This is a genomic window from Kribbella sp. NPDC056345 (assembly GCF_042262745.1).
Taxonomy (GTDB): Bacteria; Actinomycetota; Actinomycetes; order Propionibacteriales; family Kribbellaceae; genus Kribbella.
The window spans coordinates 54,226-111,315 of sequence record NZ_JBHJQQ010000001.1; the positions used below are offsets into that span (position 1 = coordinate 54,226).

The 57,090-nt window shown below is 66.7% G+C and carries 50 protein-coding genes (2 of these 50 cut by a window edge); 30 read left to right on the plus strand and 20 right to left on the minus strand.

Annotated features, from left to right (window positions below; translation table 11 throughout):
* Positions 1 to 108: the 5' portion of a Gfo/Idh/MocA family protein gene (locus ACFCV3_RS00295; protein ID WP_376024672.1), read on the minus strand. The gene continues 978 nt to the left of window position 1, outside the view; 108 of the gene's 1,086 nt are visible here — the first part of the coding sequence; it begins with the start codon at positions 106 to 108; the stop codon falls past the left edge of the window.
* Positions 105 to 746, minus strand: a complete 642-nt coding sequence (locus tag ACFCV3_RS00300) for a ThuA domain-containing protein (protein WP_376024674.1) — start codon at positions 744 to 746, stop codon at positions 105 to 107. Before ACFCV3_RS00300 ends, ACFCV3_RS00295 begins: the two co-directional genes overlap by 4 nt.
* 90 nt (positions 747 to 836) lie before the next feature.
* Here ACFCV3_RS00300 and ACFCV3_RS00305 point away from each other — a divergent pair, with 90 nt between their 5' ends.
* From ACFCV3_RS00305 to ACFCV3_RS00325, 5 genes are all read left to right on the plus strand, one after another.
* Entirely contained in the window at positions 837 to 1,178 is a 342-nt protein-coding gene (locus ACFCV3_RS00305) for an EF-Tu/IF-2/RF-3 family GTPase (RefSeq protein WP_376024676.1), read from the plus strand.
* Positions 1,179 to 1,188: 10 nt separating this feature from the next.
* Positions 1,189 to 1,956 carry an MBL fold metallo-hydrolase gene (locus ACFCV3_RS00310; protein WP_376024678.1) on the plus strand — a complete coding sequence of 256 codons (768 nt, stop codon included), beginning with the start codon at positions 1,189 to 1,191 and terminating at the stop codon, positions 1,954 to 1,956.
* 77 nt (positions 1,957 to 2,033) lie between these two features.
* Positions 2,034 to 2,411 carry a DUF4870 domain-containing protein gene (locus ACFCV3_RS00315; RefSeq protein WP_376024680.1) on the plus strand — a complete coding sequence of 126 codons (378 nt, stop codon included), beginning with the start codon at positions 2,034 to 2,036 and terminating at the stop codon, positions 2,409 to 2,411.
* Between the two features lie 50 nt (positions 2,412 to 2,461).
* The gene (locus ACFCV3_RS00320) at positions 2,462 to 3,970 is read left to right on the plus strand and encodes an NCS1 family nucleobase:cation symporter-1 (protein ID WP_376024682.1); all 1,509 of its coding nucleotides are present in this window, start codon (positions 2,462 to 2,464) and stop codon (positions 3,968 to 3,970) included.
* Entirely contained in the window at positions 3,963 to 4,787 is an 825-nt protein-coding gene (locus ACFCV3_RS00325; protein WP_376024684.1) for a DUF3097 domain-containing protein, read from the plus strand. Before ACFCV3_RS00320 ends, ACFCV3_RS00325 begins: the two co-directional genes overlap by 8 nt.
* Here ACFCV3_RS00325 and ACFCV3_RS00330 read toward each other — a convergent pair.
* Positions 4,762 to 7,338: a DUF3376 domain-containing protein gene (locus ACFCV3_RS00330; RefSeq protein ID WP_376024685.1), complete on the minus strand. Its 2,577-nt coding sequence runs from the start codon at positions 7,336 to 7,338 to the stop codon at positions 4,762 to 4,764. The genes ACFCV3_RS00325 and ACFCV3_RS00330 overlap by 26 nt on opposite strands.
* 138 nt (positions 7,339 to 7,476) lie before the next feature.
* Here ACFCV3_RS00330 and ACFCV3_RS00335 point away from each other — a divergent pair, with 138 nt between their 5' ends.
* Both ACFCV3_RS00335 and ACFCV3_RS00340 read left to right on the plus strand, forming a co-directional pair.
* Positions 7,477 to 8,094, plus strand: a complete 618-nt coding sequence (locus tag ACFCV3_RS00335; RefSeq protein WP_376024687.1) for a hypothetical protein — start codon at positions 7,477 to 7,479, stop codon at positions 8,092 to 8,094.
* Positions 8,095 to 8,097: 3 nt separating this feature from the next.
* The gene (locus ACFCV3_RS00340; protein ID WP_376024689.1) at positions 8,098 to 8,934 is read left to right on the plus strand and encodes a hypothetical protein; all 837 of its coding nucleotides are present in this window, start codon (positions 8,098 to 8,100) and stop codon (positions 8,932 to 8,934) included.
* Here ACFCV3_RS00340 and ACFCV3_RS00345 read toward each other — a convergent pair.
* The 4 genes from ACFCV3_RS00345 to hemW all read right to left on the minus strand — a co-directional run bounded on the left by ACFCV3_RS00345 (position 8,931) and on the right by hemW (position 15,458).
* Positions 8,931 to 9,938 carry a LacI family DNA-binding transcriptional regulator gene (locus tag ACFCV3_RS00345; protein ID WP_376024691.1) on the minus strand — a complete coding sequence of 336 codons (1,008 nt, stop codon included), beginning with the start codon at positions 9,936 to 9,938 and terminating at the stop codon, positions 8,931 to 8,933. The genes ACFCV3_RS00340 and ACFCV3_RS00345 overlap by 4 nt on opposite strands.
* Before the next feature lie 86 nt (positions 9,939 to 10,024).
* Positions 10,025 to 11,344, minus strand: a complete 1,320-nt coding sequence (locus ACFCV3_RS00350) for an extracellular solute-binding protein (protein WP_376024693.1) — start codon at positions 11,342 to 11,344, stop codon at positions 10,025 to 10,027.
* A 210-nt stretch (positions 11,345 to 11,554) separates the two neighbouring features.
* Entirely contained in the window at positions 11,555 to 13,843 is a 2,289-nt protein-coding gene (locus tag ACFCV3_RS00355) for a polysaccharide lyase 8 family protein (RefSeq protein WP_376024695.1), read from the minus strand.
* Between the two features lie 403 nt (positions 13,844 to 14,246).
* Positions 14,247 to 15,458 carry a radical SAM family heme chaperone HemW gene (hemW, locus tag ACFCV3_RS00360; protein WP_376024697.1) on the minus strand — a complete coding sequence of 404 codons (1,212 nt, stop codon included), beginning with the start codon at positions 15,456 to 15,458 and terminating at the stop codon, positions 14,247 to 14,249.
* 87 nt (positions 15,459 to 15,545) lie between these two features.
* Here hemW and ACFCV3_RS00365 point away from each other — a divergent pair, with 87 nt between their 5' ends.
* On the plus strand, positions 15,546 to 17,558 hold the full coding sequence (locus ACFCV3_RS00365) for a DHA2 family efflux MFS transporter permease subunit (RefSeq protein WP_376024699.1): 2,013 nt from the start codon (positions 15,546 to 15,548) through the stop codon (positions 17,556 to 17,558).
* On the opposite strand, the gene ACFCV3_RS00370 is transcribed toward ACFCV3_RS00365, so the two are convergent.
* Positions 17,555 to 18,022, minus strand: coding sequence for a hypothetical protein (locus ACFCV3_RS00370; RefSeq protein ID WP_376024701.1), 468 nt, complete (start codon positions 18,020 to 18,022; stop codon positions 17,555 to 17,557). The two genes, ACFCV3_RS00365 and ACFCV3_RS00370, sit on opposite strands and share 4 nt — an antisense overlap.
* Before the next feature lie 57 nt (positions 18,023 to 18,079).
* Positions 18,080 to 19,300, minus strand: coding sequence for an MFS transporter (locus ACFCV3_RS00375; RefSeq protein ID WP_376024703.1), 1,221 nt, complete (start codon positions 19,298 to 19,300; stop codon positions 18,080 to 18,082).
* A 162-nt stretch (positions 19,301 to 19,462) separates the two neighbouring features.
* Between ACFCV3_RS00375 and ACFCV3_RS00380 the strand changes: the two genes are divergently transcribed.
* From ACFCV3_RS00380 to ACFCV3_RS00390, 3 genes are all read left to right on the plus strand, one after another.
* Entirely contained in the window at positions 19,463 to 20,371 is a 909-nt protein-coding gene (locus ACFCV3_RS00380; RefSeq protein ID WP_376024705.1) for a DUF929 family protein, read from the plus strand.
* Positions 20,372 to 20,836 (plus strand): vitamin K epoxide reductase family protein, encoded by a 465-nt coding sequence (locus tag ACFCV3_RS00385; protein ID WP_376024707.1) that lies wholly within the window; start codon positions 20,372 to 20,374, stop codon positions 20,834 to 20,836.
* Between the two features lie 77 nt (positions 20,837 to 20,913).
* Positions 20,914 to 21,126: a DUF6458 family protein gene (locus tag ACFCV3_RS00390; RefSeq protein WP_376024708.1), complete on the plus strand. Its 213-nt coding sequence runs from the start codon at positions 20,914 to 20,916 to the stop codon at positions 21,124 to 21,126.
* Here ACFCV3_RS00390 and ACFCV3_RS00395 read toward each other — a convergent pair whose 3' ends face one another.
* On the minus strand, positions 21,127 to 22,926 hold the full coding sequence (locus tag ACFCV3_RS00395; protein WP_376024710.1) for an AMP-dependent synthetase/ligase: 1,800 nt from the start codon (positions 22,924 to 22,926) through the stop codon (positions 21,127 to 21,129).
* A 108-nt stretch (positions 22,927 to 23,034) separates the two neighbouring features.
* Between ACFCV3_RS00395 and ACFCV3_RS00400 the strand changes: the two genes are divergently transcribed.
* Entirely contained in the window at positions 23,035 to 24,633 is a 1,599-nt protein-coding gene (locus ACFCV3_RS00400; protein ID WP_376024712.1) for a peptide-N4-asparagine amidase, read from the plus strand.
* On the opposite strand, the gene ACFCV3_RS00405 is transcribed toward ACFCV3_RS00400, so the two are convergent.
* The 3 genes from ACFCV3_RS00405 to ACFCV3_RS00415 all read right to left on the minus strand — a co-directional run bounded on the left by ACFCV3_RS00405 (position 24,630) and on the right by ACFCV3_RS00415 (position 27,560).
* A complete protein-coding gene (locus ACFCV3_RS00405; RefSeq protein WP_376024714.1) occupies positions 24,630 to 25,655 on the minus strand; it encodes an aspartate-semialdehyde dehydrogenase in 1,026 nt (341 codons plus the stop codon). The genes ACFCV3_RS00400 and ACFCV3_RS00405 overlap by 4 nt on opposite strands.
* Positions 25,656 to 25,841: 186 nt before the next feature.
* Positions 25,842 to 26,027 carry a tautomerase family protein gene (locus tag ACFCV3_RS00410; protein ID WP_132194310.1) on the minus strand — a complete coding sequence of 62 codons (186 nt, stop codon included), beginning with the start codon at positions 26,025 to 26,027 and terminating at the stop codon, positions 25,842 to 25,844.
* Between the two features lie 21 nt (positions 26,028 to 26,048).
* Positions 26,049 to 27,560: a sodium:solute symporter family protein gene (locus ACFCV3_RS00415; RefSeq protein WP_376024716.1), complete on the minus strand. Its 1,512-nt coding sequence runs from the start codon at positions 27,558 to 27,560 to the stop codon at positions 26,049 to 26,051.
* A 161-nt stretch (positions 27,561 to 27,721) separates the two neighbouring features.
* On the opposite strand from ACFCV3_RS00415, the gene kduI reads away from it, so the two are divergent.
* Genes kduI through ACFCV3_RS00440 form a run of 5 tightly spaced genes read left to right on the plus strand, consistent with a single transcriptional unit; the run spans position 27,722 to position 35,842 of the window.
* Positions 27,722 to 28,558: a 5-dehydro-4-deoxy-D-glucuronate isomerase gene (gene kduI, locus ACFCV3_RS00420; RefSeq protein ID WP_376024718.1), complete on the plus strand. Its 837-nt coding sequence runs from the start codon at positions 27,722 to 27,724 to the stop codon at positions 28,556 to 28,558.
* Positions 28,555 to 29,316, plus strand: a complete 762-nt coding sequence (locus ACFCV3_RS00425; RefSeq protein WP_376024720.1) for an SDR family oxidoreductase — start codon at positions 28,555 to 28,557, stop codon at positions 29,314 to 29,316. The genes kduI and ACFCV3_RS00425 overlap by 4 nt, the downstream gene beginning before the upstream one ends.
* A gap of 20 nt (positions 29,317 to 29,336) precedes the next feature.
* A complete protein-coding gene (locus ACFCV3_RS00430) occupies positions 29,337 to 30,086 on the plus strand; it encodes an IclR family transcriptional regulator (RefSeq protein WP_376024722.1) in 750 nt (249 codons plus the stop codon).
* 54 nt (positions 30,087 to 30,140) lie between these two features.
* Entirely contained in the window at positions 30,141 to 33,155 is a 3,015-nt protein-coding gene (locus ACFCV3_RS00435; protein WP_376024724.1) for a CBM35 domain-containing protein, read from the plus strand.
* 29 nt (positions 33,156 to 33,184) lie between these two features.
* Positions 33,185 to 35,842 (plus strand): BTAD domain-containing putative transcriptional regulator, encoded by a 2,658-nt coding sequence (locus tag ACFCV3_RS00440; RefSeq protein WP_376024726.1) that lies wholly within the window; start codon positions 33,185 to 33,187, stop codon positions 35,840 to 35,842.
* A gap of 1 nt (position 35,843) precedes the next feature.
* Here ACFCV3_RS00440 and ACFCV3_RS00445 read toward each other — a convergent pair whose 3' ends face one another.
* The 5 genes from ACFCV3_RS00445 to ACFCV3_RS00465 all read right to left on the minus strand — a co-directional run bounded on the left by ACFCV3_RS00445 (position 35,844) and on the right by ACFCV3_RS00465 (position 42,340).
* Complete coding sequence (locus ACFCV3_RS00445; protein WP_376024728.1) at positions 35,844 to 36,470, minus strand: MOSC domain-containing protein; 627 nt, start codon at positions 36,468 to 36,470, stop codon at positions 35,844 to 35,846.
* A gap of 14 nt (positions 36,471 to 36,484) precedes the next feature.
* Positions 36,485 to 37,384, minus strand: coding sequence for an aminoglycoside phosphotransferase family protein (locus ACFCV3_RS00450; RefSeq protein ID WP_376024730.1), 900 nt, complete (start codon positions 37,382 to 37,384; stop codon positions 36,485 to 36,487).
* Positions 37,384 to 39,270: a translation elongation factor 4 gene (gene lepA, locus ACFCV3_RS00455; RefSeq protein WP_376024731.1), complete on the minus strand. Its 1,887-nt coding sequence runs from the start codon at positions 39,268 to 39,270 to the stop codon at positions 37,384 to 37,386. Before lepA ends, ACFCV3_RS00450 begins: the two co-directional genes overlap by 1 nt.
* 49 nt (positions 39,271 to 39,319) lie before the next feature.
* Complete coding sequence (locus tag ACFCV3_RS00460; RefSeq protein ID WP_376024733.1) at positions 39,320 to 41,878, minus strand: hypothetical protein; 2,559 nt, start codon at positions 41,876 to 41,878, stop codon at positions 39,320 to 39,322.
* A 324-nt stretch (positions 41,879 to 42,202) separates the two neighbouring features.
* Positions 42,203 to 42,340 (minus strand): hypothetical protein, encoded by a 138-nt coding sequence (locus ACFCV3_RS00465; RefSeq protein WP_376024735.1) that lies wholly within the window; start codon positions 42,338 to 42,340, stop codon positions 42,203 to 42,205.
* A 256-nt stretch (positions 42,341 to 42,596) separates the two neighbouring features.
* On the opposite strand from ACFCV3_RS00465, the gene ACFCV3_RS00470 reads away from it, so the two are divergent.
* Positions 42,597 to 43,547: an NAD(P)/FAD-dependent oxidoreductase gene (locus tag ACFCV3_RS00470; RefSeq protein ID WP_376024737.1), complete on the plus strand. Its 951-nt coding sequence runs from the start codon at positions 42,597 to 42,599 to the stop codon at positions 43,545 to 43,547.
* Here ACFCV3_RS00470 and ACFCV3_RS00475 read toward each other — a convergent pair.
* Positions 43,527 to 44,663: a hypothetical protein gene (locus ACFCV3_RS00475; protein ID WP_376024738.1), complete on the minus strand. Its 1,137-nt coding sequence runs from the start codon at positions 44,661 to 44,663 to the stop codon at positions 43,527 to 43,529. The two genes, ACFCV3_RS00470 and ACFCV3_RS00475, sit on opposite strands and share 21 nt — an antisense overlap.
* The gene (locus ACFCV3_RS00480) at positions 44,660 to 45,964 is read right to left on the minus strand and encodes an MFS transporter (RefSeq protein ID WP_376024739.1); all 1,305 of its coding nucleotides are present in this window, start codon (positions 45,962 to 45,964) and stop codon (positions 44,660 to 44,662) included. The genes ACFCV3_RS00475 and ACFCV3_RS00480 overlap by 4 nt, the downstream gene beginning before the upstream one ends.
* 210 nt (positions 45,965 to 46,174) lie before the next feature.
* Between ACFCV3_RS00480 and ACFCV3_RS00485 the strand changes: the two genes are divergently transcribed.
* The 12 genes in view from ACFCV3_RS00485 to ACFCV3_RS00540 are tightly spaced (at most 26 nt apart) and all read left to right on the plus strand, a layout consistent with a single transcriptional unit that may run on beyond the window.
* Positions 46,175 to 47,356 carry a radical SAM protein gene (locus tag ACFCV3_RS00485; protein ID WP_376024740.1) on the plus strand — a complete coding sequence of 394 codons (1,182 nt, stop codon included), beginning with the start codon at positions 46,175 to 46,177 and terminating at the stop codon, positions 47,354 to 47,356.
* Positions 47,357 to 47,362: 6 nt separating this feature from the next.
* Entirely contained in the window at positions 47,363 to 48,355 is a 993-nt protein-coding gene (locus ACFCV3_RS00490; protein WP_376024741.1) for a Gfo/Idh/MocA family protein, read from the plus strand.
* A 3-nt stretch (positions 48,356 to 48,358) separates the two neighbouring features.
* The gene (locus ACFCV3_RS00495; protein WP_376024742.1) at positions 48,359 to 49,285 is read left to right on the plus strand and encodes a PHP domain-containing protein; all 927 of its coding nucleotides are present in this window, start codon (positions 48,359 to 48,361) and stop codon (positions 49,283 to 49,285) included.
* Positions 49,266 to 50,120 carry a sugar phosphate isomerase/epimerase family protein gene (locus tag ACFCV3_RS00500; protein ID WP_376024743.1) on the plus strand — a complete coding sequence of 285 codons (855 nt, stop codon included), beginning with the start codon at positions 49,266 to 49,268 and terminating at the stop codon, positions 50,118 to 50,120. Before ACFCV3_RS00495 ends, ACFCV3_RS00500 begins: the two co-directional genes overlap by 20 nt.
* A 1-nt stretch (position 50,121) precedes the next feature.
* The gene (locus ACFCV3_RS00505) at positions 50,122 to 50,802 is read left to right on the plus strand and encodes an adenylate kinase family protein (protein ID WP_376024745.1); all 681 of its coding nucleotides are present in this window, start codon (positions 50,122 to 50,124) and stop codon (positions 50,800 to 50,802) included.
* On the plus strand, positions 50,799 to 51,872 hold the full coding sequence (locus ACFCV3_RS00510; RefSeq protein ID WP_376024747.1) for a Gfo/Idh/MocA family protein: 1,074 nt from the start codon (positions 50,799 to 50,801) through the stop codon (positions 51,870 to 51,872). Before ACFCV3_RS00505 ends, ACFCV3_RS00510 begins: the two co-directional genes overlap by 4 nt.
* Entirely contained in the window at positions 51,869 to 52,489 is a 621-nt protein-coding gene (locus ACFCV3_RS00515; RefSeq protein WP_376024749.1) for a hypothetical protein, read from the plus strand. Before ACFCV3_RS00510 ends, ACFCV3_RS00515 begins: the two co-directional genes overlap by 4 nt.
* Complete coding sequence (locus ACFCV3_RS00520; protein ID WP_376024750.1) at positions 52,486 to 53,607, plus strand: hypothetical protein; 1,122 nt, start codon at positions 52,486 to 52,488, stop codon at positions 53,605 to 53,607. Before ACFCV3_RS00515 ends, ACFCV3_RS00520 begins: the two co-directional genes overlap by 4 nt.
* Complete coding sequence (locus ACFCV3_RS00525) at positions 53,604 to 54,737, plus strand: GGDEF domain-containing protein (protein ID WP_376024752.1); 1,134 nt, start codon at positions 53,604 to 53,606, stop codon at positions 54,735 to 54,737. The genes ACFCV3_RS00520 and ACFCV3_RS00525 overlap by 4 nt, the downstream gene beginning before the upstream one ends.
* Positions 54,734 to 56,080 (plus strand): HAD family hydrolase, encoded by a 1,347-nt coding sequence (locus ACFCV3_RS00530; RefSeq protein ID WP_376024754.1) that lies wholly within the window; start codon positions 54,734 to 54,736, stop codon positions 56,078 to 56,080. Before ACFCV3_RS00525 ends, ACFCV3_RS00530 begins: the two co-directional genes overlap by 4 nt.
* Positions 56,081 to 56,106: 26 nt before the next feature.
* Positions 56,107 to 56,982, plus strand: coding sequence for a carbohydrate kinase family protein (locus ACFCV3_RS00535; RefSeq protein WP_376024756.1), 876 nt, complete (start codon positions 56,107 to 56,109; stop codon positions 56,980 to 56,982).
* Positions 56,979 to 57,090 carry the 5' end (the start) of a hypothetical protein gene (locus tag ACFCV3_RS00540; RefSeq protein ID WP_376024757.1) on the plus strand. Its footprint extends 557 nt past the window's final position, so the window shows 112 of its 669 coding nt (coding positions 1-112); it begins with the start codon at positions 56,979 to 56,981; the stop codon falls past the right edge of the window. Before ACFCV3_RS00535 ends, ACFCV3_RS00540 begins: the two co-directional genes overlap by 4 nt.

Below are 57,090 nucleotides of genomic sequence, written 5' to 3' on the forward strand. Positions count from 1 at the left end.
GAGGTCCAGGTCCGCGACCGCGACCACCTCGACACCGGGCAGCTTGGCCAGGTGATCGAGGTAGGTCCCGGAGATGACTCCGGTGCCGACGATGCCGACTCGTGTCACTTGCTCGCCCACAGCAGCCCCCGCTCGATGATCGTGCGCACCTCAGGAACGTCGAAGTCGTCGAGCTTGTGACCGACCGTGCAGACGAACACCCGACCCTCGCCCCACGTGCGCGTCCAGACCACCGGCATCACGGCGCCCTCGATCCACGGGAAGTCCGGGTGCGTGTCGAACTTGGTGGTCGCCAGCACGTTGTTGGTCGGGTCCGCGTGCAGGTAGTACTGCTCGGTGTGGACGTCGAAGTGCGTGATGCCCTCGACGATCGGATGGTCGGCGACCACGTCGACGCGGTAGTCGATGAAGTTGTGCGGGTGCGAGACGAACTGCCCGCCGGTGACGAAGCTGTAGTCGGCGTTGTCCCGGAACGAGTCCACGATCCCGCCGTGCCACCCGGCGAACCCGGTCCCGCCACGGATCGCCTGCTCCAGACTCTTCAGGTGCTCCGGGGCGGCGGTCGACATCGTCACGCACTGCAGGACGAGGTCGACTCCGTCCAGGTCCAGGTAGCTCTCGGTGCTGTCCGACGTGGTGACGTCGTACCCGTTCTCCTTCAGGTAGGGGATGAACAGCTCGGTCGCCTCGACCGGCACATGCCCGTCCCAGCCACCCCGCACCACCAGCGCACGCTTCGTCGTCACATCGACCACCCTCGAAAGTTTCGCCGCAATTACCGGAAGATTCGACCTCGACCTTAAGCGCCCGGCCCCGACGCGGTCTAGGGTCGGATCATGGGCTGGAAGTTCTGGAAACGACCGCAGGCGAACACCTTCCCGGGGACGCGGCCGCAGGACGTCGTACCGCCGGGCGCGTTCGCGCTGACGGTCGAGGACGTGTTCTCGATCACCGGTCGCGGGACGGTGGTGACCGGGAGGGTGCAGGCCGGCAGCGCGGCCGTCGGGGACCAGGTCGTGATCACGCGGGCCGGGCAGGTGGTGTTCCAGACTCAGATCACCGGGATCGAGATGTTCCGCAAGATCACCAAGGTCGCGAAGGCCGGTGACAACGTCGGGCTGTTGCTGCGCGGGGTCACGAAGGACCAGGTGGCCGAGGGCGATGTGATCGGCAAGTAGGGTCGTCGGTATGAGCTGGACCGAGCTGGGCGACAGGTGTTGGGTACGTCGGTACGACGAGTGGGACCTGAATGTCGGGCTGGTCGTGGGGTCCGGTGGGGCGTTGGTGATCGATACCCGCGCGACGGCCGAAGAGGCTGAGGAACTGCTCGGGCATGTTCGTGAGGTGACCGAGCTGCCGGTGCGGTGGGTGGTCAACACGCACTCGCACTTCGACCACGTGAACGGGAACGGCGTGTTCACGGAGGCGACGGCGTACGCGCACGAGAACACGGTGGCGGCTGCTGGGCTGGCGGCCGTGTCGTTCTCGGTGGCGAAGGTGATCGACCTCGGTGATCGCCGGGTCGAGCTGCTGTACCTGGGTAACGCGCACACCGCCGGCGACGCGGTGGCCGTCGTACCGGATGTGAACGTGTTCTTCCTGGGTGACCTCGTCGAGGAGTCGCAGCCACCGCAGTACGGCGACGACTCGTTCCCGCTCGAGTGGCCGGACACGCTGGAGCGGATCATCGGCACCATGCCCGCCGGGGCGATCGTCGTACCGGGGCATGGCGCGGTCGTCGATGCCGCGTTCGCCACCGCGCAACGCGACGAGATCGGTCAGGTCGCGAACACGATCTCCGATCTGCACCACGCCGGGACCTCACTCAAGGACGCGCTGAAGCACACCGAGGGCTGGCCCTGGGACGGCGCCGACCTGCAGAACGCGATCAAGCGCGCGTACGGCGTCCTCGGGCCGCCGCGGCGCCCGACGATCCCGTTGCTCGGGCCGGGCTGATTGCCTGAACGTGCACAAGTGCACGATCGATGCGACAACTTGATCATCGGTACACCTGACTCCCCTACGGTTCTGGCATGACCGAACCGCAGAACAACAACTTCCAGCCGCCGCCGTACCAGCAGCAGCCGCTCAGCCCGCAGGACGAGCGCACCTGGTCGCTGCTCGCCCACGTCGGCACGATCGTGCTGGGCTTCATCGCCCCGCTGATCGTGCTGCTCGTCCAGGGTGAGAAGTCGCCGATGGTGCGCGCGCACTCCGTCGAGTCGCTGAACTTCCAGATCACCGTCACGATCGGGTACGTCGTCTCCTCGATCCTGATGTTCGTGATCATCGGCATCTTCACGTTCTTCGCGCTCTGGATCGCCGCGCTGGTCTTCGCGATCCTCGCCACCATTGCCGCCAGCAAGGGTCTGCCCTACAAGTACCCGTTCGCGCTGCGCCTGGTGAAGTGAAGTAGCAGTTACTCGTTGACACAGGTTCGGTGAAAGGCGCAACTTGATCCATGGCCACGACTGAGCAGACCACGCATCCCGACGGCCGGGTCGAACTGACCGATCCGGACGTGATCGCGACCAGCAGGTACGGGAACGCGGAGCTCGCGCCGACCCGGCTGCGGGACCGGAACTGGACGACGTACAACTACGCCGCCCTCTGGATGGGGATGGCGCACAACATCCCCAGCTACCTGCTGGCCGCCGGGCTGGTCGCGCTCGGGATGAACTGGCTGCAGGCGTTCGTCACGATCACCCTTGGGAACCTGATCGTGCTCGTCCCGCTGTTGCTGAACAGCCACGCCGGGACGAAGTACGGCATCCCGTTCCCGGTCTTCGCGCGCGCCTTCTACGGCGTCCGCGGGGCGAACTTCCCGGCCCTGCTGCGGGCGTTCATCGCCTGCGGCTGGTTCGGGATCCAGACCTGGATCGGCGGTCAGGCGATCTACGTGATCGTCGGCGAACTGGCCGGCAAGGGCTGGACCGAGGCGTCCGTGGTCGGCGGTCACCCGTGGACGCTGTGGCTCAGCTTCGGCTTCTTCTGGCTGCTCCAGATGGTGCTGATCTGGCGCGGTATCGAGGGTCTGCGCCGGTTCGAGAACTGGGCGGCGCCGCTGGTCACGGTGGCGTTCCTGGCGCTGATGATCGCGATCCTGGTCAAGGCCGGCGGCTTCGGCCCGATCCTGTCGCAGCCCTCGAAACTCGGCTGGGACGCCGACTTCTGGAAGATCTTCGCGCCGTCACTGATGGGCATGATCGCGTTCTGGGCGACGCTCAGCCTGAACATGCCGGACTTCACCCGGTTCGGCAAAGGCCAGCGCCAGCAGGTGATCGGCCAGATCATCGGCCTGCCGACGACGATGTCGTTCATCGCGCTGGTCTCGATCATCACCACCTCCGGCACGGTCCTGGTCTACGGTTCGGCGATCTGGGACCCGGTCGAGCTGACCCGGCGTTTCGAGAACCCGGTGGTCGTCACGATCGGTCTGGTGATGGCGATCCTCGCGACCATGTCCTGCAACGTCGCGGCCAACGTGGTCAGCCCGTCGTACGACTTCGCGAACGCACTTCCACGCTGGCTGAACTTCCGCACCGCCGGTCTGCTCACCGGCGTGATCGGCATCGTGATCCAGCCGTGGCGGCTGATCTCCGACCCGTCGATCTACATCTTCGTCTGGCTGTCCTTCTACGGCGGCCTGCTCGCCTCGGTCGCGGGCGTCCTGATCGCCGGCTACTGGTTCATCGACCGTACGGCGCTCGCCCTGCCCGACCTGTACAAGTCGTCCGGCCGCTACTGGTACACGTCCGGCTGGAACTGGCGCGCCGTCGTGGCCACGGTGTTCGGCTCGGTCCTCGCGGTCGGCGGTGCGTACTCGAACCCGGGTGCCGGACCGTTCCCCGCGGACGGCCTGATCCCGTTCCTCAAGCCCTTGTACGACTACTCCTGGGTCGTCGGCCTGCTAGCCGGTTTCGCTGCCTACTACCTGCTCAGCAAGCCGGTACGGTTGGCGCGTGGCTGATCGGTATGGGAACGACGTACTGAGTGGGGACTGGCGCAAACCCAAGAACGGGCGGACCGTCGAGGTCGAGATCGAGAAGGGCATGGTCGTCGAGGAACCCTCGTCGGGGTTCGTCGGGGCGATCGTGCGCTGGGAGCACGGCGTGGTCGATCTCGAGGACCGGCACGGCAAGATCCGCTCGTACCCGATGGGTCCTGGCTTCTGGCTGGACGGCAAACCGGTCAGTCTGAAACCGCCGAAGAAGGCCGGTCCGGCCAAGAAGACCCGTACGGCGTCCGGTTCGGTGGCCGTCGACAACGTCCGGGCGAAGGTGGCGCGGGCGAGCCGGATCTACGTCGAGGGCCGGCACGACGCCGAGCTGGTCGAGAAGGTCTGGGGTGACGACCTGCGGATCGAGGGCGTCGTCGTCGAGTACCTCGAAGGTATCGACGACCTGCTCGGGATCGTGAACCGCTTCCAGCCAGGCCCCGGCCGGCGGCTCGGCGTCCTGGTCGACCACCTGGTCGAGGGCTCGAAGGAGTCCAAGATCGCTGCGCAGATCGACAACCGGTACGTGCGGATCGTCGGGCACCCGTTCATCGACGTCTGGGAGGCGATCAAGCCGTCCTCGGTCGGGATCAAGGCCTGGCCGCGAATCCCGCACGGCCAGGACTGGAAGAAGGGTGTGCTGCAGTCGTTCGGCTGGCCGGCCACCGACCAGGCCGACGTCGCCGCGGCCTGGAAGCACATCCTGTCCAAGGTGAACAGCTTCGCCGACCTCGACCCGAGCCTGCTCGGCCGGGTCGAGGAGCTCATCGATTTCGTGACGCTGGACTGATCTCCGGCAACCGCTTCGCGATCCACGCGCGGATCAGCCGGCGCGCTCGCCGTACGTACCAGGTCAGCGCACCGAGCAGCGCAGCCGCGGCCAGCACCATCCCGGCCAGTACGGCGGCGACGATCCGCACCCCGGACGCGTCGACCACTCCGGCGACAATCAGCAGCACGACACCGAGCCCGAGCGCGACCAGTGGCATCCACGGCTCGAAGAGCAGTGGGCGCTTGGATGGCGTCAGCTTGGCCCCGCGCACGAGCCGGTCCCACACGGTTTCCCGGGCCGGTTCGGTGAACCAGCGCGCGGTCCGCAGCAGCCACGTTTCCGGCTGCTGCTTGCGGCCGGCCATCGCCCTGACCGCGTTACCCACCTGCGGACCAAGGCCGCCGGAGACATCGACCATCCGATCCGCCAGGCCCTTGGTCGTCGCGCGTCCCTCGGGCGACTGGTTCAGCTCGTCGCGCATCGTCGTCAGCGCACGGAGCCCGGCATCGGCCGGGAAGTCCTCGGCCAGCCGCTGGATCCGCTCCGCGACCGCCTGTGGCTTCCAGTCCTCGGCCAGCAGCACCTGACGTTGCGTCTCCCGGATCCAGTCCGCATCCGCGCCGAGCATCGCGCCGAGATGCGCCACACAGTGCAGGCGGCCCATCAGCCAGTCCCACCGCCGCCAGTCGGCGGCACCGAACGCACCGAAGTGACCGACCTGGCTGCCGTACAGAATGCGGTCCTTCAGGTCGTCGGCAATGGATCCGGCCGGCAGATCATCCAGCAGGGTCAGGGGAATATCAGGTCCGAGGCGCAGGAACTGGAACGGCGCGCTGCGCTGCTGCGGTGTCCGCGCCGACGTACACCGCGAGACGATCTCCACTTCGAGCGCGGTCTCGACGAGGTTCCAGCCGATCACCGCGATCAGGTCCGCGAACGCGGAACCCAGTGCCTGCTGGATCTGCAAGTCCTCGAAGATGTCGCTCAGCCCGACCGCGACCGCCTCCGCGCCACCGGCCGGCCGCAGGTCGAGATCGGCCGTGGTGAGCTGATCGGTCAACGCGTCCCGGACGGCCTGCGTCTTGAGCAGACAGTCGCTGATCGCCTTCAACCGACGCTCGAGCTCCGGCCGCTCTTCAGCCGGTGCCACGCTGATCCGGTTGCGCAGCGAGCGCAGGATCAGGCGAACCACGCGCTCGGCCGCGCCGGTCCCCCACAGCCAGCGCGGGTCACCGTTCTTCTGCAACGGCTCGATCGAGCCGTCCGGATCCGGAACCCACGGGTGATCGGTCGCGAGGATCTCGTCGATCTCCGCCTCGGACAACGCCGTGGCCGCGTCGAGCACGGTGGACTGGTCGTGGCTCGCGATCGTGACGGCCTCCCAGACTCCCCCGGCGGCCCGGCCGCGCGAGTACGCCGGTTGCAGCGCCGTCGCGGCGGACCGCAGCCGGTCCCGCTCAGCTGGTTGCTCCATGCAACGATCGAACAGCCGCTGGGTGTCGGACCAGGACGCGTCCGCCTCCAGCAGCAACCGCTCGAGCTGCTCGACATCGGAGCGGAAGTCCACCTCACGCGGGAACTGCACGGCCGACAACGCCGCCACCCGCCAACTCGGTTCCTTCGCCTCGGGGAGCGCTGTCGACGCACTCCCGATCCCGGCGGACGGTACGACGTACAGGACGTATCTGCTCGCCCGCCCGGCGACCGGCCGGCGCGCGACCACGTCGAGCACCGGACCGAACGGCGCGTTGTCGAGCACGCCACCATCGACCAGCCAGGCACCGGACTCCGCCGTTGTCGGCTGCATCCGCGGCGGCGACGCCGCCAGCTTCGGCGTCTCCAGCACCGGCCCGAACGCGGCCGGGAACGACGCACTCGCCCGCGCGGCCCGGGCCAGCAGCTTGGTGTCCTTCAACCCGTTCGTGTCCTTGACCTCGAACGTCCGGGTCGCGCCGTCGTACTTCGCCGCGTTCTCACTGGTGAACGCGAACAGATACCGATGATCCGGTACGACGAATCGCTGGCCGGCCGCATCCCGCGCTTCGAACTGCTGCACGCCGAGTCCGGACGCGGTCACGAACAACGTGACCGGCTCCTCAGCCGCTGTCTCACCCGCATCCGCGACACCCTTCAGCAGACTGTCGAGCTCCTGCAGGAAGTAGTTGCCGTCGAGCACCGAAGACGACTTCGCACCGGCCGACGGAACCAGCTTGCCGACCTCGAGCGATCCGAGCCCGACCCACTTCTGCCGCAGCCACGGCCCGTCCGCACCACCCGGGTCGAGCGTCGACCCGTTCGAGATGGCTGTCGCCAGCAACGATCCGTTCAACCCACCGGCGCTCGTACCGGCGATGACATCCACGACGACCCGCCGCCGTTCGTCCCCACGCTGACACAGCTCACGCCAGCGCTCGGCCAGCACCGCGTCGTACGGCTGCGGACCAGGCGCCGACGACGACCCCGACGCACGCCGGATCAGATCCAGCTCATGCGTCACACCGCCCATCCACACGGCCAAACTGACACCACCGTTGAGAACCAGCGCGATCCGGATCTCATGTTCACTCATAGGTCCCCCTAGCCTCACTGGTACCACTCTGTCACGAAGAGGAACGAAAGCAACAGCAGAGAGTGAACAAAAGGTTGCCCCGTCGAGCAGTTGTCCGGCGCAGCCAACGAGCGCATTCTGTAGTCGGGGGTGACCGGTATGCGCACAGTGATGGCAGCAGCAGTAGCGATCTTGATGCTGGTCGTGGGGTGCAGTGACACGCCGGCTGGAAACGGTGGCAGTACGACGCCGCCGGAAACGACGGAGACGACGACCGGCGAACCGACTCCGGAGCCGACCACCACGGAGACCACCCAGACCAAGCAGAACAAACCCGCCATCTCGCTGGCGACCGCGCCCGTCGGAGGCGCCCCCGACGAGACCGGGATCGAGCAGTGCGCGTCGGTCGCCTGGCTCGCCGGCGACCTCCCCGACGGCACGGTCGTCACGTTCGGCGAGGTCCGTCTCGAACCGGGCGACATCTTCGAGCTCTACCAGCAGGCGTGTCCGGGTGACCGCCGGCGGTGTCCCGGCCTGACCATTCGTGCGAACACGGAGCCCGAGTCGTGCTACGTCGGCGCGAAGCAGGTTGCCAACGGCACCGAGGACCCGAACGTCGTCATCGAGGCCGAGGTCACCTGCGATACCGAGGACGACTGCCGCAAGGTCCAGAAGGAGGCCAAGAAGCGGGGCACCCAGGTGGAGTTCATCACGGGCGAGCTGCCCACCGAGACTGTTGAACCGACCGAGACGCCCGAAACCCCGACCGACGGGTGAGCTATGGCGGACGAGCGATCGCAGGCCGAGCGCTGGGTGAGTTTCGCCGCCGGCATCGTCACGCCGGTGACGCTGATCAGTACGTTGCTCTTCTACTTCGGCTACGTCTCCGCGCGATCGCAGTACGAGTACTTCGGCATCGACGTCGACACGATCGGCCTGAGTACCCAGGACTACGTGATGCGCAGTCCACAGCCGCTACTCGTCCCCTTGCTCGTGCTCACGCTCCTCGCGGTGGCAGCGCTCCTTGTACACAACGCGATCCACCCGACAGCGACCGCCGTACGGCGATCCACCCGCGTCATCGTCGTCGTACTCCTGCTCGGCGTGGCCGGACTGCTCGCCTACCCACTGCTCGGGCAGATGCCGTACTACGCCCTCGTGGTGCCGATGGTGATCGGACTGGCCGCTGCCGCGCTCGCCTACGCCACCTACCTACGGAGTCGCCTCGATCCGCCGACTCGTGCGCCGCGAGTGCTGATCGGTCTGCTCGCTGTCGTCACCGTGACCTGTGCGTTCTGGGCAACCGCCACGACAGCGCAGTACTCCGGCCGTGGGGTGGCCAAGGGTGATGCGCGGAACCTGGATCACTTCCCGGCGGTCATCCTGGACACCAAGGAGAAGCTGGCGCTGCGGTCCCCGGGTCTGGAGGAGACCGCGCTCCGGCCCGGTGCTGGGCAGACGTTCAACTACCGGTACCGCGGTCTGCGGCTCCTCGTCGTGGGCGAGAACCGCATGTTCCTGGTGCCGCAGAACTGGACGGCGTCGAACACGACTCTCGTCGTACCGCTGAACGACTCGATCCGGGTGCAGTTCGCCTTCCAGAACGATCCGCCTTAAGCGCTGTCGCGGATGATCAGCTCGGTGCCGTAGACCTCGGCGCCGGTGAGGTCGGCGCCGGCGATCTTGGCCAGCAGGATCTCGGCCAGCCGCGCCCCGAGCCGCTCGACCGGCTGGCGAACCGTGGTGAGCTTCGGCGTCGTCGTGGTCGCCAGCACCGAGTCGTCGAACCCGACCACCGCGACATCGGCCGGCACCCGGCGACCGCGCTCCGACAGCACCCGCAGTACGGCGGTCGCCATCAGGTCGTTCGCCACGAAGATCCCGTCGAGATCGGGGTACTTGTCGAGCAGCTCCAACGCGGCCGCTTCCCCACCGTCGGCCGTGAAGTCGCCGAAGGCAACCGCTTCCGGCAAGCCGGCCTCGGTCACCACATCCTGGTAGCCGGTCAACCGGTCCAGGCCTGCTGTCATGTCGATCGGCCCGGCCACCGTGCCGACCTTGCGCCGGCCGAGACTCAGCAGATGCTCGACCGCGGTCCGGGCACCGGCCACGTTGTCCACGTCCACACTCGCCACCGGTACGTCAACGCCGAGCGGCCGAGCGCTGAACACGATCGGCAACGGCAGCTGCGCGAGCTCCTGCAGCACGTTGTCGCGACCGTGGTGGCTGATGATGATCGCGCCGTCGACGTGCCCGCCGCGCAGATACCGGAGCAGGCGCTGGTCATCGCCTTCGGCAGGCTCGAGCAGCAGCACCAACTGCGAGGACGTCGGCGCCAGCGTCCGGCTCACGCCGCGCAGCATCCCAGCGAAGAAGGGATCGGAGAACACCCGGCTGTCCGGCTCCGGCACCACGATCGCCACCGAGTCGGTCCGCCGTGTCACGAGCGCGCGGGCGGCCCGGTTCGGCACGTAGCCGAGCTGGCCGATCGCACGCTCGACCAACGCCACCGTCGACGGCAGCACCTTGGGCGATCCGTTCACCACCCGAGACACCGTTGCGCGCGAAACTCCGGCCAGTGCTGCGACCTGCTCGAGCGTGGGAGAACCTGTGTCGTCCATCGGCCCTCCCCGTGTCGGTTGGTGTGTGTTCACACCGTATTACTATCCGGGGTTAATTTCTGGCGTTAGGGTTCGCCAGAGTGTTCTCAGCCACTCGACCGCGTATTGGCTGCTTTCTCAGCGTCGTCGAGTGCCTGGCGCCAGGCCGTGGCCGGAGGCACCTTGCCCTCGTCGACCCGGGCCAGGGCCGCAGTGAACACCTGGTTGATCTCACCCTCGCGCGGACCCTTGTGCTGCTTGAGAATCACCGCGCGCGCCCGGTTGACGAAGATCTCGCCGACCGGTGCGTTGTTGAAGTACGGATTGACCTGCGACTTCACCTGGGGGTCGTCGTACGCATCGAGTGTCGACGGGAACGAGCCGACCTTCTTGAAGACCTTGACCTGCTGTTCCGGTGCGGTGAGCCAGGCTGCCAGCCGGGCCGCCTCGGCCTGCTGCGGCGACTGCTTCGGCACGGTCAGGTACGACCCACCCCAGTTGCCGCCACCGCCGGGGAACACGTCGGCGACGTCCCACTTGCCCTTGCCGTAGTTCCCGGCGTTCTCCTGGATGACACCGAGCAGCCAGCCCGGGCAGGCCATCGTCGCGAACGCCTCGGTGCGGAAGGCCTTCTTCCAGGTCTCGCTCCAGGCCGGCTGCCGCGCGGACAGACCGTCCGCACTGCCTTGCACCACCTGGTCCCAGACGTTCTTCAGCTGGGTGTTCTCGCTGCCGAGGAAGCGGTCCTGGTTGGAGTAGTAGGCCTGGATCAGCTGGTTGCGCATCGCCTCCCAGGTCAGTACGGCGGAGTCGTACCAGGCCGAACCCGGCATCTTCTCCTTGAACTTCCGGCCGGTCGCGAAGTACGACGGCCAGTCCACGAACAGCTTGGCCACCTCGGCCCGGTCGGTCGGCAGACCGGCCCGCGCGAACAGGTCGCGGCGGTAGCAGATCGCCTCCGGGCCGATATCCGTGCCGTAGCCGATGATCCGGCCGTCCTGGGTGGTGGCGCCGGAGACCTTCCAGTCCAGCCAGCGGTCCTTCAGGTCGTTCGCGCCGTAGTCGCGCAGATCGGCGAACTGATCGCCCCGGGCCAGGTACTTGTAGATCCAGCCGAGCTCCATCGCCTCGATATCGGCCATCCCCGAGCCGCTGGCCAGGTTCGCGTCGAGGTTCTTGATGTGGTCGTCGACCGTCTCCGCGTGCCGCTCCACGATCCGGATGTTCGGGTGCTCGGCCATGTACTCGGCGTAGAGGTCCGCGTAGCCGAACTCGTTGAAGGTCGCGATGGTCAGTTCGATCTTCGGCCCGTCACCGGAGCCGGTCGAGCCGCCGCCACCGCCGCCGCAGGAGGCGGCCAGCATCGTGAGGGCGCAGCCGAGCAGGATGGCAATGGGGCGGTAGCCGGCACGGAATCTGCGCCGCATGGAATGGCTCCCTGGAACTGGACGGAGTTGAGAGCGCTCTCGGATCGCGAAAGTGAGCTGAGTTTCGAGCGTTCTCACCGGGTCTGTCAAGACTTTGACGACTACTCTCCGGTACCGGAACATGCAGGTCAGTACATAGCAGGCATCGTTGTCACGCTGTGAACCACGCCGACTACCGTCCGCTCGATTCCTGACCGCACTCACAGCCAGTTACCAGGTTCGCTCAAACGTTTGGGTGGCACCACGGGTCCCGCCGACCGGTACGTCGAGGACCAGCGGCGGACCGGTACGACGCTCGATCGTGAGCCGGACCGTGGTCGCCGTACGACTGGGATCGGAGACCGCGACCGCGGTGTTCCCGACGACCACCGAGGCCGGACCGTCGCTGGTGATGCCGCCCGCGGATCCGGGCCCCCAGAAGTTCGCCATCGTCACCTGGTCCCGGTCGGAGCGGATCGCCTGCACGGTGGCGGTGTTCGCGAGGATCGTGATGCCCGGATGCACCGAACGCAGCGCGGTCTGCCACGGACTCGCCCCCGGCAGCAGGATGTAGGCGTAATCGCCGGCCTCCAGGCCGTGCTCGACAACCAGCGACTGGTAGCGCCGAGTGAACGGCGTGGTCGACCCCGCGGTGTCGTTGCCGACGTTGATCTCGGACCACGAGGCCGTCCGGTCCTCCTGGTGCGCTCGGACCCGGCTCTTGGTGGGAAAGAGGTAGCCGCCGACCCCGTGCAGGTGCGCCCACCGCGGGTCGTCGTACAGCTGATTTGTGGCGGTCCGGCCGTTGACCAGCAGCTGGGCGGTGCTCTTGCGGTTCTCGACGACGGTCTCGACCGGGTAGCCGTCGGTGCCGACGATTCCGGCGCCCAGGGCAACGACCGCATCGGACAGGCAGAACCAGGACTTTCTTGCCTGCAAGGACTTGTCGTGGTTGATCAGGTGCATGCCGACGGCGCCGAGCGAGTTCCGGTACGACGCTCCGCCGACCCACTCGGCGAACGCGGCAACCGTGCCGGTGCCAGGCCCGCTTCCGAGCGGCGCACGCGGTTTGGTGCTGACCGTCGTACCGGGCAGGCGTTGGGCGTCGACGGTCGGCCAGAACGCGTCGAAGAACTGCGACTGGTCGTCGGTGTAGAGGTAGGTCATGCCGTCGCCGACGTACCAGCCGCGGAGGTTCTCGCCGTTGCCCGACTCGTAGCGGGCCATCCGCTTGGACGACAACGCGATCGCGAAAGTCCAGCCAGGGCGGCGATGGACGACACGATCCTGGTGATGGAACTGGAAGTGCTGTGGCTTCGCGGGCGCAGGCTTGACGGTGTCGTCGGCCAGCACCGCCTTGGCCCGGGAGATCTCGGGAATCGATGCCGATGGCAAGTAATCGTTGAGCCGGTCCCGCGTCAGCCAGCCCTTGGCCAATGCCTTGTACGCCGCTGCGTACGGCTCGGCGATCCCGCTCGCGAGCAGCAGCACGGCCGACGTGGTCGCGTGCCCGTTGCGGTGGTCACCCGCCTTCTCACGGGAGATCGCGCGACCGGAAACGGCGTCCATCATCAGGCCGTTCACCATGAACGGCGCGAAGCTCGCCTCGACCGCATCGAGGATCACGGTGCGCTTCGGGTCGGTGATGTCCCACGTCGAGCCGCCGAGCAGCGAGAACAGGTTCGCAACCCCGCCGAGCGCGACGTTGCCGTAGGTGCCGACGTACGCGAGGTTGCCGTGCTGGACGAACGAGCCGTCACGGTAGAAGCCGTCGCCACTGGTGACGTAGGTGAAGACGCTGTTCTTGCCTGCTTCGGCGACGTCGCTCAACGCGTCTCGCGCAGTTGCGATCTTGCCGGCATCGTCGCCGACGATCCCGCGGAGGGCAACGATCAACGCCTTGTCCACCCGGTTCGCACCGGTCTCGCGAACTGTCGGCGAGTTGGTCCGGCGATTCGGGTCGGGGACGAAGCGGTCGACGGCCTTGAGGTACGAAGCGCGTTGCTCGGCGGACAGAACGTCGTACGCGAGGATGCAGGTGTCGAGCAGTGCGCGTGGCGCGCCGATCTCCCAGAACCACCAGTTCCCGGTCTCGGGCAGCGTCTCGTTGTAAGCACGCTGATTGAGAAAGTCGAGCGCACTCGCCAACGCAGCACCCGGTTCGCTGGTCAACGTCGTGCCCTGCGTCGCCCGCGCCAGCGCGATCGTCTTCAGCCTGCTGTAGCTGAGCGAAAAGTTGCCCGACAACGGACTCAACGGCAGATCCGCCCACAGCGCAGTCCGATTCGGATCCGCACTCAGCGTGTCAAGGAACCCCTGAGCCTGCCGACTCAGCCGCGCCAGCGCATCGCCGTACACCGGATCGCCGGGATCAATCGCCCCACCCGTCGCGAGCCCGCTCCACCTCCCCCGAAGCACCCCGAACTCGTCAACCGCCCCAGCCCACGCACCACCCGCGCTGCTCAGAACCCCCGCAGCCAAACTCGTCTGCAACAACCGACGTCGACTAATAGGCAGCATCAACACTCCTCAGGTCGGGCAAGCGCTTACCCACCCCACCACCTGCCCACAACAGTCGTCAACACCTCACAACCAATCACTCCCGAACATCCCACCCTGGGAACGTCACCCCCTCACCTCCTGCCCGCCCAGTGCCCCGGACCCCCAGGCCATCACAATCGCCCGTCACCCACCCCCCGCCCGCCTGAACCTCCCCAGCACACCCATTTGTGATGGCCTGCAGGTCCGGACCCCCACGCCCCACTCGCCACCTCCCCCTCCCCGGCATCCGACCGCCCCGCCGTCCCGCATTTCGCTGGCTGGGCACGCAAATGGGGGGTTCTCCACCCTTAACCACGGTGCGGAACCCCCAAGCCCGGTGCCTAGCCAGCCAAATTGGGGCCGGGCGGCAGGGCGGGGCGGGTCAGGGGAGGAGGTCGCGGACTACGGCGTCGGCGAGGAGGCGGCCGCGGTTGGTGAGGGTTAGGCGGTTGGCGGTGATGGTGGCCAGGCCGTTGGTGACCACGGTTTCGGCGGCGGCTCGGCCGGGGGTGTCGAGGACGTCCAGGGGGAGGCCGGCGGAGAGGCGGACTTCGAGGAGGACTCGTTCGATGCGGCGGGTCTCGAGGTCCAGGAGTTCGCGGGCGTGAGCCGGACTGACGCCGGTGGTGAGGCGTTCGGCGTAGGCGGTGGGGTGCTTGACGTTCCACCAGCGGACGCCGCCGACGTGGCTGTGGGCGCCGGGGCCGATGCCCCACCAGGTGTCGCCGCGCCAGTAGAGCTCGTTGTGGCGGCAGCGGGCGTCCTCGGTGCGGGCCCAGTTCGAGACCTCGTACCAGTTGAGGCCGGCCTGGCTGAGCAGGTTGTCGGCCAGCACGTACTTGTCGGCCAGGTCGTCGTCGTCCGGCATCGGCAGTTCACCGCGACGAACCCGCCGGGCCAGCTGAGTACCGTCCTCGACGATCAACGCATAGGCGCTGACGTGATCCGGATCCGCGGACAGCGCCGACTCCAGCGACATCCGCCAGTCCTCGAGCGACTCCCCCGGCGTGCCGTAGATCAGGTCGAGGTTCACGTGCTCGAAGCCGGCCGCGGTCGCTTCCTTCACGGCCTGCAGTGCACGACCAGGCGTGTGCTGGCGATCGAGAATCTTCAGTACGTGCGAGGAAGCGCTCTGCATGCCGAAGCTCACCCGGGTGAACCCGGCCTCGAGCAACGCCTCCAGGTACGCCGGATCGACCGACTCAGGATTCGCCTCGGTACTGACCTCCGCATCCGGCGCCAACCCGAACTCGTCGCGAACCGCCTTCAACATCGCCCCGAGATCCGCAGCCGGCAGCAGCGTCGGCGTACCGCCACCGAAGAACACCGTCTCGACCGGCCGATCGAGATCCGCCAGCACCCGCCGAGCCAACCGGACCTCGCGGATCGCAGTCTCTGCGTACGACGCCTGAGAACCACCCCCGCCGAGCTCCTTGGCGGTATACGTGTTGAAGTCGCAGTATCCGCAGCGGGACGCGCAGAACGGCACATGCAGGTAGAAGCCGAACGGACGGTCGACCGCCTCGCGGACAGCGGCATCCGGCAACGCCCCGTCCAGGGGCGCAACCTCCCCCTCGGGCAACGTTGACGGCACCCACCCATCCTACGTACCCCGGACTTCTTGATCGGATCGCCGGATTCCTGTGGTAGCGGAGAGTGCTGCAGCCGTTACATTCGGCTCATGGAGACCGAGGCTCAGCCCGTCGGGCGTGGCACCCGGAACGCGGTGATCGTCGCGATCATGCTCGGCATGCTGCTCGCCGCCCTCGATCAGACGATCGTGGCGACCGCGCTGCCGACCATCGTCAGTGACCTGGGTGGCGCGAACCACCTGTCCTGGGTGGTCACGTCGTACCTGCTGGCCGAGACCATCATGACCGCGCTGATCGGCAAGTTCGGCGATCTGTACGGCCGCAAACGGATGTTCCTGATCAGTGTCGTGCTGTTCCTCGCCGGCTCGGCGCTGTGCGGGATGGCCGACTCGATGCTGTGGCTGGTCGGCTCCCGCGCGATCCAGGGCCTCGGCGCCGGCGGTCTGATGGTGACCGCGATGGCCGTCATCGCGGACGTCGTACCGCTGAGCGAACGCGGCAAGTACCAGGGTGTGATGGGCTCGGTCTTCGGTGTCTCCACCGTGGCCGGACCGCTGCTCGGCGGACTGTTCGTCGACCACCTGAGCTGGCGCTGGGCGTTCTACGTGAACATCCCGCTCGGCATCGTCGTCCTGATCGTTGCCTCGATCTCCCTTCCGTCGGTGAAGGCGCCGACGAGTCCGAAGATCGACTATCTGGGCATCCTGTTCATCGGTGCGGCCGCGACCGGGCTGACGCTGGTGACCACCTGGGGCGGTAACGAGTACGCCTGGGGTTCGACCGTCATCCTCGCGATGATCGCGGGCTCCCTGCTCGCGCTCGCCCTGTTCATCTGGGCCGAACGTCGAGCACCCGAACCCTTACTGCCGTTGCGATTGTTCCGCTCCGGCGTGTTCACAGTCTGCTCGATCATGAGCTTCATCATCGGGTTCGCGATGCTCGGCGGCGTCACGTATCTGCCGACGTACCTGCAGTTCGTGCACGGTGCCTCGGCGACCGAGTCCGGGCTGCAGATGCTGCCGCTGGTCGGTGGTCTGCTGGTCGCCTCGATCCTGGTCGGCCAGGTGATCAGCAAAACCGGGCGCTACCGGATCTTCCCGATCATCGGCACCGTGCTGATCGGCGTCGGCCTGTTCCTGCTGTCGCTGCTCAGCAACACCACCTCGTACGTCGAGATCGCCGCGTTCATGGTCGTTCTCGGTACCGGCGTCGGCCTGTGTATGCCGGTCCCGACGGTCGTCGTCCAGAGCACGGTCGACTACTCGGATCTGGGCGTCGCCACGTCCGGCGTGAGCTTCCTCCGCACGATGGGCAGTTCCTTCGGTGTCGCGGTCTTCGGCTCGATCTACGCCCACCAGCTTCCGGAGAAGCTCGCTCCCGCCGTACAGAGTGCTCAGGTCGATCCGCGGATCGCCTCGACCGTCGACGGCGTCCGCAACCTGCCCGAGACCGCCCGCTCGCTGATCACCGCGGCGTACGCCGACTCTCTGCACGTCGTCTTCCTCTGGGCGGTCCCGGTCGCCGGCCTCGGCTTCCTCACCGCCCTCCTGCTGAAGCAGGTCCCGCTCCGCGACACCGCCCGGATGTCCGCCCGCGACGTCGGCGAGAACTTCGCCGCCCCCGCCTCCTTCGACTCCGAGCACGAACTCCAGAAGCTCGCCGCCCTCGTCGTCCAGCACCACAAACGCAACCCCGCCCCCGAGGTCCTCGCCGAATCCGGCCTCCCCCTCACCACCGCCCAGGCCTGGCTGATCATGCGGGTGTTCCGCGGCGGCCGCGAAACCGGCGCCGCCACCCTCGCCGCCATGACCGCCGACCTCAAGATGCCCCCCGGCGTCATCGAGCCCCTGGCCACGCAACTAGTTGCCGCAGGCTACCTTTCCGAAACCCTCGGCCAGTACCGCTTCACCCCTGCCGGCCTGGAGATGTTCCAGCGCTTCGTCGGCGCCTTCCGCACCTGGATCCTCACCCGCCTCTCCGAGTGGGACCCCGAGAACACCGAAGCCTTCGCAGCCGCCGTCGACCGCATCGCCACCCAGATGATCGACCAAGGCCAATCCCTCACCACCGGCAAACACGCCGCGGCCCTCACCCCGGTCTAAGCCACCAGCAAACCGACACCCACGAGCGCGAACACCGCAGTGCCGACGAGGACCACCGTCTCCATCCGCGGCTTGGGCCCGTCATCCCGGTCGTAGACCTTGTTCGGCTCGACCTCCAACGTCACCCCAGACCGAGTGGCCAACGACAACCCCACGGCGATCCCCGCCCCCACCATCAGTCCCACCGGCACACCCCGCTCCGCCGGCGACGCCGTACTGGAGATCACCATCGCCGCCACCCACCCGATCCCGGACGTCAGCAGCAACCTCGGCCGAACCCGCCACACCACTGACAAGAGCCCCAGCACCCACAGCAGCTCAATGGCATACCCGGCCCGCACACTGATTGGCCCGTCCGCCAGCACCGCAGCCACGATCCCCAGAACGCCGAGCATCGCGAACATCAGGCCGGACGGGACGCTTCCACCGTCCGACCCCAGATACCGATAGAACCGCCGCAGCATCTTCACCACGGTACGACGCCAGCTGCCGGCCCGTCGTTCCTCCTGGCAAATGGTTGCTCAGGGGGTGGGGACTGGGGCGGTGCGGCTGGCGCGGCGCCAGGCTATGGCGAGGAGTACGGCGGCGCCCGTGCCGGCAAGGCCGAACCAGCCGATGGCGGTGGCTGCGTTGGTTTTGTCGGAGAGGATGCCGGCCAGGAGGGGGCTGATGCCGGTGGCGGTGGTGAGGCCGGAGTTGGACATGCCGATGGCTTGGCCTCGGCGGGCGTCGGGAAGGCGGAGCGTCATGGCGGTGGTGGTTTGCATGACGACGATGGTGCCGAAAGCCCCGGCGACGACGAAGAGCATGACGGAGATGACGATATTGGGGCGGAGGAGGCAGAGAGCGACCGGGGCCGCGGCGGCGATGGAGAGGGGGCCGAGCAGGCCGGGGCGGCGGTGTTCGGGGACGAACTTGCTGAAGAGGAAGGCGCCGATGACGCTGCCGAGGGGGTCTGCGGCGAGGATGATGCCGACTGTTACCGCGCTGCCGCCGAACAGGGCGGCGTACGGGGCGGCCATGCCTTCGTAGACGGCGACCAGGGCCATCAGCCACAGCATCAGGACGAGGGCGCGCATACCGCGGTCGGCGAAGAGCAGGCCCCAGGTTTGGCCGAGCGATGAGCCGCGTGCTCCCGGCTCCGGCGCCGTACGGGCGGCCGGGCGGTGCTGCAGGCGGAGGCGGATCAGGATCGCGGAGCCGAAGAACGTGAGTGCGTCGATGACCAGGACGACGTACGGATTGAAGACCGCGATCAGCAGGCCGCCACCGGCGAAGCCGGCCATCTGGGCGGACTGGATGGTGATGCTGCGGATCGCCATACCGGTGCTGAAGCGTTCTTCGCCGAGTACGTCGGGGAGCAGGGCGAGCTGGGCCGATTTGAAGACCGGTTGGAGCAGGGAGACGATGCCGACGAGCACGCACAGCGACCAGAACGGCATCGCCGGGATCGCGACCAGGAGGATCAGGCAGCCGCGCAGACCGTCGATCCAGAGGATCAGGTCGCGGCGTGGGAAGCGGTCGGCGAGACCGGTGAGGAAGATGCCGCCGAGCAGGGACGGGACGAACGTCAGCGCGTAGGTCAGACCGGTCAGCGCAGCCGAGCCGGTGTCCGCGAAGACGAGCACCGACAGGGCGACGCGCGCCAGTTGATCGCCTGCCACCGACTGCAACTCAGCCAGCCACATTGCGCGGAATTCCGGTACCCGGAACACGTCTCGATAGCTCACAGCGCCCGCCATACGCCTGACCGTAGGTCCGGCCAGGGGCCCGCCGAGCAGTATTCGAACCTGGTGAAAACGTTCCTTCGGACTGGACGGAAGACTGGCGCGGAACTTCGGAGCGTCACCGGCAGTTGTGCTCTTGGGGGATTCTGTAATTGGTGACCAGGCAGGAGATACGGGATGAGCAGGCGGGTCGAGCAGAAGGCTCAGGCGCGTGAGCGAGTGGCGGCGTTGCGGGCACAGCAGCAGCGGGCCGAGCGGCGCAAACGGCTGCTGATCGCGGTCGGTGCGGTGGTGGCCGTCGTGGTGGTGATCGGCGGGCTCGTGATCATCAGGGTCGCGGGTGGCGGCGGCGACAAGACCGCGACCGGACCGTCAGGGACCGCCGACGCGCAGATCGTGTCCGCGCTCAGCTCGATCCCGGCCGAGACCTTCGCGAAGGTCGGCAGCAACGACGTCCAGGCCGCGCCCTCCGCGATCACCGCTCCCCCGCTGACCGCCGACGGCAAGCCGAAGGTGCTCTACATCGGCGCCGAGTTCTGCCCGTACTGCGCGGCCGAGCGGTGGCCGGTGTCGGTCGCGCTGGCCCGGTTCGGGACGTTCACCAACCTCGGTACGACGCACTCCGCGGCCGACGATGTCTTCCCGAACACCCCGACGCTGTCGTACCACGGAGCCAAGTACACGAGTCAGTACTTGTCCTTCACCGGTATCGAGACGACGACGAACGAGAAGGGCGCCGACGGCCAGTACAAGCCGCTGGACACGCCGAGCGCGGAGGACCAGAAGACCTTCCAGACCTACAACGCCCCGCCGTACGTGAAGAGTGGCGGATCGATCCCGTTCGTCGATCTGGGCGGGAAGTTCGTCGGATCCGGGGCGACGTTCAGCCCGGAGATCCTGGCCGGTAAGACCCAGGCCGAGATCGCGGACGGCCTGAAGGATCCGTCGAACCCGATCGCCAAAGCGGTCGACGGTTCGGCGAACGTCTACACCGCCGCGCTCTGCCAGCTGACCAACAACCAGCCGGCCAACGTCTGCAGCACGGAGGCCGTCAAGGCCGCCGCCGGCAAGCTCGGGAAGAGCTGAATGAGTACGACGACCGCCCGGGGATCGTCCCTGGGCGTGATCCCCTGGCTGACCCTCGCCCTCTCCGCGGCAGGTGTTCTGGTCTCGGCCTACCTCACCTACGAACACTTCACCGCCGGTACGACGCTCGCCTGCCCCGAGAGCGGTGTCGTCAACTGCGTGAAGGTGACGTCGTCGCAGTACTCGAAACTCTTCGGCGTACCGGTCGCCCTCCTCGGCCTGCTCTTCTTCATCGGCATGACGGCCCTGTCGATGCCGGCCTTCTGGCGTACGGCGTCCCCGTGGCCGGCGCGCGCCCGGCTGGCAGGCGTCGTGATCGGCGTCGTCTTCGTCCTCTACCTGGTGTGGGCCGAGCTCTTCCGCATCAACGCCATCTGCCTGTGGTGCACAGTCGTCCACGCTCTGACCCTGGTGCTCTTCGCACTGGTCGTCATCCGCATCGCCCTGCCCCCATTGGAGGACTGAGGTCGCAGTTTGGCGATCGGTGGTTGCGGGGTACCGCATAGCTGTCCGTCATCTCGGGGACAGCTCTGGAGGTCGTCATGGGTATCGGCATATCGGTGTTCTTGCTCGCGGTCGGCGGCATCCTGTCGTTCGCCGTCTCCGACCGCATCAGCGGCGTCGACCTCACGGTCGTCGGCTACATCCTGATGGGCGCCGGAGCATTGGGCCTCATCATGGCCGTCTTCCTCACCAGCCAACGCTCCCGCGCCGCCCGCACCTCCGTCACCGAGCGGCGCACCTACGAGGACTGACTACTTGTACAGGTCGTCGAGGACGTCGGCGTACTGGGTTTCGACGTACTTGCGCTTGAGCTTGAGGCTGGGGGTCATCTCGCCGGACTCGACCGTGAGGTCGCGGTCGAGGATGGCGAACTTCTTGATGGTTTCCCAGCGGTTCAGGCCGGCGTTGAGTTGGTCGACGTAACCCTGGACCATGGCCTCGGCGGCCGGTGAGGTGACGATCTCGGCGTAGGACTTGCCTTCCAGGCCGTTCGCGGCGGCCCAGGCGGTGATCGCGTCGGGGTCGAGGGTGATCAGGGCCGAGACGAAGTTGCGTTTGTGGCCGTGGACAACGAACTGGCTGGCGTACGGGCACAGCGTCTTGAAGCGGCCCTCGATCACCTGGGGGGCGACGTACTTACCGCCGGAGGTTTTGAAGAGGTCCTTCTTGCGGTCGGTGATGAAGAGGAAACCGTCCTCGAAGTGACCGATGTCGCCGCTGTGGAACCAGCCGTCGGCGCTCATCACCTCGGCGGTCTGCTCGGGCAGGTTGTGGTAGCCGCTCATCACGCCGTCGCCCTTGATCAGGATCTCGCCGTCCTCGGCGATCTTGATCTCGGTGCCGGTGAAGGGTGGGCCGACGCTACCGAGGCGGTAGTTGTCGGGGCGGTTCAGCGACGAGCCGGCAGCGGTCTCGGACAGGCCGTAGCCCTCGAGGATGAGCAGGCCGGCGGCGTGGAACCACTCCGCGAGTTGCTTGTCCAGGGCCGCGGAGCCGGAGACGAAGAAGCGGATGCGGCCGCCGAAGCGGGCGCGGATCTTGGACAGCACGAGCTTGTCGGCGAGAGCGAGCTGGGCGGCCAGCAGACCGGACGGCTCGGATCCCTTCTGCCGCAGCGCGGAAGCCTTGGCACCGACACCGAAGGCCCAGTCGAACAGCTTGGCCTTCACGCCGCCCTCGTTGGCGATCATCGTCTTGATCCGGCCGTGCGCCTTCTCGAAGATACGCGGCGCGGCGGCCATGAAGGTCGGCTGGACGATCGCGGCGTTCTCGACGATCTTGTCGATCCGCCCGTCGATCGCGGTCGCGAACCCGAGCTGGAACTGCACCGCCAGCAGCACCTGACCGAACACGTGCGACAGCGGCAGCCACAGGAACTGCAGGTCGTCCTGACTCAGTACGCCGGTCTCCTCGACCGCCGCACCCTCGTACGTCCACACCGAGTGCGGCAACCGGACGCCCTTCGGGCGGCCCGTCGTACCGGAGGTGTAGATCAGCGTGCACAGGTGATCCGGCCGGACCTGGGCGATCCGCTCGTCCACCTCGGCCAGCCGCGACTCGCCGAGCGCGTCGAGATCGGCCAGCGTGATGACCCAGTCGCCGTCGTCCGCGACCGGCGTACCGTCGATCAGCACGACCTTGCGCAGCGACGGCATCTCGGCCTTGTGCGCCCGCAGCTTGTCGACCTGCTCGGCGTTCTCGGCGAAGATCACCCGGACGTCGGCATCCGCCACGATGTACGCGACGTCGTCCGACATCGTGGTCGGGTAGATCGTGGTCGTCGGGGTCGCGGCGAGGATGCCGGCCACGAAGCATTCGACCCATTCGATCCGGGTGCTCGCGGCGATGGCGACGCGCTGCTCGGGCTCGACGCCCAGCGCGATCAGCCCGGCCGCGCGGCGGCGGGTCAGGGCCTCGGTCTCGGCCCAGGTCACGGACTTCCAGCCGTCCCCGGACGGGTACCGGAATGCCTCGCGCTGCGGCGTGGCCGCCACCCGGTCCAGGAACATCTGGGCCATGGTTTCCTTGCGGTTGCTGAGCACAGCGTTCATCGATGGCCTCCATCGGGGGTCAAGTGAACTGGACAGTAATGCAAGCTCCGGCCGCTGGCCATGGCACTCGCTTGCCCACCGCGACCTTCTCGATTACGTTTCCGCAACATGCGCATCCGGTCCGTGGCCATTGTCTCACTCTCCGTCCTGCTGCTCGCTCAATTCGGCCCAGCGGCAGCCGTCCCGCCGCCGCCGGAGTTCGGCACCGACTACGACGATCCCCGCACCCCGGTGCCCGCAATCGCCGTCCCGGACACCAAGCACTGCCAGGTGCAGATCGTCCGGCACGGCTTCCGCAACTTCGACCCGTACCGGTCCACCTACACGCCCCCGGCCGCCTGCCAGGGCCCGTGGTCGAAGGTTGTGCTGCGGATGCATGGCGAGGTGAAGGGCGTCCAGTACGACCGCCTCGGCCACATCACGATCGGCGGCGTCGGCGTCTTCCGGACCTCGACCCCGGAGCCGAGCGCCGACGGCATCGCCTGGGACGTCGAGAAGGACGTCACCTCCTACGCCCCGCTGCTCACCGAACCGCAGCCGGTCGTGATGGAGCTCGGCAACGTCGTCAACGAGACCTACACCGGTGTGCTGGACATCACGGTCACCCTCGACTTCTACAGCACCGGCCGCCGAGTCCCCGCCGCCAAGACGGCGAACGTCGTACTGCCCCTGCAGGACCAGCGCCGCGAAGAATCCGACCTGATCGGTACGGCGACGCTCCCGCGGAACACGACTCGTCTCCTCGGCGAGGTGTACGTGACCGGATCGGGTGGTGGCTGCGAGGAGTTCTGGGACACCTCAGCCCCCGCGGAGACGGGCTACTCCTGCCCGGACGGATCGCCGTACCGGGAGGTGGACGTCTCGATCGACGGCAAGCCGGCCGGGATCGCGCTCCCCTACCCGTACATCTACACCGGCGGCTGGTCGAACCCGTACTCCTGGCGCCCGTCTCCCGCGCCGCGCGCGTTCGACATCAAGCCCCTGACCTACGACCTGACGCCGTTCGTCGGACTGCTCACCGACGGCAAGCCGCATGAGTTCCGCGTCCACGTGAACGGCGTACCGGCCGGCCAGAGCGGCTGGTTCACCGTCCCGAACCTGCACGTCTGGACCGATCCGCACCGCAGTCGGACCAGCGGCAAACTCACCTCGTACGCCGTCGCCCCGCTCACCAAGACCGACGAGGTGACCGGCGCCCCGAACCAGGCCGGATCCGTGTCCACCAAGGCCTCTCGCACGCTCAAGATCAGTGGCTATGTCGACACCTCGGCCGGCCGGATCCGCACGACAGTCCAGCGCACGCTGCGCAACACCTCCGACCACACCTGGACTGCCGGTGAGACCCACGACAGCCTCGATGCCAGCTGGCGTGACACCTCGGTCGTCACCAGTGGCGGCAAGGTCGAACTCACCGACCTCGACTACGGCAAGACCGGTCTGCTCACTTTCTTGCCCAACGCAACGGTCCCCGGCGGGTACGACGTGGTCACGGATCTGAAGATCTACGACAAGATCCGGACCACGCGCGGATTCAGCAACGAGACCTACGACGGTCGCGCCTCCTGGATCTACAACGTCCCCCGGGACCAGCGGCACGCCACCGGCACCCAGACCGTCCGCTTCCAGTCCTTCGGCGCGAACGGCTGCTACGACCACACCCTGCAGGCCGTCAACGGCATCTACACCAAGGACTACTACCGCTGCTAACGAGCGGCGAGCAGCTCCGCGATCTGGACGGCGTTCAGCGCGGCGCCCTTGCGGAGGTTGTCGTTGGACACGAAGAGTACGAGGCCGCGTCCGTCCGGGACCGACTGGTCCTGGCGGATCCGGCCGACGTACGACGGGTCCTGGCCGGCCGCGAGCAGCGGTGTCGGCAGGTCGGCCAGTACGACGCCGGGCGCGGAACCGAGGATCTCGATCGCCTCGGCGGGCATGATCGGGCGGTCGAACTCGGCGTGGATGCTCAGTGAGTGACCGGTGAAGACCGGCACCCGGACGCAGGTCCCGGCGACCGGGAGGTCCGGCAGGTGCAGGATCTTCCGGCTCTCGTTGCGCAGCTTCTGCTCTTCGTCGGTCTCACCGGTGCCGTCGGCAACGATCGACCCGGCCAGCGGGAGCACGTTGAACGCGATCGGACCGGCGTACACCTTCGGCTCGGGCAGGGTGATGCCCTCGGTCCCCAGCGCCAGCCGGCCACCGACCTCGGCGAGTGCGCGGGTCTGGTCCTCCAGCTCGCTGACCCCGACACCGCCCGAGCCCGAGACGGCCTGGTAGGTCGAGACCACCAGCCGGGTCAGCGTGGCGGCCGCGTGCAGCGGCTTCAGCACCGGCATCGCGGCCATCGTGGTGCAGTTCGGGTTGGCGACGATGCCCTTCGGCAGGTGGTTCAGGTCCTCCGGGTTCACCTCGGAGACGACCAGCGGGACCTCGGGATCCATCCGCCAGGCCGACGAGTTGTCGACCACCACGGCTCCCGCGGCAGCCACCCGCGGCGCGAGCTCCAGCGACGCCGTCTTCCCGTTCGAGAACAGCGCCAGCTCCAGCCCACCGAAGTCAGCAGTCGCCGAATCCTCGACCGTGATCTCGCGATCCCCGAACGGCAGCTTCGACCCGGCCGACCGCGCCGAAGCGAAATACCGCACCTCGTCGACGGGGAACGCGCGCTCGACGAGCAGCCGCCGCATCACGCTGCCGACCTGACCTGTAGCTCCAAACACTCCAACTCGCATGGGCCGAGCCTACTCGGCGACGGCGCGGCCGAGCTGGGGATTTCGGGGAGCGGACCTGCAGGCCATCACAACTGCCCGCGCAACCGCGCGCTGAGCGTGGGCGCAGGTGGCCGAGCGCAATTGTGAGGGGACGCAGGTCCGCCCCACTCCCCCAGGCGGAGGGGAATGGGGCGGGCGTGTTGCGGGTCAGCTGTCGGAGACGAGGACTCCGCCGTTGGCTACGTCGGACTTCTCGATCTCCTGGAAGACGATCCGGACGGCCTCGCGCTTGGCGCCGAGGATGGCGATCGCGGAATCCGTGACGGCGGCGACGAACTCGCGGCGCTGGTCGAGGGTGCGGCCGGACAGCAGTTCGACGGTGATGTTGGGCATCTGCGGTTCTCCAAAGAGGGTTCAGCCGAGAGCGGCGGCGCGCCGGGCGGCGACCTCCGCGGAATCCTCGGGGTCGGTGTTCAGCGAGTCGAGCAGGTTGTCGACGTCGTCCTTGCGCTCCGGCAGCAGCAGGCCGAGGCCCACGAAGATCACCAGAGAGGTTGCCAGCGGCAACGCGACGACCAGGGTGGTGTCGGTGGAGCCGACGCCGTACTTCACGATCGCCCAGGTGATCAGGCCGATCGCCCAGGAGACGAGCGCGGCCCGTGGACCGGAGCGCCGGAACCAGGGCAGCAGCCCGAGCATCAGCGGGATCGCGATCGGCCCCATCGTGGCGGCCACCAGGTCGACCACGATCTTCAGGACGACGCCTTCGCCGTTGGTGGCGATCGCGATCAGCATGCTCACCGTGACGAAGGTGAACGTGGTGATCCGGGCGAACTTCAGGGCGCCCGCCTCGGTCAGCTCGCGGACCTTCTTCACCAGGACCGGGGCGAGGTCGCGGGTGATGACGGAGGAGATCGCGTTCGCGTCGGAGGCGACCATCGCCATCGTGTGCGAGAAGAAGCCGGCCAGCACCAGCCCGATCAGGCCGCTCGGCAGCAGCAGCTGGGCCAGTTGGACGTAGGACTGCTCGGCCTTGCCCGGGTTCACCAGCAGCGGCGCGGCGCACATCGGGATGAACAGGATCAGCGGCCAGACCAGCCAGAGGAACGACGACAGCAGCGCGGACTTCTTGGCCGCGGAACCGGACGGCGCAGCCATGTAGCGCTGGGCCAGGTTCCACATGCCGCCGTTGTACTCGAAGGTTTTGATGAACAGGAACGCGACCAGGAAGATCGGTGTGTACGGCCCGTTCAGCGCGTCACCGTGACCCTCCGGAAGCTTGTCCCACATCGTCCACAGCGTCGAGACACCACCCAGGTGCGAGAGCACGCCGACGAACATCGCGATTCCGGCGGCGGCCTGGATGATGAACTGACCGAAGTCGGTGAGGACGTCGGCCCACAGTCCGCCCAGCGTCGCGTAGGCCATCGTCACCACGCCGGTGAGCAGGATGCCCCACCGCATCGGTACGCCGGTGAAACCGTTCAGCAGGATGGAGATCGCGACCCACTTGGACGCAATGTCGACGACCTTCAGGGCCGCACCGGAGTAGGCCAGCGCCTGCTGGGTCGGCAGGTTGTACCGGCGGGCCAGGTACTCCAGTGGCGAGACAACCCCGTGCTTGGCTCGCAGCCGGTTCCAGCGGGCGGCGAACAGGAACGCACCGATGCCGACACCGACACCGATCGACACTGCCCACCAGACGTAGACGGTGATGCCGTAGTTGAAGGCGACGGCGGCGAACGCGACGAACATGACCGCGCTGTAGCCGGACATGTGGTGCGAGATGCCGGACAGCCACCAGGGAATCCGGCCTCCGGTCGTGAAGTAGTCGACGACGTTCTTGATCTTGGTGCGGGACCAGAGTCCGATCACCACCATCAACACGAAATAGCCGACCAGGACTGTCCAGTCCAGAGCGGTCATGGGGATCCTCCCAGGGACAACGGGCGAGTGACTGGAAGGTTCCACCGAACAGAACACCGTGTCAAGACACGGAACCCGGAACAAAATCCTTCCTAGTTCCACGGGGAAATCCACGCCCAGCACCGTTTGACAGACGGTTCCACGACATAGAACCTAGTTCTGTGAATGCTCAGTCGCCGCTCCAGATCCGCCACGCCACTCACCCCGCCCAGGTGCCCGGCTTCGACACCGCAGGGCTGCGCGCGCAGTACCTGGTCGACGACCTCTTCACCCCGGACACGGTCACCGCGGTGCTCACCCACCACGACCGGATCGTGCTGGCCGGCGCCGTACCAGCCTCTGGCCCCCTGACCCTCGGCACCTGGCCCGAGCTGCGCAGCGAGTACTTCTTCGAGCGCCGCGAGGCCGGCATCGTCAACGTCGGCGGCCCGGGCACGGTCACCGCCGACGGCACCAAGTACGAGCTCACCACCGGTGCCTGCCTGTACGTCGGCCGCGGCACCCGCGAGGTGATCTTCGAAGGCACCGACTCGGCGTTCTACGTCTTCTCCGCCAACGCGCACACCGAGTTCCCGACCGCGCTGGTCAACCCCGGCGAGGGCAACCGCCTCGAGCTCGGCGACCAGCAGACCGCGAACCGCCGGACCATCGACCAGTACATCCACGCCGGCGGCGTGCAGAGCTGCCAGGTCGTGCTCGGCGTCACCACGCTGCACGCCGGCAGCACCTGGAACACGATGCCCGCGCACACGCACGACCGCCGTACCGAGTGCTACTTGTACTTCGGCCTCCCGGAGACCGAGCGGATCGTCCACCTGCTCGGCGAACCCGACGAGACCCGGCACCTGCTGGTGGCCGACCGGCAGGCGATCATCTCCCCGAGCTGGTCGATCCACTCCGGCGTCGGCACCTCGTCGTACAGCTTCGTCTGGGCGATGGCCGGCGAGAACCAGGCCTTCACCGACATGGACGGCGTCGACGTCCGGGACCTGCGGTGACCGAGGAGCTGTTCAGCCTCAAGGGCCGTACGGCGCTCGTCACGGGCGCCCGGCGGGGTATCGGAGCGGCCATCGCCGCCGGGTACGCCGCTGCCGGCGCCGAGCTGATCCTGTTCGCCCGCGACGCGGCGCTCGAGGACACGCTGGAGGCGATCAAGCAGAACGGCGGTGGCGAGGCGACCATCGTGACCGCCGACTTCGCCGACCCCGACGCCGTCGAAGCGGCGGCGATCGAGCTGGCGCGGACCCGGCAGGTCGACATCCTGGTCAACAACGCCGGCACGATCCGGCGGGCACCCGCCGCCGAGACCAGTACGGCGGACTGGAAGCACGTGATCGACGTGAACCTGAACTCCACCTGGGCGGTGACCCGGCCGATCGGCGCCGCGATGGCCGAACGGGGGTCCGGGAAGATCGTGACGATCGCATCCCTGCTCAGCTTCCAGGGCGGGATCACGGTTCCGGCCTACACTGCCAGCAAGCACGCGGTCGCGGGACTGACCCGGGCGCTGGCCAACGAATGGGGTACGGCCGGCGTCCAGGTGAACGCGATCGCACCGGGCTACATCAGTACCGACAACACCACCGACCTGCGGGCCGATCCGGAGCGCGAGACCGCCATCCGGTCCCGTATCCCGGCCGGTCGCTGGGGACGGCCGGACGATCTCGTCGGCGCGGCCGTCTTTCTGGCCTCGGCGGCGGCGGACTACGTCAACGGTCATATCCTCGCGGTCGACGGTGGCTGGCTGGCCAGATAAGGAGTGGCAGGATGTCCGACATGAGTTCGCCCTCGGCCATCGACAAGACGTTGATGGTGTTGGATGCCGTCCTGGAGCACTCGCGGTTCACCGATGTGGTGAATGCGACCGGTCTGGCCAAGTCCACCGTGCACCGGATCATGGCCTCGCTGGTGGAGCACGAGTTCGTCGCGCAGGCCGACGACGGCTCGTACCATCCGGGCCCGAAGGCACTCCGGCTGGCCGGGCACGCCCTGACGAACGTCGACCTGGCCACGGTCGCCCGCCCGGTGCTCGCCGATCTGGTCGCCCAGACGCGCTGCACCGTGCACGTCGGCCTGCTCAACGGCGACGAGGCGATCTATGTCGCCCGCCTGGACGGCCCCAAGCCGTACCGGATGCCGTCCCGGGTCGGGAAGGCGTTCTGGCTGCACTGCACCGGGATCGGCAAGGCGCTCCTGGCGGAGAAGGACGACGCCGCCCTCGACGCCCACATCACCCGGACCGGCCTACCCGCGCGGACCCCACTGACCCACACCACGGCCGCCGCACTGAAGGCCGACCTGGCCCAGGTCCGGACCCGCGGCTACGCGCTGGACGACGAGGAGAACGAACCGGGAATCCGGTGCGTGGCCGCAGTCATCCACGACCACACCGGCATGGCCATCGCCGCGGTCAGTATCTCCACGTTGTCACTGGAACAATCGATCGCCCAGGTGGCCCTGATGGCACCGGCCGCGACCGAGGCGGCCCGCAAGATCTCCGCGGCATTGGGCTATCGGGAGCCTTGAGCGTGACTTATGGTTAGGAAACATTCCTAACTATTAAGTGCAGAGGACCGCCCCATGAAATCTCCTCTCCGCTGGTTGCTCGCCGGAGCTCTGGTCGCCGGAACACTGATTCCGCCGACGTCCAGTGTTGCCGCGGCTGCTGCCTCGGTCAGTCCCCTTCCCGGTTTCCAGTTACAGACGTCGGCGCAGGTCTCCGACGACTCGGCCGTCACCAAGCCGGGTTTCCCGACCACCGGCTGGTTGCCGGTCTCCCCCCGCTCGACCGTCTACGCCGGGCTGCTGGAGAACAACAAGTACCCGGACCCGTTCTTCTCGACGAACATGAAGAACGTCGACAAGGCGCAGTTCACCGTGCCGTGGTGGTACCGCACGGAGCTGCAGCTCAGCGACACCGGCCAGCGCACGTATCTCGACTTCAGCGGCGTGATGTCGCGGGCCGATGTCTGGGTGAACGGCGTCCGGGTCGCCGACAAGAACCAGATCGTCGGCGCCTACACCCGGCACGATCTCGACATCACCGCACAGGTGCGTGCCGGGAGCAACTCGATCGCGTTCAAGGTCTACCCGAACGACCCGAACCGCGATCTCACCATGGGCTGGATCGACTGGGCCCAGACACCGCCGGACAAGAACATGGGCATCGTGCGGGACGTCCTGGTCCGGCGCAGTGGCGCGGTCGCCCTCCGCGGCGCGCACGTGCTCACCAACCTGACAGTGCCGTCGCTGAACCATGTGGACCTCACACCGAAGGTCGACGTCCGCAACGACTCGGCCGCCCCGGTGACGACCACGGTCAGCGGGACAGTGGCCGGCGTACCGGTCAGTCAGACGGTGTCGCTGGCGGCCAAGGAGAAGAAGACGGTCACCTTCGCGACGATCGGGCTGGACAACCCGAACGTCTGGTGGCCGGCCGGGATGGGCGGTCAGCCGCTCTACGCGATCGACCTGACCGCATCGGTCGGCGGTACGGCGTCCGACAGTACGTCGGCCAAGTTCGGCGTACGGGATGTGAAGGCGCCGCTGAACAGCAGTGGCGGCCGGCAGTACTCGATCAACGGACGACCGCTGCTGATCAAGGGCGGTGGCTACTCGCCGGACCTGTTCCTGCGCTGGAACAAGACCGCGGCCGCCGACAAACTCAAGTACGTCAAGGATCTGGGCCTGAACACGGTTCGCCTGGAAGGGCACATCGAGCCGGACGAGTTCTTCGATCTGGCCGACGAGCTCGGCGTCCTGACCATGCCCGGCTGGGAATGCTGCGACAAGTGGGAAGGTCAGGTCAACGGCAAGTTCCCGTGGACGGCCGAGGACTACGTGACCGCCAGGTTGTCGATGACCGGTGAGGCGGAGCGGCTGCGTAACCACCCGAGTGTGTTCACGTTCCTGATCGGCAGCGACTACGCGCCGGACGCGACGATCGAGAAGGGTTACCTCGACGCGCTGAAGGCCGCCGACTGGCAGACCCCCGTCATCCCGGCCGCCGCCAAGCGGTCCTCGCCGCAGCTCGGCGCGTCCGGGATGAAGATGAACGGCCCGTACGACTGGATCCCGCCGAACTACTGGTACGACAAGGCCCACACCAACAGCGGTGGCGCGTGGAACTTCAACTCCGAGACCTCGGCCGGACCGGACATCCCCACCCTCGACACCCTGAACCGGATGATGACGCCGGCCGAGCTCGAGGTGCTCTGGAAGAACCCGTCGGCCAACCAGTACCACCGCTCCGAGTCGACGACGTTCGGCAACCTCAGGTTGTTTGGAGAAGCGCTCTCCGGCCGGTACGGCGCTCCGGCGAATCTGAACGACTACGTGAAGAAGGCGCAGCTCGCGGCGTACGAGAACGTGCGGGCCGAGTTCGAGTCGCACAACCGCAACTTCAGCGACTCGTCGAACCCGTCGACGGGGCTGATCTACTGGATGCTCAACAGCGGCTGGACGTCACTGCACTGGCAGCTCTTCGACGCCTACTTGGATCAGAACGGTGCGTACTACGGCGCCAAGAAGGCGAACGAGCCGCTGCACATCCAGTACTCGTACGACACCAAGTCCGTTGCCGTCGTCAACCAGAACCACGCTGCGGCGTCGGGGCTGACGGCTTCGGTCAAGCTTTACAACATCGACGGAACCGAGAAGTTCTCCCAGTCGGCGAACGTGACGGTCCCGGGTGACGGCGGCAAGACGACGGCGTTGACGATCCCGGCGGTCAGCGGTCTGACGACGACGTACCTGGCGAAGCTTGTGCTGACGAACTCCTCCGGCGTCGAGGTGAGCCGGAACGTCTACTGGCTGTCCACCAAGGAGGACACGCTCGACTGGAACAAGACCACCTGGTACACCACGCCGACCACCAGCTACGCCGACCTCAAGGGTCTGTCCTCGCTTGCGCAGACCCCGGTGTCAGCGAGCGCTTCGACGACGACCTCCGGCGAGAAAACCATCACCACGGTGACGCTGAAGAACACGTCGACTTTGAAGACCCCTGCGTTCTACCTCGACGCGCATGTCGTGACGAACGGCAAGCCGGTGCTGCCGATCCAGTGGAACGACAACGCGGTATCGCTGTGGCCGGGCGAGTCGACGGTACTGCGGGCGACGTACCGAACCGCGGATCTGAAGGGTGCCTCGCCGTCGGTGCGGATCACCGGGTGGAACACGGCCACCCAGACGATCCCAGGCAACGGCGGCGGATCCATCACTTACGAGGCCGAGGACGCGACCATCACGAACGGCTCGGTCGAGTCGAACCACGCGGGCTTCACCGGACGTGGTTTCGTGAACTACGACAACGCGGTCGGCAGTGCAGTCGAGTGGACCGTCAACGCGGCCAAAGCCGGCCCGGCCACGGTCGAGCTGCGCTACGCCAACGGTACGACGGCGAACCGGGCGATGGACGTGTCGGTGAACGGCACGGTCGTCTCCCCCGGGCTCGCCTTCGCCGGGACCGGCGCCTGGACGTCCTGGCAGACCAAGTCGATCACGGTCAATCTGGTTGCGGGAAGCAACAAGATCAAAGCCGTCGCCACCACGGCGAACGGCGGTCCGAACGTGGACAAGCTCACCGCGTCATAGAATCGGAGCCCCAGGGCTCGGGAGGTCGGATGCGGTTCGCGGTGCTCGGCAGTATCGAGGCCCGGACCGACGACGGCGGACTGGTGGACCTGGGGCACCTGCGGCAGCAGTCCGTGCTGGCCGTCCTGCTCGTCGAGCACGGGCGGCCGGTGCCGGCCGACGTGCTGGTCGACCGGGTGTGGGGCGACGCAGCACCGCAGCGCGCGCGAGAGACCTTGTACTCGTACCTCTCCCGGTTGCGGCGGATTCTCGGCGACGTGCTGGTACGGCGGCCTGGTGGCTACCTGCTCGAGGTCGCGCCCGAGCAGATCGACCTGCACGCCTTTCGCACCTTGGTCAGTACGGCGTCCCTGCCGGAGGCCCTCGCGTTGTGGAGGGGCGAGCCCTTCGCCGGGCTGGACACACCGTGGTTCGTCGAGCAGCGGCACGTCCTGGTGGCGGCACGGTTCGCGGCCGAGCTCGACCTGGCGGATCGCCAGCTGGAGCAGGGCGCACACGACCAGCTGCTGCCGAGTCTGATCAGCCGTGCCGAGGCTCATCCACTGGACGAGCGAGTCGCCCGCCAGCTGATCGACGCGCTGGACCGGGCGGGCCGGACGGCCGAGGCACTCGACCAGTACGACCGGATCCGCCGGCTGCTGTCTGCCGAGCTGGGGATCGACCCGTCACTCTCGCTCCAGCAGCTGCATCAACGGCTGTTGCAGCGGCCCACCACCAGCCGGGCCGTGCCACGGCAGCTACCGGCGGCACCTGGGACCTTCAGCGGCCGTTCCGCGGCACTCGATCAGCTCAGACCGGATGCGGGGATCACCGCGGTCAGTGGGATCGGCGGGGTCGGGAAGACGTCCCTGGTCCTGCATTGGGCGCACCGCAACCTGGACCGGTTCCCGGACGGGCAGCTGTTCATCGACCTGCGCGGGTTCGACCCGACCGATGCGCCGCTGCCGGTCGCGACTGCGCTCACTGCGTTCCTGCATGCGCTGGGCGCTCCGGACACCACAATCGCGGCCGACGAGCAGGCCCGGGTCGGGGCGTACCGGACCTTGCTGGCCGGCAAGCGGATGCTGATCGTGCTGGACAACGCGATCGACAGCTCGCAGGTTGTCCCGCTGCTACCTGGCCGACCGGGCTGCACGGTCGTGGTGACGAGCCGGAGCCGACTCGGCGGGCTGCTGACGCACCACTCCGCCGTACTGGTCGATCTGGACGTGCTGCCAGCTGTGGAGGCCGATGCGGTACTTGCCCGGCAGGTCGGCGCGGCTCGCCGTGCGGCCGAGCCGGAGGCGTTTGCGGAGTTGCTGGAGCACTGTGCCGGTCTGCCACTCGCACTGGCGATTGTGGCGGCACGTGCCGGGTCGCGTCCGGATCTGCCGCTCAGTGTGCTGGCTGACGAACTGCGTGAGTCCCGGCTCGACGCGCTCACCACGGACGAGCTGACGGACAGCCTTCGGAGCGTCTTCGCGTCGTCGTACCGAGCGCTGTCGCCAGAGGAGGCCGAGCTGTTCGTCATGATGGCGCTCGCGCCCGGACCGGACCTCGGGATCAGCGCTGCGGCCAGTCTGGTCGATCAGCCGACCGCACGCGTCCGTCCGCTGCTGAGGCGGCTGGAGAGCGCCAACCTGATCAGCCAGAACGCCCCGGGCCGCTACCGCATTCACGACCTACTCAAGCTGTACGCCGTCGAGCAGCACGACCCGGAGTCACGCCGAACCGCCCTGCGCCGACTGGTCGACCACTACCTGTTCAGCACCTACAACGCAGACCACCTGCTCGCACCACGCCGCCCCCAGCAACAGCTTGAAGACCCGGAGCCCGGCTGCCGTCCGGTCGAACACACCGACCGCACTGCGGCCCACCAGTGGCTGGATGCTGAGCACGCCTGCATAGTCAGGGCACAGCGCCTCGCCGCCGCCGAAGGTCTGCACACGCGGGTGTGGCAGCTCGCCTGGGCGCTCAACACCTTCCACAACCGCGGCGGCCATCAGACCGCCCAGTTGATCGTCTGGGAACGTGCACTGGCCTCCGTGCCGGAGCTGACCGATCCGGCCGTGCAGGCACTCGTGCTGCGCTTCATCGGCCACGCCTACGCGAAGGTCGGCCGGCACCACGAATCCATGCAGGTACTCACCGAAGCCTTGCAGTACGCCGAACGCGACGGCTCCGCGCTCGTACTCGGTCACGCCCACCAAGCACTGGCCTCAAGCTACGAGCGGCGGGGTGACTACGAGAACGCCTTGCCGCACGCGCTGCAACAGTTGTCGTACCGCCGCCGTCTGGATCCCGTCTGGGCCGCTGACGCACTCAACCTCGTCGGCTGGCTCTACGCGCTCAGCGCCCGCTACGCCGAAGGCCGTCCGTACTGCGAGGAGGCCCTGAGCATCTACGTCTCGGTCGGCGATCGCGACGGCGAAGCCGTGACCACCGACAGCCTCGCCTACATCGCCCACCACGAAGGCCGGTACGCCGATGCGGTCGCCGGCTATCAGCACGCCATCGGCATCTTCCGCGAGATGGGCAACACCTACCACCTCGCGAACTCGCTGGAACACATCGGCGACACCTACCTGGCCCTGGGCGATCAGGCCGCCGTACGGGCGCATTGGCAGGAAGCCATCGACCTGCTCCGCCAGCAGGGCCGAGACGCGGACGCCGCTCGGCTCACCAAGACGTTGGACGAGCTCGACTGAGTCAGACGCGGGCGACGATGCGCTGGGCGATCCCGCGGACCTCGTCCTGGATGTCGGCGCCGGAGTCGAGCATCCGCTGCATCTTGGCGGAGTCCTCGCCGGTGAACATCCCGGCGACGGTCACCTCGTGGTCGGGGCGGCTGACGACCTCGATGCGATCCCCGGCGCCGATGGTGCCGGTCTTCAGCACCTTCAGATAGGCGCCGGGCCGGGCTGCCTGGTGGAAACGCTTCACCCAGTGCGGCTCCTGCATGCGGTGCTGGAAGGTGATGCACGGGACGCGCGGCGACCGGACCAGCACCTCGACCTCGTCACCGATCCGCCAGACCTCGCCGATCAGTGCGCCGTTGACGTCCAGTCCTTCGGTGCGGAGGTTCTCGCCGAACAGACCGGTGGGGATCTCGCGGCTGAGCTCACCGGCCCACCAGCCCGCGTCCTCTTCGGCGTACGCGTAGAGCGCCTGGTCGGGACCACCGTGGTGCTTGGTGTCGCAGACCTGGTCACCGGCGAGACCGAGGGTGCCGACGGCCACCCGCCCGGCCTGGGGCCGCTTGTCGATCGCGGTGAGCCCGGACTCCTTGGGACCCGGGATCAGTTCCTCGACGACGTTCACCGTCAGCAGCTTCATAGCCGCCAGCGTAGCTACTCCTGGATGGCCTTGACGATGGAGATATTGCGGGTCAGCCAATCCTGCGGCAGGTTCGCGCCGGAACTCTCGAGCGTCCAGAGCACGTTCAGCATCTGCCGGACGATCACCCACCCGCGGGCCCGCTCCTCGTCGAAGCCGGCCGCGTCGATCGTGGCGTAGAAGCGCTGCTGGACGGCGAACCGGAGATCACCGGTGATCTCGTCCCAGCGATTCCAGATCAGCGGAGCGACCTCGTAGTGCGGGTCACCGGACAACGGCTTGGGGTCGATCACCAGCCACGGCTCGCGCGTCGCGGCCAGCATGTTCTCGTAGTGCAGGTCGGTGTGGATCAACCGGCCGTCGGTGGCCGGATCCGAGACGAAATCCTCGGCCAGCGAGATCGCCTGCTCGACATACCGATGCGGCACCGGCGCGGACGCCGGCAGCTGCCGGAACCGCTCCAACCACCGTTTGAGCTCCCCTGACAAGGTCCGGTACTGCGGCCCGGCGACCACGTGCAGCCGCTGGTACGTCGTACCGACGAGCTCGCACGCGTCGAGAACCGGAAGGGTGGTGAGGTCGCGCGATTCCAGCCGCTCGAGCAGCAACGCGAACCGCCGCGGATCCGCCCGCAGCAGCTGGACCGCGCCGTTCCCGGCCCAGTCGCGCAGCGCGAGATGCTCGGTCTCCGCCTCCCAGTGCGGGAACTGCACCTTCAGTACGGCGCTCTGTCCGTCGGCCGTGCGGACGGGTACGACGAGCGCACACTCCCCGTGCGCCGCCGTACCGTCGACTCGCAGCTGCCACTCGTCGAGCAGCTCACGCGTCAGCCGCGGCAGGCGATCCAGCCAGTCCGCCCAGTCCTGTCCCCTGGAGGCAACGACGAGCAGACCGGCCGGAATCTCGACGGGCACTACTTCTTGGCCTTCTCCGCCGGCTCGTTCGTCTTGAGGGCAGCGATGAAGGCTTCCTGCGGGACCTCGACCCGGCCCACCATCTTCATCCGCTTCTTGCCCTCCTTCTGCTTCTCGAGCAGCTTGCGCTTCCGGGTGATGTCACCGCCGTAGCACTTGGCGAGGACGTCCTTGCGGATCGCGCGGATCGACTCCCGGGCGATGATCCGGGACCCGATCGCGGCCTGGATCGGCACCTCGAACTGCTGCCGCGGGATCAGCTCCTTGAGCTTGCCGGCCAGCGAGACGCCGTACGCGTAGGCGTTGTCGCGGTGCACGATCGCGGAGAACGCGTCCACGGTCTCGCCCTGCAGCAGGATGTCCACCTTGACCAGGTTGGCGGCCTGCTCACCGGTCGGCTCGTAGTCGAGCGAGGCGTAGCCCTTGGTCTTCGACTTCAGCTGGTCGAAGAAGTCGAAGACGATCTCGGCCAGCGGCAGCGTGTAGCGCAGCTCGACCCGGTCCTCGGACAGGTAGTCCATCCCGAGCAGGTTGCCGCGCTTGGTCTGGCACAGATCCATGATCACGCCGATGTAGTCCTTCGGGCTCAGGATCGTCGCCCGTACCACCGGCTCGTAGATGTCGGCGATCTTGCCCTCGGGGAACTCGCTCGGGTTGGTGACGACGTGCTCCTTGCCGTCCTCCATGTCGACCCGGTAGACCACGTTCGGCGCCGTCGAGATCAGGTCCAGGTCGAACTCGCGCTCGAGCCGCTCGCGGACGATCTCCATGTGCAGCAGCCCGAGGAAGCCGCAGCGGAAGCCGAAGCCGAGCGCACCCGAGCTCTCCGGCTCGTACTGCAGGGCCGCATCGTTCAGCTGCAGGCGCTCCAGGGCGTCCCGCAGCGTCGGGTAGTCGTCACCGTCGATCGGGAAAAGCCCGGAGTACACCATCGGCTGCGGGTGCTTGTAACCACCGAGCGCCTCGGTCGCACCGTGGATCGCGGCGGTGACCGTGTCACCGACCCGCGACTGGCGGACGTCCTTCACACCGGTGATCAGGTAGCCGACCTCGCCGACGCCGATACTCTTCGACTTCATCGGCTCCGGGGAGATGACGCCGACCTCGAGCATCTCGTGCACGGCGCCGGTGGACATCATCTTGATCCGGTCACGGTGCGTCAGCTCGCCGTCGACCACCCGGACGTAGGTGACCACGCCGCGGTAGGTGTCGTAGACCGAGTCGAAGATCAGCGCCCGCGGCGGGGCGTCCTTGACACCCTTCGGCGGCTCGATCTGGGCGACGATCTCGCTCAGCAGGTCCTCGACGCCCTCACCGGTCTTCGCCGACACCCGCAGTACGTCCTCGGGCCGGCAGCCGATGATGTGGGCCAGCTCGGCGGCGTACTTCTCCGGCATCGCACCTGGCAGGTCGATCTTGTTCAGCACCGGGATGATCTGCAGATCCGCGTTCAGCGCCAGGTACAGGTTGGCCAGCGTCTGCGCCTCGATGCCCTGGGCGGCGTCGACCAGCAGCACCGCGCCCTCGCACGCCTCCAGCGACCGCGACACCTCGTAAGTGAAGTCGACGTGGCCGGGGGTGTCGATCATGTTCAGGATGTACGTCGTACCGTCCGGAGCCAGCAGGCCACCCGGAGTGTCCGGCTTCGGCGCGAACGGCAGCCGGACCGCCTGGGACTTGATGGTGATCCCGCGCTCCCGCTCGATATCCATCCGGTCCAGGTACTGGGCCCGCATCGAGCGTGCGTCGACCACCCCGGTGATCTGCAGCATCCGATCGGCCAGCGTCGACTTGCCGTGGTCGATGTGGGCGATGATGCAGAAGTTCCGGATCAGCGTCGGGTCGGTACGACCCGGCTGCGGCACATTCGTGGAGCCAGCGGGCACGGAGGGGATCCAGTTCGTCTCGGGTGGTGCTACCTGCACAACTGGTCAATCATCCCATGCGGGCACCATCCCCGCTGCGAGGGCCCAGGCGGCAGGGTAAAGAAGCGGCTGGATACATCTCCAGCAGCTGAAGGATGGGATGCGTGACCTTCACCGGCCCGATGCCCGCCAATCGGTGATAGTACGCCAACGGTCCAGCACTGCCCGTGGCGTAATCGTTACTCAACCTCGACAACGTGGCACCCGGAAAGGCGAGGCCACCCGCAGTCGGCACCGCAAGTGCGTCGAGTCGCTCCGTCACCCGGGCAAGCAACGCCTGATAACCGCTGTCCCGGGTGAGATCACGGCAGTCGAGCAATGCCAGGCCAATGCCGGCCAGGCCGGTATGCACCCCTACCTGCAGCGGATGAACACCTGCCAAAGCCTCGGCCAGCTCGTGACAGCGACCGATCATCTCTGTGTCGCCGCCCTGGAAGGCGTACCGGATGGCGACCCCGAGCACGCCGGCGCGCCCATCCAGCAGCGATGTCGATGCGCGCTCCCGGTCACCCGGAAAAGACTTGTCGAGCATGTGGCGAGCGAAGCGGAGGCCGGCGGCGTAGTACCGCTCATGGCCGAGGACCGTTGCAGCCAGGAGAAGTGCCGCGGAAACGCTGACCCCGGAGTAGGTGCGAAGTGGACCGTTGGCAGCAACCAGAGCCTCGGGGTCGACGGAACACAACTCATCGCAGATCTGGCTCACCGTTGGCAGATCGCCGATTGTCACAACCGCCGCAGATCCGCGATCGCCGCTCTCCAGCCCCAACTTCAGCTCGAGCGCCGACAGTTCGGCCGCGACGCCTGGAGTTCGCCGGACCGAGCCGTCAGATGACTTCAGCAGACTCGTGAGAGAGGAGAGCTGGACAGGGTCGATGTGCGCCGAGATTCCCCACAGCGTTCCAAGAGCTCCCCCGAGGAGGCCCGGCCTCGTGGTTCCCCGGGTTGCGGCGTGCCGAACTGTCCAGTCGACCCAGTCCTTGCGGACCTCGTACCCACAGGCCGCCAACGTCGCTATGACCCCTGCCGATCCATAGCCGAAGCTGGCACCCATGCCACAGTAGGCCGCAGGGTCGCCGGGGAAGAGCACAGCATCGGTGTCCGGAGATCGGGTCGCCACGATCTGGCCGGCGATCGCCTGTGGATCGGTCCGAGAGTCCCACGACCGTGCCTTGGCCGGTTCTCCTGCTTCGAGTGACGCGACGGCGTAGTCGCAGATCGACCGCAGGAGATCCTCCCAGCTCCTCCGGTCGGCTTCTGTCGGGGTTTCGCGCCTCAGCAGGTCGATCATCGCGTCGGCGTCACCGGGTTCCAGACCAAGGCGACAGGACTCGGCCCGGAAGGCCCGCGTCATCACGTCGACATCGAGTTCACCGAGGTTCTGGATCCCGATCAGGCTCGAGAGCACGACCCTGCCGAAAGCATGCAGGTCGTCGGCCACCAAGTTCCCATCGTCCCGCAGGCGAGCCGGCCTGCTGTACCCCGTAGTGCGACCGGAGACACAACGACCTCTGGACTTCGATGCTGCGAACTCGTAATCGACCAGGACGGCCGAGAGCGTTCCGTCAGAGGACGCGTCGATGATGATGTTGCTCGGTGCGAGATCACCATGGGTGGTACCGATGGCATGGAGGTCGGACAGCACCCGGAGCACCTGGAGCATGACACGTGCGATCAACCGCGTGTAGACACGGCCGGTACGGCGGTCTCCTGATCTGCCGTTGTAGATCGGATTCCGTCCCATGACGAGTCCGGACAACGGGAACCCCGCCGCGCGTGTTTCGATGCTCACAACGCCGTCCGGGCAACAGCGGAGCGCAACCGGCTCCGGGGCACCGGACCGGCCGGCCAGCTCGGCGCGGATCGCGTGGTCATGTAGTCGCTGGGCGGCCGCGTCGGAGCGTCCATGCAGACCCGCATAAACGCCCCGCCGGGAAAGCTTGACGACGAACTCGTCAGGAGACGTCGGGCTCTTCGCCAGAAAGGCGGCACTTGCCGGGTTCTCAGCGATCTTCCCGGACACCGTCAGCCCGAGCGTAGAAGCCAGCTCCTCGACGCCGGCAGGGATGAATTGCTGTGCGTGCCGATCAGCCAGGTGGAGCACCGATCTCCGGGACAAGGGTTTCAGCGCAGGGGCGGCCGGTCCACGGAACGGCGCCAGGCCGAGTTCCAGCCCGGTGAGCTCCGGCCATCGCTCGCGGCCCACCCGGAGAACAATGAAACGCGAGGCACACAAGGGATGGGCAGCGCGCGAGTTCAGCCAGCGGTGCGCCGCGGGCGAGCCGGCCACCGCGAACCCCACGTCATGGTCTCGTGCCCAGGTGAGGGACCGCCGAAGGACCTCGTCCGCGTGGCGCAGATGAGATGTCACGACAACATCCGTGCTCTCAGGTGTCGGTAAGCCATCGAAGACGTCCGGGGCCGACGCCAGATAGACCCCCACTCGATGTACCGGTGAACCGTTGGCCGCGGCACGCGCGAGCTCGGCGTACACATCGTCGATCCCGAACGCCGCGTCGGCCACGTACCACGACGAGTTCGCGGCGATCGGTGTCACAACCAGCTCACTCATAGCTGTCACTTCCCGCCGACAACTGGACCTCGGCAAAGCCGAGGTCCAGCTGCGCTGAGCGTCAGCAGCCGGTGCACATCACCACGCCGGCATCGCTCAGGTCAGTGATAGCGAGCCCACCGAGCAGCGCAAGCTCCTCGGCGGCAAGGGACGCGTCGTTGATGGTGGTCGAAGTCTCCATGTGCGACTTCCTTCCTGTTCATCACAGCCACTTGGAATCGCCCGGCTGCTCACCCTTGTGTTCGGCCCGACCGCCGAGCCCAGATCGGACCCCGGGCGGGCCTCCTGACGCGCACGCCAGAAGACCCGCTTGTCAGCTCAGCCTCAACAGGCCGAGCCGTTGCACATCGCTACGCCGGTGGAGGTGACGTCAGCAATGGCCAGGCCGCTGAGGAAGGACTCCTCATCGGCACTGAGTGTGCTGTCGCCTTCCGTTGAGACTTCCATTTCCAGATTTGGCATCGTTAGCCCTTCTGTCGGCTTGGGCAGACGTCGAGTTGTCCCGGCGCCCCTCCGGCCAGAGTCTCTCCGCGGGTCCAATGAACGTAAAGGCAGAGTCACGCTCGGTCAAGCGGCCGCCCAGCAGATTGCAGCTTGTTGCAAACACCTCGGTCCCGTTGAACCGTCACCATCGATCGAGGATCATAGGAGACATATATCGGCGACCCTTCGAATACCATTCCATGGCGCGCGGACCCGTCCGGCCGAAAGGACAGCAATGACCGACGTGGTAGTGATCGGAGATGGCGCCGCGGGTCTGGCGGCCGCCCTGCCGATGGCGAGAATGAATCTCGACGTGATGGTGATCGGCAACAACGCCCAGCGAAATGCCATGGCCACCGAGATGCATGCATACCTCGGCCACGACGGCACCGCTCCCAAGGAGTTCTACAGCTCGTCCCTCGACCAACTCGTACGCTACGAGAACGTCTCCGCGACCGTCGGTTCCGTCACGTCCGTCGACGGGAGCAACGACAGCTTCCAGGTTCACCTCGGGGCTCGATCGATCCCTGCGCGCCGAGTTCTCATTGCCACCGGAGCAGCTGACTCCCCGCCCTCGATCGAAGGTATGGCTGAGCTCTGGGGGCACGGCGTCCACCACTGCCCGGTGTGCCATGGATGGGAGCAACGCGGCAAGCCGGTCGCGGTAGTCGCGCCGGGCCCCGCCGATCTGCCGGTCGGCCTGGCCATGCGATTGACCTGGATCTGCCGTCCGGTGACGCTCTTCACCAACTCCGACCAGCCGCTCGAGGCACGGACCGCTGCCGCTGTCGGCGCTCTCGGCATCGGTGTTGTCTACGGAAATGTGCTATCGATCGAGGGTGACCGTTCGACACAAGTAATTCACACTGCACAGGGAGATTACAAGGCCAATGCCGTCTTCACCAGGGCGGCGTCACGACCGCGCTCGGCGGTGGCCGCCGCGATTGGTTGCCGAATTCTGCCGTCCGGTCATGTCGAGGTCGATTCGTCCTGGCGTTCGAGCATCGACGGAGTTTTCGCCGCCGGCGAGGTCGCCAAGAGCTTGCACGGAAATTCGGCTGGATCAAATCTCATTGCGGCGGCAGCGGCCGGCCATCATGCCGGGTTATCGATATTCGAAGATCTATGGGACTCGGACGTCCAGCGGAGAATTCGCGAATTCGGCTCACACCTCGGCCATGACTGAGTCCCCCGTCGTCAACGCCCCGAGCTCGAGTAATCGCTGCAGAAGCGACCGGGGCAGCGCTTCGCTCACCGCTCTGCCGAGCTGCCGCTCAATCTCCGATCGAGCCGCCGCCTCCAGCGATGCGGCCCCGGTGCCGGCCAGCGACCACACGAGAACGGCCGTCCACGGCACCTCGTAGTGCCGCCGGCCGTCAGACAGAATCCAGCGCTCGACGTACTTCAGCAGGTGCCACCGGTCCGCTCGCCGCACCGAGCCTCGGGACGGCGGCCCAGCCGGCGGGACCATGAGTCGCACCTCGTTGTCGAGCCAGACAGTGAGATTGGCGGTCGCCAGCAGTTGTTGCGCGGTGGCGATTCTCCGAGCGACCAGCCGGAAGGCGGCGTCACGGTCGGCCGCGCCACCCGTCAGGGCTTCGACAACGGCTCGACCCGAGGGATCATCCGCCCGCAGCACGCGACGCAGTCGTTGCACATTCCACTTCTGGCCGAAGTACAGGTCGCCGTTCGCGGTACAGAAGGCATCGACGGCGAAGTGCAGGAGGGTTGCGGCCGAGATCAGCGCACTGTCGGCATCACCGGTCGCCACGAACCCGAGCGTGTCTTCGAGAGTGTTGTTGGCAAGCAATGTGGCTCGCGTGACACGAATTCTGGCTGCTGACCGGTCAACCGTCCGGCACAGGTCGAGCAGCGCACGCAGCTGGTCGGATTCCTGAAGGACGATCGGCGTCGACGACAGTCCGCAGTACAGCTCCAGAGCCTCAGCAACCTCGTACACCTGCGTGGTCACACTCTCGGTGACGCGATAGGTCCGCAGGCTCTCGATCCGTGCTGTTGCCTCAGCCAGCGTCAGATGCTCCACATCAATGCGACCGACCCCACTGGCTCCGGTCTTCGGCGAGGGCCTCTCGAGCAACGGGCCGTCCGTCAGCAACAGCAGATCAACGTCCGACGACGTCGTGCCGAGGCCGGCCGCCAGGCTGCCGATGAGAAGAGCCGAATCGAAGGTGCCAGGCGGCAGGGAGCGCACAGCAGAGGTCGCTGCCTGACGGTGCCGCTGCAGTAAGGCCTCCCGCCATCCGGTGCTGTGCGTACCTTCTCCGGCATCCGTACTGATCACGTCGCAACAGCACCTTTCCGTTGGGCGATGGCCGAGATGCCACGGCTGCGGGCCATCGATCGGGAGAACGGCAGAACGGTGACGGCAGCAGCCCCGAAGATCAAAGCCATCGCGCCCCACCCGAGTCCCGAGTACTGCAGTGGAAGCGCGGCAAAGAGGCTTGGCGCGAGCATCGCCGAGACAGCCATCCCGGTACTGACCAGCCCTTGATACTGCCCCTGGGCCTCTTCGGGAGCGAGGTCACTGGCCAAATAGAACTGCGCTGACGCGGCAGCCAGACCACCGATCGTGTTCACGACAACGGCCACCAGCAGCAACACGGCCGCGGTCCAGGCGTTGCCGACTGCGGTCAGCGCGAACAGCGAACACGCCAACGCCAGCAGCAGACCACTGATGATGGCCGCGCGAGTAGCTCGCTCCAGTGATTTCACCCGCCTGGCCACGGGGACCTGCCCGAGCACGTGCCCGGCCGTGTTGACGACGAACGCGGCTGAGATCACCGCGGGCGACAACTCCGTCTCCGCCAACGCCCACAACGGCAGCGCAAAAGTAACGGCCCAGTTGTACATCGCCAGAACACTGAAAGCGAGTGTCAGGCCGAGGTAGGGCCGATCCTTGATCGCCTGGAGCGCGGAGGGTTGGCCGACCCGCCGCGCTCCCGCGGCGGGCGGCAGCCTCAGGTACAGCAACCCGGCGACCACGAACGACCCCGCATCAACCAGAATGGCGGCGGTGTAGGTGACGTTCGAGTGCACCGACAGCACGACCGCGGAAAGCCCGGCGCCCAGCGTCAGGCCCGTGGTCGACGCCATTCTGAGAACTGCCCGTACCTGCGTACGTTCGGCCGGATCCGGTATGACTGTCGCCACCAGCGCAGCAGCCACACCGGAGATTCCACGATCGAGACCACGGATGACGGCCGCAACCAGGGTGAACTGCCAGAAGGCTTCGACGAGCAGATAGAACGGGACCACCAGACCGGTCGCCATCAGCAGCCCGATCAGGACCACCCGGGATCCCACGCGATCTGCCAGCAGGCCGAACGGCACGCCTGACACGACACCAACAGCAGCCGCGATTCCCAGACCGGCTGCGACCTGAGCCGCCGACAGGCCTACCACCTGTGTGAAGTAGATGGCGCTCAAGGGGAGAAACAGGCCGCTGCCAACGCTGTTGACAACAATGGCGGCCGCCATTGCCCGCCCGGTCGAGCCGATCGATCCCAATCCGTGCACCGCGGCGAAGATCGTCCCGATGCGGTGCGCGACGCCTCGCCACCGCACCGGCGGACCGACAGCCATCGCCCCACTCCTTCGGTCGGCAGCCAGGTCCCGGTAACCAGGCCAACACAACGAGTAACAGATCGTATGCGATGCGTCAAGGCGGTCGCAATCGATTTGCAGCAACGTGCAGATGGGTTGCTGCCGCACTTCGGAATTGATAGCGTGAATTTCCTGCCTAATGCATCGGCATAATCATAGCCACACCTCCTGCTCGCCTCGGTTTCGCGAATGCGCCCGCCATCGATGCGCATTTCTCGCTCCGTAAAATTTGACGCGGATCAGCCGCGCCGAAACACGCCTGGGGGATATATGAAAATGCAGCCATTGATCAGCTCGACCGAACCCGCAACAGACCATCGGGGCCACGTCGTTCAGACCGTCGGCCCCGAAGGCGCCGAGATCGACGGCCGGGTGTATCAGAACTTCAACCTGGTGGAATTCGACGGCCGCCGGTTCATCTTCAGCCACCGCGCCATACTCACCCTGGTGGTGATCGCGGCCTGTAACGCCGGCTGCAAGTTCTGCTCCAACGAGATCACCTTCACACCCAGCGGCCCCTATCTGTCCTGGAACGCACGGCTGGCACGCGTCAAGGAGTTCGCGCAACTCGCCGGAGTCACCAAGATCGCGTACACGGGCGGCGAGCCGACACTGCACCCACAGAAGTTCGTCGATCTGGTCACGAACATGAGCCGCGGGTTCGCGCGTTCGCGCGCACACACGAACGGCTGGGGACTTTTCAAGCCGGTCGAGGTGCGCGGGCACACCACAGAGCTCCTCCCCGCACTCATCAATGCCGGTCTGACCGGCATCTCGATCAGCGTCGCGCATCATGATCCCGGCGTGAACCGTCAGGTGATGGCCTTGCCCCGGTCCTGGGGCGGCATGTCCGACGCCGCGTTGTCGGCGGTCGCGGAGTGCGCCTCGGATCACTTCACCCCGCGGCTGAGCTGCGTACTGACCGAAGACGGTGTCTCGTCGGTCGACGACATCATCGACTACCTCACCTGGGGACGTCGGCTCGGGTTCCGGAAATTCATCTTCCGGACCTGCTCCGAGATACCTGATGGATTCAAGAAAGCGACCGACTTCTCCGCCTACAACGACTCGAACGCGCGCTCGATCGAGCCGATCAGCCGCGAGTTCCAGGACCGCCTCGGCGCCGAGCTCGTCTACCGTCAGCGAAAGAGCGATTCGAAAGTGGACGTCTTCAAATGGGAGGACGTCACCGTGGATATCGATGAGTCCAGCGAAGAGGAAGATCCGGATCCCAAAATTCGCCGGCTCAATGTGATGCCGGACGGAGTGACCTACACCAGCTGGATATCCCCGACGTCGAACCTCTTCGACGACGAGCGGCCGATCGTTGATGAATCTATTACCAAAGAAAAACTTCGCCTGCTGAAGTGAGGCCGGATGATGGAACGTGTAGTCCTGATCGGCACCGGCGGGTTCGGGCAGTGCTGGGAGCCCGCCCTCACGACGCTGTCCGAGTATTTCCAGGTGGTCGGTGTCGTGGAGCCCGACGACGGTGAACGCGCGCGTAGTGCGAAGCTGTACCAGCTCCCGGATCCGCGGGCCGTCGCCGCGCTGCCACTTCTTGCTCGCTGGCAGCCGACCCTGGTGATCGACTCGAGTCCGTTTCGCCACCGCTTGGCCAACGCCGAGGCTGCCTTCGCCGCGGGCGCCGACTTCATCGGGGCCAAGCCTCTGGGAATCTCGCTCACCGAGGCCGAGCAGATCATCGATGCCGGCCAGTCAGCCGGTCGCAGGGTGGCTGTCGCACAGCAGATGCGGTACTTCCCTTGCTTCCTCGCTCTCCGGCGCCTCTTGCAGTCGGGTGACCTCGGGAGCATCCGCTCGGTCCGGGTCCGGATGGCGCTCGATGGCCGCGGTTGGGCCCCTGGCACCGACTGGCGCCTGGAACTTGATCAACCGCTTCTGCGTGAGGCAGCGATCCATCACTTCGATCTCCTGCGGTGGTGTCTGTCCACAGAGATGACCGTGGTTGCTTTGGCTGCCTGGAATCCACCGTGGAGCCCCTTCACCGGCGACGCGTCGGTGACCGGATTGCTCCGTACCGAGGCGGGTGCGCCGATCGTGTACGACGCAACTTTCGCTCCCGCACCAGACCAGACACCGGTGCGTTTCGATTCAGGATGGGATGTCGTCTGCGACGGCGGGCGGGTAGTGGTCCATGAGGGTGCGCTGTCAGTTGACGGGCAGCTGGTGGAGCCGACCTCCCCGCAGGCCGAGCCGGTGCCGCTCGAGATTCTGAACGAGGACCTGCTCCGGGTCTGGCTCGACTGCAAGACGGCCGATGCGGTTCCTCCGTTCTCCGGCGCTGACAATCTGCACAGCATGACGCTACTCGAGCAGGCCCTGCGACTCGCTTCGACGAAGAGGTAGCGCATGAAGATTCACGCGGACCTGCATACCCACACGACAGTGACCGACGGACGGGCAACCCCGCGAGCCGTCATCGACAGCGCGGTTGCCTCCGGGCTGTCCGCTCTGATCATCACCGATCACTCGATGGTGACGTGGAACGGTCTGGCCGACTACGCAGCGGGACGCGGCCTGGAGATGCCGTTTCCGGGCACAGAGATCAGCACCGTTCACGAAGGCCGGCGTCATCATCTGCTCCTGTACGGTCATGGACTCTGTGACCTCGATCCGGCCACGAGCGAATGGCTGCTGACCCCGATCCGCCGCAAGAACCAGATCATCGAGCTCTGCCGGCGGAAGCTGATCCAGCGTGGATTCCAGTTGCCCGATCTGGAAACGATCTGCCGTCAGGACCTTCCTGGACACGTTCCGACGCCCGAGAAGGTGCTTGCGTCGAAGACAGCTGTTGCGCTCCATCTCGCCGACAGCGCACAGATGCCGTTCGACGATGCCTATGCGCTGGTTCGCTCGGTCGACGACGAGATCGGCCGGCGTCAGGATCCCTCCATGGCCTCGGCGATCTACCTGCCGACACTGGACGTCCTCGCGCTGGCCGCCCGGTCCGGTACCGCGACGGTCCTGGCACATCCGCTCTGGCGATGTGCCACCGAGGAACAGATCGGGACGCTGATCGATGACCTGGAGATCTTCACAGCGCACGGGCTGGACGGTGTCGAGTCCCGTTCCTACCACCATCGTCACCTGGACGATCACCCCCGTCTGCTGGCTGCGCGCACCCGGCTCGGGCTGCTGCGAGGAGGCGGCTCGGACTACCACGCCAACGGCCGGACCAGTATCGGTGCGGATGGCTTGACCTGCGAGGAGTTCGAAGCATTGTCCGGCATCGTGGCCTCTCGACGGATGGAGCGTGATGGAGCCCAAGCCAACTGACCGCCTGTCCGTCAATCAGTTCATGGCGGCAGAAACCAGCTTTGCCGACCTCCTCGATTGGTCTGAACGCCGGCAGGTCACCGGGATCGGCGTTCTGCGCAGCACCGTCGACAAGTTCGGGACTGCGACTGTGCGGTCGATGCTCGCGGATCACGGTGTGACGCCGACCAGTCTGTGCGTCTTTCTGGGGCTCGTTCATCCAGAGGCGAGTGTCCGTAGGACCTTGCTGACCGATGCCGCCAAGGCGCTGGATGATGCTCGCGAGATCGGTGCGCCTCTCGTGGTCGTCGCCGGTGGACCGTCACCCGGGTTGCCGCTCGCGGAGGCGAAGGCACAGTTCGTCGATCAACTGCTTGCTCTCGACGGCTACGCTGCGGCGAACGGCGGCGAGCTGCTGCTCGAACCCTTGAATCCGGCAGCAGTCCATCTTTCCTGTCTGACCAGCCTGGCTGAATCGATCTCGGTTCTGGAGACATGCCGTGCCACTGGACTGGTGATCGACTTCTGGCACTCGTGGACCGATCCGGACCTCCATGCAGTTCTCGAAACTCACGCCAACCGGCTGTCAGTCGTCCACGTCTCGGACTGGCCTCTGGATCCGGTAGTGGCGTTCCAGCGCGAAATCCCCGGTCGCGGGCTGATCGACCTGACCAACCTCGTCGCCGCTCTGCGCCGGGCAGGCTTCGCAGGCTGGTGGGAGCTCGAAGTCTTCGCCGAGACCGAGTACACGCCGCGCGGTGACGGTGCCTTGCTGACAGCGTCCCTCGAGGGCCTGCGAACGGCACTCGCCGACACCGGGGGAACAGCATTCGTCGATTCCGAGGGAGCACACTGACATGCGCATCGTCATCATCGGTGGTCCGGCTTCCGGTAAAAGCACTCTGACCGACAAGCTCGTCGCACTGGACGGTTCGATTGCCACGTTCGGAGTACGGAGGCACTTCGCACATCTTGTCGAGTCGGAGACCGACCTCGGCCGTCGAGTCCGGCCCTGGGTCGAACGCGGCGCCTGGATTCCCGATGAGCTCGTCGTGGAAGGGCTGGCCGGCGAACTGGCCGCCCGCCTGGGTGAATCCTTCATCCTCGAAGGGATGCCGGGAAATGCCCGGCAGGCGCGGCTGCTCGACGAGTTGCTCGAGGAGCGCGGTCTGCCGCTGGATGCGGCGATCCATGTCCGGACGCCCGCAGCAACGTGTATCGACCGTGCGAGCCGCCGACTGGTCTGTCTGACTTGTGACGGCGGCTCACATCAAGTCGTGCTGACCGACGAGCGCACGTGTCGAGGCTGCGGAGGTCGTCCCACGCAACGACCGTCGGACACAGGTCCCGCGTTCCTCGAACGGATCGCGACCCACCAGGCGTTGGCGGCAGACCTCGCCGCACACTACGCCCCCGACCGAACGATCGAGGTGTCCGGCGAGTTGGCGCCCGACGAAATGCTGGCGCAGAGCATCCGTGAGTTGCGCAAGCGTGCGGATGGCAAGATGCCCGTCCCCGGAGGTGCCGGCAGATCATGACGACGCCCGCACCGATCCGGGTCGGGGTCGTCGGACTCGGGAAGATCGCACAGACTCACCATCTGCCGAACATCCGGGAGATCCCGGGACTCGAGCTCGCGTCGGTCTGCGACATCTCAGCCCAGCTCGCACGATCGATCGCCGGCCGTTATGGGCTCAGCGAGGACGCGGCGACGACGCAGGTCTCGGATCTGCTCGACGGCCGGGTGGATGCCCTGGTCGTGGCGAACCGGGATCACCTGCCGCTCGTTGCCGCAGCCAGTGCAGCCGGCCTTCCCGTCTTCGTCGAGAAGCCACTGTGCTGGAGCACTCTCGAAGCACAGCAACTGCTGTCCATCGAGGCATCCACCGGCGTGCCAGTCGTCGTCGGCTATATGAAGCGCTACGACGCCGCGGTCGAACGGGTGGCGAGCGCCCTCGACGACGGCAACCCACCGCTGTGGGTGCGGTCGCACAACTTCGCCGGCGGCCGGCATCGCACCGAGCGGCTCTATCAGATCGACAAACCTGAGCCTCCCGGCGACGGGATGTCGGAGAACGACTCGATCAACGCGGTGGTCACCGCCGCCGTCGGTCCGGATCCTTCGCGCGTCGAGGTGTACCGCTTGCTCGCCGAGCTCGGCATTCACCACTTCAACCTGCTGGCAGCATGGTTCGGTCCACTCACCGTGACCACAGCCGGCGCACAGCTGACCGAGGCCGGCTGGTGCGTCACCGTCGGATTCAGAGCGGGTCGTGTCCAGGGTGTGTTCGAGATCTTGCCGGACTTTCTCGGTGCCCGGGAGTGGGACGAACGGATCTCGTTGTATCGCCCGGGCTCCTTGACCGAGCTGGTCTTCGGAACACCCTTCGTTCGGAACGAACCAACCATCATCTGCGAGCGTGGGTCCGACGCCGGTGATGCCGTGTTCACCGAGACCCTCGTATCGCGCGAGAGTGCGTTCAAGCGTGAACTGCAGCACTTCCTCGAAGTCGTGCTGGACAAGGTCCCGGCGAGGACTTCTGTTCGGGAGGCCGTCAGAGATCTCACCTTCATCGACGAGGTGATGACCAAGCTGGTGATCACGTGATCGGCCCGGCACACGCCTTGCGTGGCGACAAATGTCGCCGGCTGGCGCAGGCCCTCACCGAAGGCCTGCATCGTCCCAGCGCCGCCTGGTTCTCTGCTCCCCCTGGAGAGCAGATCACTCTTGCCACTGCCGCGGCAGCGGTCTTCCTCGCTCTCGGACCGAAGGGGCGCGCTCAGCTGCTGCAGACGCCTGGGCAGGGGCAGTTCACCAAGGCTTTCATGCTGGATCCTGGGCTGTTGCCAGTGCTTCTGGCGTTCACCGACGAACGCACCGGCAACGAAGTCTGGCACCGTTATCGATGGCAGCGATCCGACGGGGACCATCTCACCGCTGAGTACACCAAAGTGGAACGCGCACAGCGTTCGGTGTCGCTCACCGCGAGATCCTGCACCACTGCACGGGCGAGCGTTGACGATGTCAACGCGATCGAACGCGAACTGCCGCTGGACGCTGGGCGTCATTGGTGGGAGCAGCCAGAGCTCGTTCGAAGCACAGACCGGCCGGCAAGCTCCAGCGTCGCCGCCAGTGCGACCCGGATCGGAACCTTCTGCGAGAGCATCGGCTCTTTACTGCTCGCCCGCCTGACGTTCGAGTCGGTGGGGCGGACCGAGCGATGACCCGTTCGACTGGCGTTCAGCAGCGCACAGATCTCCTGAGCATCGAGGAGACAGACCTCACGATGATGCGTGCGGACCGCTGGCGGCTTGAAGCGGGCGAACGCCGCCTGGCTCAACTCCTGCAGAGCTCCGGAACCATCGGCACCGTGACAATCTTCCTCGTCGACGTGGACGGATCAATGACGGTTCGGCGTCTTGGCGTCGGTCCGAAGCTCGAGCTGCTCGACTCGGTCCGGCGAACGACCCGCCATGTGCTCGGCGAGGGCGTTCTGACGATCGACGGTGGCCAGCGGGACAAGACCTACGTGATCCTCTCCGGACTTGATCCAGCCGCCTCGCTGACGGCGGCTGAGCGTCTCTGCGGAGCCATTGCTGCAACCCCGCTCGTCCTGGGCCACAGCAAGCGTCCAGTGCCTATCACAGTCAGCATCGGTGTCGCGGTACTGAGCGGTCAGCTGGAGGCATTCGATTGCATGGAACGCGCGCGCGATGCACTGGTGGAGGCCAAGAAGCATCGCAACTGCGCGCGGATCGTCGAATGCCCGGGCAGGCCATGGGATCGCGGCACTACCGGTTGGATACGCCGCGGCATGGATCTACTCGGTGAGAAGCACGGACCGATCTGGCACTGGACCGTGACCAGATGTCCGCAACCAGCTGAGGCCTTGGGGCGGCTCGCACAGGTCGCCGCCGATCAGCGCATACCTGCGCCTGCGCAGGTCATGTTTCAGCTGATGGCCAGCAGCGCGATCGCGGAGGGCACTGCCGAAGCTTGGCGCGGTGAGCAATGCCCTACGACCCTGATGGGCTTCGATCATTGCCCGGAAGAAGACGAGTGGGACCTTGTGGTCCCCGTGTTGCCGGCGAGGTGGATCGCCTTAAGACGTGGCGGGACGTCCGGTCCCGTTCCCGAATCGGCTGCCGCAATGGTCAGGGCAGCAGTCTGGGGGGCGTCCGACGACCCACCCGTTCCACCGGCACAAGAGATTCAGCTCGGCCCATGGGGCGCTCAGGTTCTGGAGAAGCTTGCCGGCAGCACGAGACGCGGCAGGGACTCGTTGATCGCTGAGGCCATCGACCTCGGGCGTCGTCATCAGGAGATCTGGAGCACACCATGAAGGCAATCGCTGCGGCCGAAACACGAGAGAAGAACATCGAGCGCATTCTCCGCGACACAGTTCGGCTGCGCGAAGGATTGGCGATCGCCGGTGCAGTCCTCGCCGATGACAGCTGCAGATACCCGGTCAGCGTCGTGATGATCGATCTGGACGGTTCCGCGGTGGTACGACGAGAGGGTATCGAGGCCAAGGTCGAGCTGGTCGGCATGGCGCGAGAGCGGATGATCAGCGTCCTGCCTGCCGGTGCGGCGGTCGCGGACAGCGGCACCCGCGATGAAACCTACGTCCTGCTGCCCGGATATGGGCACCAGGACGGCGAAGAAGTCTCCGAACGACTTCGGACGGCGATCTGCGAGCTTCCGTTCGCCATTTCCAGCTTGGCCGAGCAGGTGCCCATTACCGCGAGCGTCGGCTACACCGTGGCCACCGAACGGACCACGATGCGCGAACTGATCACGATGGCACGCGAGGCACAGTTCGCCGCGAAGCAACGGCGAAACTGCGTCCGGGCTGCGAGCAAGTCATCCGCTACGGAGCGATTCATGGTGCCGTCCGCTGCTGCTGCCGGTCTGAAGCGCGCAGGACTCGACTGGGATGACGTCGGCACGGTAGGCCTCGACCTGTTGGAGGAGAAGATGGGGGGCCTGTGGCACTGGTGCGTGGAACAGGCAGGTCCCGACGGCCGGCCGACGACATGGAGCGCGATCAGCACCCAAGGAGTCGACAGTGCCGAAGCGGAGTGGTTCCGGCGTCTTCACGACAGCGTGCGTCTCGAGGCACTGGTTGCCGGCACCCGCGCCACCGCGGGTCGATACCGGTTCGAGGTTCACGATGTGCCGCCTCAGGACGACATCCTGGCTGCCGAGTACCGCCCCTCTGAGTGGGTCTGGGCGGTTGCGGACGACGATGCCGATGCGGCGCCCCCTACCGCTGTCATCGATCAGATCTCCCGTGCGCGCTGGGCGGCTGCCGGCTTGTCAGGTGGTGAAGGAGTGGTCGTCGAGGTGGATTGGTCGCCGTCACGCAGCCATAGGTTGAACAAGCTGCAAACCAAACATGCCCTCTCGGCAACGGCGCTCTTCACCGAAGCAACGATTCTCGTCACCGATCGGGCGACGGTGGTCGGATGACGGACAGCCGAGCGGCATCGGACCGGCCCTGGCTCGTCTTCGACATCGACGACACACTCGTCGACACCTTCGGAACCAGCGTTCGCAAATGCGCAACCGTTGCTCGTCGTTTGAACCTCACGCCACCAACTGCCCAGCAGATGGCACAGGACTACGGGCGGGTGGACTTCCGGGCCTGTGTGACGCGGTGGCACCCGACCGTCGACTTCGCCACCTACGCAGCCACTTACGATTCCCTTGTCACAGAGGTACCGGCCGAACCTCTCGGCGACTTCGCCGGCTTGCTCACGGCCGCACGCGGTGCAGGCTTCGGCGTCGGCATCCTGAGTAACGGGCCCAGCCGAAAGACCGCGCGCAAACTGTCCGCTCTCGGAGTCGGTCCGGGCGACCTCGACTTCGTCGTCGACGCCGGCACCGCGACAGAACCCAAACCTGCGCGCCAGGCGTTCGAGGCCCTCTTCGATCTGTACGGCGTGAATCCTCGGTCCTGCTGGTATGTCTCAGACAGTCCCGAGGATTGGCAAGGTGCAGCCGAAGCGGGCTACCGAACCGTAGCGGTACCGCGCGCGACGGTCTTCACCAGGCCGGGCCCGGTGGCCAACCTGACCGTTCCCGGGATCGACGCACTGCGCGACCTGCTCAGTGTGCTCTGCTGCCCTGCACCGTCCGCATCCCATCGGCTCCCGCAGGCCTGGAGCTTCGACGCCGGGTTCACCCTGATCGAGCACCTCCTTTCCCCAGCCGAGCTGATCGCGACCGAATGCCGTACCTGGGGGGTCAGTGCCGAACCCGACCGTATCGAGGCAAGTCTCTCGCAGTGGAGTCACCTGCTGGACCGGACGGAGGTGCTCTGGGCCTGCGATCGATCGATCGACGAAGGACTGAGTCACTTCTACAGGCTTGTCCTGCTCAGTCTGGGCGTTGCCGATTCCTCAGCTGCGGCAGCGATCATCAAGCGCTATACATCACCAACGAACTGGCGGCTGCGGCCAGGCGCGGACACCCTGGTCAGTCGCATCGCCGCTGCCGGATACCGCCTGGGCGTGCTGGCCAACTGGCAGTCGAGTCTTGGTACGGTCCTCGACCACGTCGGACTGCGCGGCAACTTCGACGCCGTCGTCGCCTCGGCACAAGCCGGCGCCGGAAAACCGTCGCCCGCGGCCTTCAGCCATCTGGCATCAAGTCTGGGCATCGAAGCTCAGGCGATGGTCCACGTCGGTGACGATCCCAGGAGCGACGTCGCTGGAGCGATAGCCGCAGGTGCGAGAGCTGTCTGGGCGCCCGCCGATCTGTCCGAGGAGGGATGGTGCAGAACAGTGCTGACCGCGACTGGCCGTCCCTGACGAGTTCGGGAACAACAGGCCATGACGTGACGGTGTATGGCGAAACCGCCCTGCATGTGGTGACATCTGCGAGGCCCAGCGGCGATGTTGCCTTCGGCAAGGTCGCAGTGACCGTCGGAGGGCCGGCCGCGGTCGTCGCCGCGCAGCTGGCCCACCTGGGCAATCGACCTGCCTTGGTCTCCCAGGTCGGGGCCGATCCGGAGGGAGCGTTCATCCTCGACGCACTCCAACAGAGCGGGGTCGATTGTGGCTCGATCAATCGAGCCGGCCGAACAGGGCGGATCGTCGCGGCAGTCGAAGACGGCGCGGTCGAGCTCGCGGTCGACATGACCGGCGCAGCCGGCGTGATCACAGCGGAGAATCTGAGTCTGCCGGCGACCGACCTGGTGTACGTCACCGGATTTCCATCACTCGTGCCTGTCGTCCAGCACCTCGCAGCCAACGGACACCGGCTCACGGTCGATCTCGGATTCATACCTCTCCTCCATGATCCGCCGGCCCTGATGAAACACGTCGAACAACTCGCGCCCGCCATCGATGTCGCGATCATCAGCGGTGCGCAACTGAATCCTGCGGACCGCCGCCGGCTCACCGAGATCTGTTTCGATGCCGGCGCATCAGTGGTGCTGATGACGCTTGCCGAAGCCGGCGTGCAGGTCCGGACCCGTGACCAGTCCGCGGCGCTCCCCGCCGTACCGGTGCAGCTCGTCGACCCGCTCTGTGCCGGCGATGCTTTCGTCGGAGGCTTTCTGAGCGCACGGGCTCGTGGCGAGCATGTTTTCGACGCCGCTGCTTATGGCCAGCTTGTTGCCGCGGCCAAAGTCAGTCGATTCGGGGTACTGCCGAGCGCGAAGGATGTCCAAGGTCTTCAGGGAGACACGCTGGAGGAAACAAAGGCATGACTGAATGGCACGACAGAACCGTCGATGGTGCGGGGCGGGTGGTCATCACCTCGCGCAGCCGGCTCTGGGTTCTCCGCCGGCTGGCCTGCGATCTGCATCGCAGGTTCT

What these genes read in the sequence shown, in the direction of transcription:
- ACFCV3_RS00305 (WP_376024676.1), top strand. Translation starts at nt 837, where the DNA reads ATGGGCTGGAAGTTCTGGAAACGACCGCAGGCGAACACCTTCCCGGGG.
- ACFCV3_RS00310 (WP_376024678.1), top strand. Translation starts at nt 1,189, where the DNA reads ATGAGCTGGACCGAGCTGGGCGACAGGTGTTGGGTACGTCGGTACGAC.
- ACFCV3_RS00315 (WP_376024680.1), top strand. Translation starts at nt 2,034, where the DNA reads ATGACCGAACCGCAGAACAACAACTTCCAGCCGCCGCCGTACCAGCAG.
- ACFCV3_RS00320 (WP_376024682.1), top strand. Translation starts at nt 2,462, where the DNA reads ATGGCCACGACTGAGCAGACCACGCATCCCGACGGCCGGGTCGAACTG.
- ACFCV3_RS00330 (WP_376024685.1), bottom strand. Translation starts at nt 7,338, where the DNA reads ATGAGTGAACATGAGATCCGGATCGCGCTGGTTCTCAACGGTGGTGTC.
- ACFCV3_RS00335 (WP_376024687.1), top strand. Translation starts at nt 7,477, where the DNA reads ATGCGCACAGTGATGGCAGCAGCAGTAGCGATCTTGATGCTGGTCGTG.
- ACFCV3_RS00340 (WP_376024689.1), top strand. Translation starts at nt 8,098, where the DNA reads ATGGCGGACGAGCGATCGCAGGCCGAGCGCTGGGTGAGTTTCGCCGCC.
- ACFCV3_RS00345 (WP_376024691.1), bottom strand. Translation starts at nt 9,938, where the DNA reads ATGGACGACACAGGTTCTCCCACGCTCGAGCAGGTCGCAGCACTGGCC.
- ACFCV3_RS00350 (WP_376024693.1), bottom strand. Translation starts at nt 11,344, where the DNA reads ATGCGGCGCAGATTCCGTGCCGGCTACCGCCCCATTGCCATCCTGCTC.
- ACFCV3_RS00355 (WP_376024695.1), bottom strand. Translation starts at nt 13,843, where the DNA reads ATGCTGCCTATTAGTCGACGTCGGTTGTTGCAGACGAGTTTGGCTGCG.
- ACFCV3_RS00365 (WP_376024699.1), top strand. Translation starts at nt 15,546, where the DNA reads ATGGAGACCGAGGCTCAGCCCGTCGGGCGTGGCACCCGGAACGCGGTG.
- ACFCV3_RS00370 (WP_376024701.1), bottom strand. Translation starts at nt 18,022, where the DNA reads ATGCTGCGGCGGTTCTATCGGTATCTGGGGTCGGACGGTGGAAGCGTC.
- ACFCV3_RS00375 (WP_376024703.1), bottom strand. Translation starts at nt 19,300, where the DNA reads ATGGCGGGCGCTGTGAGCTATCGAGACGTGTTCCGGGTACCGGAATTC.
- ACFCV3_RS00380 (WP_376024705.1), top strand. Translation starts at nt 19,463, where the DNA reads ATGAGCAGGCGGGTCGAGCAGAAGGCTCAGGCGCGTGAGCGAGTGGCG.
- ACFCV3_RS00385 (WP_376024707.1), top strand. Translation starts at nt 20,372, where the DNA reads ATGAGTACGACGACCGCCCGGGGATCGTCCCTGGGCGTGATCCCCTGG.
- ACFCV3_RS00390 (WP_376024708.1), top strand. Translation starts at nt 20,914, where the DNA reads ATGGGTATCGGCATATCGGTGTTCTTGCTCGCGGTCGGCGGCATCCTG.
- ACFCV3_RS00395 (WP_376024710.1), bottom strand. Translation starts at nt 22,926, where the DNA reads ATGAACGCTGTGCTCAGCAACCGCAAGGAAACCATGGCCCAGATGTTC.
- ACFCV3_RS00400 (WP_376024712.1), top strand. Translation starts at nt 23,035, where the DNA reads ATGCGCATCCGGTCCGTGGCCATTGTCTCACTCTCCGTCCTGCTGCTC.
- ACFCV3_RS00405 (WP_376024714.1), bottom strand. Translation starts at nt 25,655, where the DNA reads ATGCGAGTTGGAGTGTTTGGAGCTACAGGTCAGGTCGGCAGCGTGATG.
- ACFCV3_RS00410 (WP_132194310.1), bottom strand. Translation starts at nt 26,027, where the DNA reads ATGCCCAACATCACCGTCGAACTGCTGTCCGGCCGCACCCTCGACCAG.
- ACFCV3_RS00415 (WP_376024716.1), bottom strand. Translation starts at nt 27,560, where the DNA reads ATGACCGCTCTGGACTGGACAGTCCTGGTCGGCTATTTCGTGTTGATG.
- ACFCV3_RS00430 (WP_376024722.1), top strand. Translation starts at nt 29,337, where the DNA reads ATGAGTTCGCCCTCGGCCATCGACAAGACGTTGATGGTGTTGGATGCC.
- ACFCV3_RS00435 (WP_376024724.1), top strand. Translation starts at nt 30,141, where the DNA reads ATGAAATCTCCTCTCCGCTGGTTGCTCGCCGGAGCTCTGGTCGCCGGA.
- ACFCV3_RS00440 (WP_376024726.1), top strand. Translation starts at nt 33,185, where the DNA reads ATGCGGTTCGCGGTGCTCGGCAGTATCGAGGCCCGGACCGACGACGGC.
- ACFCV3_RS00445 (WP_376024728.1), bottom strand. Translation starts at nt 36,470, where the DNA reads ATGAAGCTGCTGACGGTGAACGTCGTCGAGGAACTGATCCCGGGTCCC.
- ACFCV3_RS00460 (WP_376024733.1), bottom strand. Translation starts at nt 41,878, where the DNA reads ATGAGTGAGCTGGTTGTGACACCGATCGCCGCGAACTCGTCGTGGTAC.
- ACFCV3_RS00465 (WP_376024735.1), bottom strand. Translation starts at nt 42,340, where the DNA reads ATGCCAAATCTGGAAATGGAAGTCTCAACGGAAGGCGACAGCACACTC.
- ACFCV3_RS00470 (WP_376024737.1), top strand. Translation starts at nt 42,597, where the DNA reads ATGACCGACGTGGTAGTGATCGGAGATGGCGCCGCGGGTCTGGCGGCC.
- ACFCV3_RS00480 (WP_376024739.1), bottom strand. Translation starts at nt 45,964, where the DNA reads ATGGCTGTCGGTCCGCCGGTGCGGTGGCGAGGCGTCGCGCACCGCATC.
- ACFCV3_RS00485 (WP_376024740.1), top strand. Translation starts at nt 46,175, where the DNA reads ATGCGCCCGCCATCGATGCGCATTTCTCGCTCCGTAAAATTTGACGCG.
- ACFCV3_RS00490 (WP_376024741.1), top strand. Translation starts at nt 47,363, where the DNA reads ATGATGGAACGTGTAGTCCTGATCGGCACCGGCGGGTTCGGGCAGTGC.
- ACFCV3_RS00495 (WP_376024742.1), top strand. Translation starts at nt 48,359, where the DNA reads ATGAAGATTCACGCGGACCTGCATACCCACACGACAGTGACCGACGGA.
- ACFCV3_RS00500 (WP_376024743.1), top strand. Translation starts at nt 49,266, where the DNA reads ATGGAGCCCAAGCCAACTGACCGCCTGTCCGTCAATCAGTTCATGGCG.
- ACFCV3_RS00505 (WP_376024745.1), top strand. Translation starts at nt 50,122, where the DNA reads ATGCGCATCGTCATCATCGGTGGTCCGGCTTCCGGTAAAAGCACTCTG.
- ACFCV3_RS00510 (WP_376024747.1), top strand. Translation starts at nt 50,799, where the DNA reads ATGACGACGCCCGCACCGATCCGGGTCGGGGTCGTCGGACTCGGGAAG.
- ACFCV3_RS00520 (WP_376024750.1), top strand. Translation starts at nt 52,486, where the DNA reads ATGACCCGTTCGACTGGCGTTCAGCAGCGCACAGATCTCCTGAGCATC.
- ACFCV3_RS00525 (WP_376024752.1), top strand. Translation starts at nt 53,604, where the DNA reads ATGAAGGCAATCGCTGCGGCCGAAACACGAGAGAAGAACATCGAGCGC.
- ACFCV3_RS00530 (WP_376024754.1), top strand. Translation starts at nt 54,734, where the DNA reads ATGACGGACAGCCGAGCGGCATCGGACCGGCCCTGGCTCGTCTTCGAC.